55 protein-coding genes and 1 pseudogene (1 of these 56 cut by a window edge) are annotated in these 57,179 nt (G+C 62.2%); 24 read left to right on the forward strand and 32 right to left on the reverse strand.

The features are described 5' to 3' along the window. Window positions 1-251, forward strand: a pseudogene (locus CZ338_RS11055) (NYN domain-containing protein); the annotation flags it as partial. Between the two features lie 128 nt (window positions 252-379). Here CZ338_RS11055 and CZ338_RS02870 read toward each other — a convergent pair. Both CZ338_RS02870 and trxA read right to left on the reverse strand, forming a co-directional pair. Next, the gene (locus tag CZ338_RS02870; RefSeq protein ID WP_087116817.1) at window positions 380-1,282 is read right to left on the reverse strand and encodes a PspA/IM30 family protein; all 903 of its coding nucleotides are present in this window, start codon (window positions 1,280-1,282) and stop codon (window positions 380-382) included. Window positions 1,283-1,444: 162 nt separating this feature from the next. Next, window positions 1,445-1,822: a thioredoxin gene (trxA, locus tag CZ338_RS02875; RefSeq protein WP_087116818.1), complete on the reverse strand. Its 378-nt coding sequence runs from the start codon at window positions 1,820-1,822 to the stop codon at window positions 1,445-1,447. Window positions 1,823-1,958: 136 nt separating this feature from the next. Between trxA and CZ338_RS02880 the strand changes: the two genes are divergently transcribed. From CZ338_RS02880 to CZ338_RS02895, 4 genes are all read left to right on the forward strand, one after another. Beyond that, the gene (locus CZ338_RS02880) at window positions 1,959-2,162 is read left to right on the forward strand and encodes a hypothetical protein (protein WP_087116819.1); all 204 of its coding nucleotides are present in this window, start codon (window positions 1,959-1,961) and stop codon (window positions 2,160-2,162) included. A gap of 67 nt (window positions 2,163-2,229) precedes the next feature. Then, complete coding sequence (locus CZ338_RS02885; protein ID WP_087116820.1) at window positions 2,230-2,433, forward strand: heavy-metal-associated domain-containing protein; 204 nt, start codon at window positions 2,230-2,232, stop codon at window positions 2,431-2,433. 192 nt (window positions 2,434-2,625) lie between these two features. After that, window positions 2,626-4,860, forward strand: coding sequence for a heavy metal translocating P-type ATPase (locus tag CZ338_RS02890; RefSeq protein ID WP_087117261.1), 2,235 nt, complete (start codon window positions 2,626-2,628; stop codon window positions 4,858-4,860). A 53-nt stretch (window positions 4,861-4,913) separates the two neighbouring features. Then, entirely contained in the window at window positions 4,914-6,239 is a 1,326-nt protein-coding gene (locus CZ338_RS02895; protein WP_087116821.1) for an MFS transporter, read from the forward strand. Between the two features lie 24 nt (window positions 6,240-6,263). Here CZ338_RS02895 and dnaB read toward each other — a convergent pair whose 3' ends face one another. From dnaB to CZ338_RS02940, 8 genes are all read right to left on the reverse strand, one after another. Continuing rightward, complete coding sequence (gene dnaB, locus CZ338_RS02900; RefSeq protein ID WP_087116822.1) at window positions 6,264-7,784, reverse strand: replicative DNA helicase; 1,521 nt, start codon at window positions 7,782-7,784, stop codon at window positions 6,264-6,266. A 541-nt stretch (window positions 7,785-8,325) separates the two neighbouring features. Further along, window positions 8,326-8,778 carry a 50S ribosomal protein L9 gene (rplI, locus tag CZ338_RS02905; protein WP_087116823.1) on the reverse strand — a complete coding sequence of 151 codons (453 nt, stop codon included), beginning with the start codon at window positions 8,776-8,778 and terminating at the stop codon, window positions 8,326-8,328. Window positions 8,779-8,826: 48 nt separating this feature from the next. Then, a complete protein-coding gene (locus CZ338_RS02910; protein ID WP_087116824.1) occupies window positions 8,827-9,423 on the reverse strand; it encodes a single-stranded DNA-binding protein in 597 nt (198 codons plus the stop codon). Window positions 9,424-9,560: 137 nt separating this feature from the next. Beyond that, window positions 9,561-9,851 carry a 30S ribosomal protein S6 gene (gene rpsF / locus CZ338_RS02915; protein WP_204211856.1) on the reverse strand — a complete coding sequence of 97 codons (291 nt, stop codon included), beginning with the start codon at window positions 9,849-9,851 and terminating at the stop codon, window positions 9,561-9,563. A gap of 186 nt (window positions 9,852-10,037) precedes the next feature. Then, window positions 10,038-10,487, reverse strand: coding sequence for a hypothetical protein (locus CZ338_RS02920; RefSeq protein WP_087116826.1), 450 nt, complete (start codon window positions 10,485-10,487; stop codon window positions 10,038-10,040). Window positions 10,488-10,652: 165 nt separating this feature from the next. Continuing rightward, complete coding sequence (locus CZ338_RS02930) at window positions 10,653-12,107, reverse strand: glycosyltransferase family 87 protein (RefSeq protein ID WP_087117262.1); 1,455 nt, start codon at window positions 12,105-12,107, stop codon at window positions 10,653-10,655. Window positions 12,108-12,192: 85 nt separating this feature from the next. After that, window positions 12,193-14,565 (reverse strand): transglycosylase domain-containing protein, encoded by a 2,373-nt coding sequence (locus tag CZ338_RS02935; RefSeq protein ID WP_087116828.1) that lies wholly within the window; start codon window positions 14,563-14,565, stop codon window positions 12,193-12,195. A 45-nt stretch (window positions 14,566-14,610) separates the two neighbouring features. Further along, complete coding sequence (locus tag CZ338_RS02940) at window positions 14,611-14,985, reverse strand: DUF5318 family protein (RefSeq protein ID WP_087117263.1); 375 nt, start codon at window positions 14,983-14,985, stop codon at window positions 14,611-14,613. Window positions 14,986-15,095: 110 nt separating this feature from the next. On the opposite strand from CZ338_RS02940, the gene CZ338_RS02945 reads away from it, so the two are divergent. The 3 genes from CZ338_RS02945 (at window position 15,096) to CZ338_RS02955 (ending at window position 17,183) form a co-directional block, all read left to right on the forward strand. Then, window positions 15,096-15,554: a MarR family winged helix-turn-helix transcriptional regulator gene (locus CZ338_RS02945; protein WP_087116829.1), complete on the forward strand. Its 459-nt coding sequence runs from the start codon at window positions 15,096-15,098 to the stop codon at window positions 15,552-15,554. A gap of 103 nt (window positions 15,555-15,657) precedes the next feature. Beyond that, on the forward strand, window positions 15,658-16,620 hold the full coding sequence (locus CZ338_RS02950) for a universal stress protein (RefSeq protein WP_087116830.1): 963 nt from the start codon (window positions 15,658-15,660) through the stop codon (window positions 16,618-16,620). 26 nt (window positions 16,621-16,646) lie between these two features. Then, window positions 16,647-17,183 (forward strand): hypothetical protein, encoded by a 537-nt coding sequence (locus CZ338_RS02955; RefSeq protein ID WP_235839414.1) that lies wholly within the window; start codon window positions 16,647-16,649, stop codon window positions 17,181-17,183. Here CZ338_RS02955 and trhO read toward each other — a convergent pair whose 3' ends face one another. From trhO to CZ338_RS02970, 3 genes are all read right to left on the reverse strand, one after another. After that, the gene (gene trhO / locus CZ338_RS02960) at window positions 17,184-18,062 is read right to left on the reverse strand and encodes an oxygen-dependent tRNA uridine(34) hydroxylase TrhO (RefSeq protein ID WP_087116831.1); all 879 of its coding nucleotides are present in this window, start codon (window positions 18,060-18,062) and stop codon (window positions 17,184-17,186) included. A 46-nt stretch (window positions 18,063-18,108) separates the two neighbouring features. Next, window positions 18,109-19,602 carry a DUF1846 domain-containing protein gene (locus CZ338_RS02965; protein WP_087116832.1) on the reverse strand — a complete coding sequence of 498 codons (1,494 nt, stop codon included), beginning with the start codon at window positions 19,600-19,602 and terminating at the stop codon, window positions 18,109-18,111. A 127-nt stretch (window positions 19,603-19,729) separates the two neighbouring features. Next, window positions 19,730-21,934 (reverse strand): malate synthase G, encoded by a 2,205-nt coding sequence (locus tag CZ338_RS02970; protein ID WP_087116833.1) that lies wholly within the window; start codon window positions 21,932-21,934, stop codon window positions 19,730-19,732. Window positions 21,935-22,413: 479 nt separating this feature from the next. Between CZ338_RS02970 and aceA the strand changes: the two genes are divergently transcribed. From aceA to CZ338_RS02990, 4 genes are all read left to right on the forward strand, one after another. Further along, entirely contained in the window at window positions 22,414-23,706 is a 1,293-nt protein-coding gene (gene aceA, locus CZ338_RS02975) for an isocitrate lyase (protein WP_087116834.1), read from the forward strand. Between the two features lie 142 nt (window positions 23,707-23,848). Then, window positions 23,849-24,346: a ribonuclease E activity regulator RraA gene (gene rraA, locus CZ338_RS02980; RefSeq protein ID WP_087116835.1), complete on the forward strand. Its 498-nt coding sequence runs from the start codon at window positions 23,849-23,851 to the stop codon at window positions 24,344-24,346. A 10-nt stretch (window positions 24,347-24,356) separates the two neighbouring features. Further along, window positions 24,357-25,169, forward strand: coding sequence for an Fpg/Nei family DNA glycosylase (locus tag CZ338_RS02985; RefSeq protein WP_087116836.1), 813 nt, complete (start codon window positions 24,357-24,359; stop codon window positions 25,167-25,169). 24 nt (window positions 25,170-25,193) lie between these two features. Beyond that, window positions 25,194-26,828, forward strand: a complete 1,635-nt coding sequence (locus tag CZ338_RS02990) for a bifunctional ADP-dependent NAD(P)H-hydrate dehydratase/NAD(P)H-hydrate epimerase (RefSeq protein WP_407919356.1) — start codon at window positions 25,194-25,196, stop codon at window positions 26,826-26,828. On the opposite strand, the gene CZ338_RS02995 is transcribed toward CZ338_RS02990, so the two are convergent. Then, complete coding sequence (locus CZ338_RS02995; protein WP_087116837.1) at window positions 26,794-27,528, reverse strand: YwaF family protein; 735 nt, start codon at window positions 27,526-27,528, stop codon at window positions 26,794-26,796. The two genes, CZ338_RS02990 and CZ338_RS02995, sit on opposite strands and share 35 nt — an antisense overlap. Window positions 27,529-27,737: 209 nt before the next feature. Here CZ338_RS02995 and CZ338_RS03000 point away from each other — a divergent pair, with 209 nt between their 5' ends. From CZ338_RS03000 to CZ338_RS03010, 3 genes are all read left to right on the forward strand, one after another. Beyond that, window positions 27,738-28,868, forward strand: a complete 1,131-nt coding sequence (locus tag CZ338_RS03000; RefSeq protein ID WP_087116838.1) for an MFS transporter — start codon at window positions 27,738-27,740, stop codon at window positions 28,866-28,868. Between the two features lie 20 nt (window positions 28,869-28,888). Next, window positions 28,889-29,488, forward strand: a complete 600-nt coding sequence (locus CZ338_RS03005) for a pirin family protein (protein WP_087116839.1) — start codon at window positions 28,889-28,891, stop codon at window positions 29,486-29,488. Window positions 29,489-29,550: 62 nt separating this feature from the next. Further along, a complete protein-coding gene (locus tag CZ338_RS03010; RefSeq protein WP_087116840.1) occupies window positions 29,551-30,858 on the forward strand; it encodes an IS1096 element passenger TnpR family protein in 1,308 nt (435 codons plus the stop codon). Here CZ338_RS03010 and CZ338_RS03015 read toward each other — a convergent pair. From CZ338_RS03015 to CZ338_RS03060, 11 genes are all read right to left on the reverse strand, one after another. Beyond that, entirely contained in the window at window positions 30,855-31,184 is a 330-nt protein-coding gene (locus CZ338_RS03015) for a DUF202 domain-containing protein (protein WP_087116841.1), read from the reverse strand. The two genes, CZ338_RS03010 and CZ338_RS03015, sit on opposite strands and share 4 nt — an antisense overlap. 12 nt (window positions 31,185-31,196) lie before the next feature. After that, on the reverse strand, window positions 31,197-31,583 hold the full coding sequence (locus CZ338_RS03020; RefSeq protein ID WP_087116842.1) for a YidH family protein: 387 nt from the start codon (window positions 31,581-31,583) through the stop codon (window positions 31,197-31,199). A gap of 24 nt (window positions 31,584-31,607) precedes the next feature. Beyond that, window positions 31,608-32,654: a hypothetical protein gene (locus tag CZ338_RS03025; protein WP_143341242.1), complete on the reverse strand. Its 1,047-nt coding sequence runs from the start codon at window positions 32,652-32,654 to the stop codon at window positions 31,608-31,610. Window positions 32,655-32,960: 306 nt separating this feature from the next. After that, entirely contained in the window at window positions 32,961-35,084 is a 2,124-nt protein-coding gene (locus tag CZ338_RS03030; RefSeq protein WP_087116844.1) for a VCBS repeat-containing protein, read from the reverse strand. A gap of 327 nt (window positions 35,085-35,411) precedes the next feature. Then, window positions 35,412-35,666 carry a VanZ family protein gene (locus tag CZ338_RS11060; RefSeq protein ID WP_328588356.1) on the reverse strand — a complete coding sequence of 85 codons (255 nt, stop codon included), beginning with the start codon at window positions 35,664-35,666 and terminating at the stop codon, window positions 35,412-35,414. Next, on the reverse strand, window positions 35,667-35,789 hold the full coding sequence (locus CZ338_RS11220; RefSeq protein WP_268875421.1) for a VanZ family protein: 123 nt from the start codon (window positions 35,787-35,789) through the stop codon (window positions 35,667-35,669). It lies immediately after the preceding gene. 127 nt (window positions 35,790-35,916) lie between these two features. After that, a complete protein-coding gene (gene leuS / locus CZ338_RS03040; RefSeq protein ID WP_087116845.1) occupies window positions 35,917-38,775 on the reverse strand; it encodes a leucine--tRNA ligase in 2,859 nt (952 codons plus the stop codon). Window positions 38,776-38,853: 78 nt separating this feature from the next. Further along, window positions 38,854-39,378 (reverse strand): flavodoxin domain-containing protein, encoded by a 525-nt coding sequence (locus tag CZ338_RS03045; protein WP_087116846.1) that lies wholly within the window; start codon window positions 39,376-39,378, stop codon window positions 38,854-38,856. A gap of 32 nt (window positions 39,379-39,410) precedes the next feature. After that, a complete protein-coding gene (locus CZ338_RS03050; protein WP_087116847.1) occupies window positions 39,411-39,944 on the reverse strand; it encodes a flavodoxin domain-containing protein in 534 nt (177 codons plus the stop codon). Window positions 39,945-39,960: 16 nt separating this feature from the next. Then, on the reverse strand, window positions 39,961-41,418 hold the full coding sequence (locus CZ338_RS03055) for a DUF5129 domain-containing protein (protein ID WP_235839416.1): 1,458 nt from the start codon (window positions 41,416-41,418) through the stop codon (window positions 39,961-39,963). Between the two features lie 93 nt (window positions 41,419-41,511). Continuing rightward, window positions 41,512-42,756, reverse strand: coding sequence for a dicarboxylate/amino acid:cation symporter (locus CZ338_RS03060; RefSeq protein ID WP_087116849.1), 1,245 nt, complete (start codon window positions 42,754-42,756; stop codon window positions 41,512-41,514). Window positions 42,757-42,932: 176 nt separating this feature from the next. Between CZ338_RS03060 and CZ338_RS03065 the strand changes: the two genes are divergently transcribed. From CZ338_RS03065 to CZ338_RS03105, 9 genes are read left to right on the forward strand one after another with little or no spacing between them, the layout of a single operon-like run. Next, window positions 42,933-43,373: an SdpI family protein gene (locus CZ338_RS03065; RefSeq protein ID WP_087116850.1), complete on the forward strand. Its 441-nt coding sequence runs from the start codon at window positions 42,933-42,935 to the stop codon at window positions 43,371-43,373. Between the two features lie 25 nt (window positions 43,374-43,398). After that, window positions 43,399-44,940 (forward strand): anthranilate synthase component 1, encoded by a 1,542-nt coding sequence (locus CZ338_RS03070; protein WP_087116851.1) that lies wholly within the window; start codon window positions 43,399-43,401, stop codon window positions 44,938-44,940. Then, complete coding sequence (locus CZ338_RS03075) at window positions 44,937-45,593, forward strand: glutamine amidotransferase-related protein (RefSeq protein ID WP_087116852.1); 657 nt, start codon at window positions 44,937-44,939, stop codon at window positions 45,591-45,593. The genes CZ338_RS03070 and CZ338_RS03075 overlap by 4 nt, the downstream gene beginning before the upstream one ends. Continuing rightward, window positions 45,586-46,614, forward strand: a complete 1,029-nt coding sequence (gene trpD / locus CZ338_RS03080) for an anthranilate phosphoribosyltransferase (protein WP_087116853.1) — start codon at window positions 45,586-45,588, stop codon at window positions 46,612-46,614. The genes CZ338_RS03075 and trpD overlap by 8 nt, the downstream gene beginning before the upstream one ends. Before the next feature lie 49 nt (window positions 46,615-46,663). After that, complete coding sequence (trpCF, locus tag CZ338_RS03085) at window positions 46,664-48,076, forward strand: bifunctional indole-3-glycerol-phosphate synthase TrpC/phosphoribosylanthranilate isomerase TrpF (protein ID WP_087116854.1); 1,413 nt, start codon at window positions 46,664-46,666, stop codon at window positions 48,074-48,076. A gap of 23 nt (window positions 48,077-48,099) precedes the next feature. Further along, a complete protein-coding gene (trpB, locus tag CZ338_RS03090) occupies window positions 48,100-49,356 on the forward strand; it encodes a tryptophan synthase subunit beta (protein ID WP_087116855.1) in 1,257 nt (418 codons plus the stop codon). Beyond that, window positions 49,356-50,198 (forward strand): tryptophan synthase subunit alpha, encoded by an 843-nt coding sequence (trpA, locus tag CZ338_RS03095; protein WP_087116856.1) that lies wholly within the window; start codon window positions 49,356-49,358, stop codon window positions 50,196-50,198. The genes trpB and trpA overlap by 1 nt, the downstream gene beginning before the upstream one ends. Then, window positions 50,195-50,572: a Rieske (2Fe-2S) protein gene (locus CZ338_RS03100; RefSeq protein WP_087116857.1), complete on the forward strand. Its 378-nt coding sequence runs from the start codon at window positions 50,195-50,197 to the stop codon at window positions 50,570-50,572. Before trpA ends, CZ338_RS03100 begins: the two co-directional genes overlap by 4 nt. Before the next feature lie 12 nt (window positions 50,573-50,584). Continuing rightward, the gene (locus CZ338_RS03105) at window positions 50,585-50,938 is read left to right on the forward strand and encodes a hypothetical protein (RefSeq protein ID WP_087116858.1); all 354 of its coding nucleotides are present in this window, start codon (window positions 50,585-50,587) and stop codon (window positions 50,936-50,938) included. A 37-nt stretch (window positions 50,939-50,975) separates the two neighbouring features. Here CZ338_RS03105 and CZ338_RS03110 read toward each other — a convergent pair whose 3' ends face one another. The 7 genes from CZ338_RS03110 to CZ338_RS03140 form a co-directional block, all read right to left on the reverse strand. Then, the gene (locus CZ338_RS03110; protein ID WP_087116859.1) at window positions 50,976-52,541 is read right to left on the reverse strand and encodes an HNH endonuclease signature motif containing protein; all 1,566 of its coding nucleotides are present in this window, start codon (window positions 52,539-52,541) and stop codon (window positions 50,976-50,978) included. Between the two features lie 343 nt (window positions 52,542-52,884). Further along, on the reverse strand, window positions 52,885-53,457 hold the full coding sequence (locus tag CZ338_RS03115) for a hypothetical protein (protein ID WP_087116860.1): 573 nt from the start codon (window positions 53,455-53,457) through the stop codon (window positions 52,885-52,887). Between the two features lie 191 nt (window positions 53,458-53,648). Next, the gene (locus CZ338_RS03120; RefSeq protein WP_087116861.1) at window positions 53,649-53,999 is read right to left on the reverse strand and encodes a hypothetical protein; all 351 of its coding nucleotides are present in this window, start codon (window positions 53,997-53,999) and stop codon (window positions 53,649-53,651) included. 132 nt (window positions 54,000-54,131) lie between these two features. Beyond that, window positions 54,132-54,470: a branched-chain amino acid transporter permease gene (locus CZ338_RS03125; RefSeq protein ID WP_087116862.1), complete on the reverse strand. Its 339-nt coding sequence runs from the start codon at window positions 54,468-54,470 to the stop codon at window positions 54,132-54,134. A gap of 2 nt (window positions 54,471-54,472) precedes the next feature. Then, entirely contained in the window at window positions 54,473-55,207 is a 735-nt protein-coding gene (locus CZ338_RS03130; RefSeq protein WP_087116863.1) for an AzlC family ABC transporter permease, read from the reverse strand. Between the two features lie 12 nt (window positions 55,208-55,219). Then, window positions 55,220-55,828 carry a YqgE/AlgH family protein gene (locus CZ338_RS03135; protein WP_087116864.1) on the reverse strand — a complete coding sequence of 203 codons (609 nt, stop codon included), beginning with the start codon at window positions 55,826-55,828 and terminating at the stop codon, window positions 55,220-55,222. Then, on the reverse strand, window positions 55,821-57,179 hold the 3' portion of the coding sequence (locus CZ338_RS03140; protein ID WP_087117266.1) for a CCA tRNA nucleotidyltransferase. The gene runs 153 nt beyond the window's last position; only the last 1,359 of its 1,512 coding nucleotides appear in the window; its start codon lies off the right edge, out of view — the gene reads right to left on this strand; the stop codon is at window positions 55,821-55,823. Before CZ338_RS03140 ends, CZ338_RS03135 begins: the two co-directional genes overlap by 8 nt.

A 57,179-nucleotide genomic window follows, 5' to 3' on the forward strand; every position in this document is an offset into this window, starting at 1 on the left:
CCCCGTTCGACGTGGGCCAGCAGTACGCGACGTGGTGGTACGACAACGCCGCGTCTTCCGAGCAGCGCGATAAGGCGCACATGCTCTCCGGCGGCGGCTTACCCCCGGAGATCGACCGGCCGCTGCTTCAGTTCGCCTGCGAGACGCTGCACGAATACACGCTCAGCGAGCACCAGCGCGTGAACCTGCGCGATGGCTTCCACTCCGGCATCCGGGGCGTGCTGATCAACATTCGCCGGACGCAGGGCTAAGCCGAAAGCGCGAACGGTAACAATCCAACGGTAACCCCCGCCCGTTAGGTCGCCCTGTGAAGACATAACGGCGGGAAAACAAGCAAAGTTACCGATCGATTGTTACCGTTCGGGAAAAAGGTCGCGGGTTAGGCCTGCGGGGACTCGCCGTCGAAACGGTCGAGGCTCTCCTCGGCCGGCTCCCCGTCGGTCGGCTCTGTATTAGCCTCCGCGCCGGACGCGTTGCCCAAGGTGCTGTCCGTGTCGGCATCTGCATTGACATCGGAGCTGGAGCCCGCTTCGGCGCCCGCGGTCAGCTGGCCGGCATTCTCGGATGCCATGGCGGCGCGGATTTCGGCGAGCTTGGAGCTCGTGGCCACGTCGGTCTGACCTGTCTCGATCTCGGCCATGACACCGTTCACGCCGGACTCGGACAGCTCCTGCTGGCCCAGTGCGGTGGCGTAGCGGCGCTCGATCTTTTCCCGCACGCCGTCCAGGGTAGGCACGGAATCATCAGTCTTGAACTGGCCGATAGTGTCCATCGTCTGCGCGGTTTGCTCCTGCATTTTCGCCTGGTCGGCCTGGGAGCGCAGGCGGTTGACCTCGTTCAACTGCTCCTGCAGACGAGCCTCGGACTGCTTTTGCTGCTGCTCGGCCTGGGCGGCGGCCTGCTCGGCTGCACCGTACTGGGTGGACAGGTCCGCCAGCTCCTGCTCGACGGCGACGAGCTGCGCTGCGAGTGTCTCGGCAGTGGTGTTGAACTGCTGCGCCTTGGCGGTGTCGCCTTCGGCGGCAGCCTTGTCCGCCATCTGCAGAGCAGTCTGCGTCTTCTGCTTCAGCTCCGCCAGCTTCTCCCGCTGGCGGTTGATCTTCAGCTCCAGCTGCTTCTTGGAACCGATGATCTCCGCCGCCTGGCGGGTGATCGCGTTGTGTTGTTCCTTCGCCGCGGCGGCAGCCTGCTCGATCTGGATCTTCGGGTCGGCGTTCTCGTCGATCTTCGAGTCGAACGACTGCATCAGGTACTTCCAGCCCTTGCTGAACGGGTTAGCCATTGGTGCGGGTCCTTTGCTTTCGGGAGCCTTTGGTCGCTCACGAGCTTACGTGCGTTCAAGTCTGTTCGTCGGGAGCCGTAGCATCACCCCGGCACACGAAATCCCCGGTGCCGCACTCGGTGGTCGGGGGCGCCGGGGATTTCGTCGATAAGCAGGCTGCGCTTAAGCGTCGCCGCGCTGTGCGTTCTGCTGCTCGATGTCGCGGTGGACTTCAGCCATGTCAACGTCGCGGACGGCCTGGATGAACTCCTCGAGGCCCGCGGGCGGCATTGCGCCGGAGGTCTGGCCGAGCAGAATGCCCTCGCGGAAAGCGAAGAGCGTCGGGATGGACTGAATCTGCAGGGCTGCGGACAGGCCCTGGTTAGCTTCGGTGTCCAGCTTGGCAAAGGTAATGTCGTCGTGCTGCTCGGACGCCTTTTCAAACGTCGGGGCGAATGCCTTGCACGGGCCGCACCAGTCAGCCCACGCGTCGACGATAACGATGTCGTTGTTCTCGATGGTCTCGGTGAACGTGTCCTCAGTTACATTGACGGTACTCACTCTTCAGCTCCTATAACTGCTTTAGTAACCTCATACTTAGGGAGTTCCCCGTGAAAACGGGGTCTATGTTGGTTCAACCCTATCAACGCTGGCTTCATTCCCTCGCGCGAAGCGAAATGTGGTCTAAGGAGAACACGTGACTAAGAACTACCGTTTCGAAGGCCCCACAGACGAGGATTCTGTGGCGAAGTTGAAGGACGAGGTGAGTCAGGTGCTGGGCACGCAGGGCGTCAAGATCGAGGTGGACGAGCAGATCATGCGCGTGCGGGGCGAAGGGTTCACCGACGACCAGATCTCGCTCGCAGTCGAATACGCAGGCTTTTCGCTTATCGACGTCTAAAGCGCCCTACCATGGGGACCGTTCCCCCGATTTCGGGACCGCAACCCTATTTGGGAAGGTGATCACTATGGCAGATCAGACTCAGTACACCGTTGAAGGCATGACCTGCGCCCACTGCGAGGCCAGCATCGTCGAAGAGGTCAGCGAAGTCCCCGGAGTGACCGGTGTGACAGCCGACCACACGACCGGTGCTGTGACTGTGAGTGGCGAAGGCTTTGAACGCGATCAGATCGCGGCCGCAGTGAAGGAAGCCGGTTACACACTGGTCTAACCGCATAGTTTGTAGCGCAGATTGCTGCGCGTGAGCATGGCCCGGATTTTCCCTTTTGGGAATCTCCGGGCCTTCTCGTGTGTTCCATGTGGGTGAGAGAAGCACGGAGGAAAGGATGAATGCGCGGTGAATAGCCCGGCACCAGTGTTAGCGTCGAACCAGCTTGAACACCTCGATTTGGGGGTGACGGGGATGACTTGCACGTCCTGTTCTTCCCGCGTGCAGCGGAAACTGAACAAGGTCGACGGTGTTGAGGCCAGCGTGAACTTCTCCACCGAGACGGCCTCCGTGGATTATGACCCGGCGCGGACCGACCGCGAATCCCTCATCCAGGTGGTGCGGGACGCAGGCTACGACGCGTTCGCGATGTCCGCCGCAGGGTCCGGCGATTCCAGTGCCGCAAGCGATGAAGCCTCTTCGGGGACTACCGACGACCCGTACGACAGCATCACCCTGGCCCGGGAGAATGAGGCCGACTCTCTCAAGCGGACCGTCATCTGGTCGGCGCTCCTGTCGGTGCCGATCATGCTGGTGTCCATGATCCCGGCACTGCAGTTCACATACTGGCAGTGGGCAGTGTTCACGCTGACCACGCTGGTGTACGTCGTGGCTGGCGCACCGTTCCACAAAGCGACGTGGACGAACCTGAAGCATGGCGCGGTGACCATGGACACGCTGATCACCATGGGCACGACCGCCGCCTACGTGTGGTCGGTGTGGGCATTGTTCCTGGGCAACGCTGGCGAACCCGGCATGACCATGGAGATGCATCCCTTCTCCACCGGCGGGCACGGCGACGGCACCGACGAGATCTACCTCGAAACCGTCGCCGTGGTGATCACGTTCTTGCTGCTGGGTAGATGGTTCGAGACAAAGGCCAAGGGCAAGTCGTCTGAGGCGCTGCGCGACCTAGCCACCATGGGCGCGAAGGATGCCGCGGTGATCCGCGACGGCCAAGAAGTGCGCGTTCCGGTCGCACAAGTGGTTGTCGGGGACCAGTTCGTGGTGCGCCCGGGCGAGAAGATCGCCACGGACGGCACAGTGGTCTCCGGTTCCTCGGCCGTGGACAATTCGATGCTTACCGGTGAATCAGTGCCGGTAGAGGTGAGCGAAGGCGACTCAGTGACCGGAGCGACGGTGAATCAGACCGGCCGCCTGGTCGTGGAGGCCACACGCGTGGGCTCTGAAACGACACTGTCGCGTATGAGCGAACTGGTGCGGGAGGCGCAGGCGGGGCAGGCGCCCGTCGAAAAGCTTGTGGACCGCATTTCCCGCGTCTTCGTCCCCGCAGTGATCGGGATTGCGCTGATCACTCTGATTGTGCACCTTGTCCTCGGGCATCCTACGGCGGAAGCGTTCACCGCTGCTGTGGCCGTGCTCATCATCGCGTGCCCGTGCGCCCTCGGCTTGGCTACCCCGACCGCGATCTTGGTCGGCACCGGCCGCGGTGCGCGCATGGGGCTGCTAATCAAGGGCCCGGAGGTACTGGAATCCACCCGGCGGGTGGACACGATCGTGCTGGACAAGACAGGGACCGTCACCACGGGCGAGATGGCTGTCGACGCCGTCGAGCCGGCCGATGGATTCAGCGCGGACGAACTGCTTGCGCTGGCTGCCGCTGTCGAGGCGGGCTCGGAGCATCCAATTGCCCGCGCAATCCTCGCCGGCGCATCCGATCTCCGCGTGCCCAAGGCCACGGACTTCACCAGCACCCCAGGCCAAGGTGTGGGCGCTGAGGTGGACGGCGCTTCCGTCACCGTCTCCCGCGGCAAAGGTGAGCGCGCCCGCGCACTGGAGGAAGCCGGCGCGACGGCCGTGTCTGTGACGGTGGACGGTGCCGATGCCGGCGTGATCGCCGTGCGCGACACCGTGAAAGAGTCCTCCGCCCAAGCGATCGCGGACCTGCGTGACCTGGGGCTGACCCCGTACCTGCTCACCGGCGATAACCCCGGCGCGGCTCACGCGGCAGCGGAGGCTGTGGGCATTGACGGTGAGAACGTCATCGCCTCAGTGTTGCCGGAGGGCAAGGTCGATGTGGTGGAAAAGTTGCAAGCCGACGGCAAGGTCGTCGCCATGGTCGGCGACGGTGTCAACGACGCCGCTGCTCTGGCCACCGCCGACTTGGGCTTGGCCATGGGGTCGGGCACCGACGTCGCGATCGAAGCCGCCGACATCACCTTGATGGGCAACGATGTTGCCGCCGCTGCGGACGCGATCCGTTTGTCCCGCAGGACGCTGCGCACGATCAAGGGCAATTTGTTCTGGGCATTCGCCTACAACGTCATCCTCGTGCCCGTCGCCGCTACGGGTCTGCTCAACCCCATGCTGGCGGGCATCGCCATGGCGTTCTCGTCCGTGTTCGTCGTGTCCAACTCGTTGCGTCTGAACCGGTTCCGCCCGCTGCGCGAGAAGTCCGGGTCTGAATAGATTTTGGTGCTGAGCTAGTGGGTGCTCATTAGCACTGACTATGATTCGCGCCTATGAGCAGCACTGCCAGCGCAAACACCGTATCCCGTAACGAGCGGCTCGACCGTCTTCCCGTCACCGATAAGCACAAACGGCTGCTTGTCGGCTCGGGCATCGGCTGGGCTTTAGACGCGATGGATGTCGGACTCGTGTCCTTCATCATCGCGGCGCTGGCGGTCCATTGGGACCTAGATAAATCGACCACCTCGTGGATCGCCTCGATTGGCTTCATCGGTATGGCCATCGGTGCATCCCTGGGTGGCCTACTGGCCGACAAGATCGGCCGCCGCCAAGTCTTCGCCGGCACGCTTTTGCTCTACGGCCTGGCCACCGGCGCGTCCGCTCTGGCCTGGTCTGTCGGCGCGCTCATGGTCTTCCGTTTCCTCGTCGGTCTGGGCCTGGGATCGGAACTCCCCGTCGCTTCCACACTGGTCAGTGAGTTCTCCCCGAGGAAGGTCCGCGGCCGCATGGTCGTCCTGCTCGAGGCATTCTGGGCGGTCGGCTGGATCATGGCCGCAGTGATCGGAACATTCGTGGTCTCCCAGGGAGAGAACGGGTGGCGCTGGGGCTTTGCACTCGGTGCGGTCCCGGCTCTCTACGCCATCTACGTGCGATTGGGCTTGCCGGAATCCGTGCGTTACCTCGAGTCAGTCGGCCGCCACGAAGAAGCTGAGGCGATTGTCCAATCGTTCGAGGCGGAAGTCGACCCTGCGCAGATCGACCACTCCCCAGCCCCTGCTGCCGCGGAGACCGTGCGCGGCGGGATCTGGGGCCCTGACATGCGCCGACGCACAGCCGCCTTCTGGGGTGTCTGGTTCGGGGTGTCCCTCTCCTACTACGGCGCGTTCATCTGGATCCCGTCACTCCTGGTGGATCAGGGCTTCACTCTCGTGCGTTCCTTCACATTCACGCTGATCATCACCGTGGCCCAGCTGCCCGGCTACGCCGCGGCCGCCTGGTTGATCGAGGTCTGGGGCCGCCGCATCACGCTCTCGACCTTCCTCGCCGGGTCTGCCCTCGCGGCAGTGCTTTACGGGTTCGCTGCGGCACCCTGGCAAATCATCGCCGCTGGGTGCCTTTTGTCCTTCTTCAACCTCGGTGCCTGGGGTGCCTTGTACGCCATCGGCCCGGAGCTCTACCCCACCCCTATCCGTGCCACTGGGACAGGCGCCGGCGCCGCGTTCGGCAGGATCGGGTCGATCATCGCGCCGCTGCTCGTTCCGTCAGTGCTCGCTTTCGGCGGCCCGACGGCGGTCTTCGGAGTCTTCGCCGCGGCATTCGCTCTCGCATGCATCGCCGCGCTGACGCTGCCGGAACAGCGCGGCAAGGCTCTGGATTAACTGGCTGGTGGATTAGCTGCGAGGTTAGCCGCGGGCCATGTTGACAAACCGCGAGTAGTGCAGCTGGTGCGCCACCGCAATGGTGTCAATTGGTCCACCGCGGTGCTTGGCTACGATGATGTCCGCCTCACCGGCACGCTCGTTGTCACGGTCCTGGGAATCCGGGCGGTACAGCAGCATGACAATGTCGGCGTCCTGCTCCAATGAGCCGGACTCACGCAGGTCCGCCAACTGCGGTCGCTTGTCAGTGCGCGCCTCCGGGCCACGGTTGAGCTGGGAAATGGCAATGACGGGCACCTCAAGCTCCTTAGCCAGCAATTTGAGCTGACGGGAGAATTCGGAGACTTCCTGCTGGCGTGATTCCACTTTCCGCCCCGAGCTCATCAGCTGCATATAGTCGAGCACTACTAGGTCCAAGCCGTGCTGCTGCTTCAAGCGGCGGGCCTTCGAACGGATCTCCATCATGGTCAGGTTCGGCGAATCATCCACGAAGATCGGTGCGGCCTGAATCTCGCGGAGGCGCTGGGTGAGCTTCTCCCAGTCGGATTCCTCCATCTGCCCCGAGCGCATCGCCGAGAGCTTGATCTCCGTCTCAGCGGAGAGAAGACGCATGACGATCTCGGAGGCGCTCATCTCCAGCGAGAAGATCACCGAAGTCAGCCCGTTGTGAATGGAGCAAGAACGCACGAAGTCCATGGCCAGCGTGGACTTACCCACACCGGGACGTGCCGCGATGATGATCATCTGCCCGGCATGGAGGCCGTTAGTGAGGCGGTCAAGGTCAATGAAACCGGTGGGCACACCTGCTGCCAGACCGCCGTCCTTCTCATACGCGGCGAGCTCATCCACCGTGGGTTTGAGCAGGTCCGCGAGTGCACGGTAGTCTTCCCCGGTCTTCTGCTGCGCCACGGCGAAGACTTCCTGCTGAGCTCGGTCGACGAGATTCTCAATCTCCATTCCCTCAGCACCGTCGTATCCCAGCTGGGCCACACGTGTTCCCGCATCCACGAGCTGCCTTAGCGTCGACTTCTCCCCCACAATGTCCGCGTAATAGCGTGCGTTAGCCGACGTAGGAACCTCAGAAATAAGCGTGTGCAGGTACGGCGCCCCGCCCGCCCGCTCGAGCTGGTTCAAGCGGTCGAGCCGGCCGCTGACGATCAGCACATCCACCTCGGAACCCTGCGAATACAAATCCAGGATGGCTTGGTAGATCAGCTGGTGCGCCGGGAAATAGAAATCTTCCACCCGCAGAAGCTCGATCACATCCACCACGGTGTTCGGGCTCAACAACATCGCGCCCAGAACGCCCTGCTCCGCTTTACGGTCATGGGGCGGCTGCCTGTACTCACTCAGGTCATCCCGGTCCTGAGTGAACCCCTTGCCTTTGCTGTAGCGGGACGAGCCCCCGGAGTTGCCGCGGTACTCATCCGGCCCGTCACTGGGCTCGGGCGGCAGTGGCACTGCGTCGTCCGCGAAGCTGTCTGAACTGGTGTAGGCGTCCTGCCCCGCATGTCCTCCAGTTGATCCCGCTGTCCCCGATGCCATCTGCTCCCGCTCCTTCACGTTGTCAGGTCGTGTGAGATGTTACCCCTCGGGGTGAACCACACGGTCGTTGCTCATCCTCCGAAAGAAGCGCTCTACAGAGTTATCCACAGCCCTATGTGAATAACCGTTGCAAATCCCACGTGGAATTCCACATCCCATGACTCAACCCTGTGGACAAAGTGTGGACATCCATCCTTTCAATCCACATACTCTCCTTTCCATGCAGGTCAGGCCGGTTACATTCACCGTTCAAAAGCAACATTCGTAGTGCATAACTTCACAACCAGCGGGTTTGACAAGACGAAAATACATAACTCTAAGGCCGCCTGATCCACCTTCGCGCCCCCATTTCGCTCTCCCAACTGGCACTTTTCCACCAGTTATCCACAACACCTGTGTGGACTAGCAAAACGACAGTATCCGGCCGCCCAAACCCCCTCTGCGCGCACAAAAGAGCGCGGGCCCCACTCCTCACAAGTGGGACCCACGCTCAAAGCTGTTGTCGTTGGATCGCGCAATGCGATCGCCGTGTAGCGGGCTGTTAAGCGCTCACGACCTCGAAGTTCACCTTGCCCTCCACGTCATCGTGGAGTCGGACCTTGACCTGGTAGCCGCCGGTGCTGGTCACGAGACCCTTCGGCACGTTGATGCGGCGCTTGTCCAAGCTCGGGCCGCCAGCTGCGGAAACAGCGTCGGCGATGTCGCCCGGCTTCACCGAACCGAAGATCTTGCCGTTGTTGGCGGTGCGCACCGTGACGGTGACGCCCTCCAGCTGGTCGAGCTGGTCACGCAGTTCCTTAGCGTGGTCCAGGTCGCGCACTTCGCGCTCCTGCTGGGTGCGCTTGATGTCCTCAATCTGCTTCTCAGCGCCTCGGGTGGCCACGATGGCCAGGCCGCGCGGAAGCAGAAGGTTACGTCCGTAGCCGTCCTTGACCTCGACAATATCGCCGGGTTCACCAAGGTTATCAACGGCAGCGGTGAGGATCAGCTTCATAATCCTTACCTTTCCTTCTGAAAGTTGATGGTGGGTTGTCGATGTTCTTTAGAACGGGGGCTCATCGTCCATGCCGCCGAAACCACCGGCAGGGGGAGCGGAATTCCACGGGTCATTGGCAGGCTGGTTGTTCTGCTGGCCCTGGCCAGACTGACCGCCTTGGTTGCCTTGGCTGCCGCCACCGAAACCACCGGTGGACTGGCCGCCTTGGAACTGGTTGCCTTGATTGCCCTGGTTACCGCCGAAACCGCCGCCGGAGCGACCGGAGTTTCCGTCACGGGAGTTCCGGTTCACGCTGGCGCTGGCGTATTTAAGGGAAGGTCCGACTTCATCGGCCTCCACCTCAAATACCGTGCGGTTTTCCCCTTCACGGTTCTGGTAAGAACGCTGCTTCAGGCGGCCGTTCACGATGACGCGCATGCCCTTAGTCAGCGACTCCGCAACGTTTTCCGCGGCCTCACGCCACACGTTGCAGGTCAGGAACAAAGCTTCGCCGTCTTCCCACTGGCCGGATTCGCGGTTGTACACGCGTGGAGTGGATGCGATGCGGAAATTCGCCACCGCAAGTCCAGTAGGCGTGAAACGTAATTCCGGGTCAGCAACGAGGTTGCCTACGACAGTGATGGGGGTATCGCCTTGTGCCATTTTTCGTCCTTACCTTTGAACCTTTTGAACCTTGTGGGTTCTAGTGAACAGTGTGTGCAAGCCAGTGTATAGACCGCACTGGACACAGCCCTTGCGCTGGGGTTTTCACCTTCGCGCCCGTTCTATAAGTTCAGCGCCTACTTGTTGTCGGTGCGCAGAACCTTGGTGCGGATGACAGAGTCGTTCAGGTTCAGACGGCGGTCGAGCTCCTGGACGGTCTCAGACGCGCAATCCAGGGTGACTACTGCGTAGACGCCCTCTTCCTTCTTGTCGATGGGGTATGCAAGACGGCGCTTGCCCCACACATCGACGTTCTCCACCGTGCCGTTATCCTTGCGGACAATCTCGAGGAATTTGTCCAGGGACGGGGCAACAGTGCGTTCATCCTGACTCGGGTCAAGAATGATCATTACTTCGTAGTGACGCACGGACCTCATCACCTCCTATGGTCGTTTCAATGGTTTCGGCCACCGCCCCGTTGGCAGTGGCAGGAGGGTCGTTGCGTCAAGCAACCCGTCCAGCGTACCGCAGCAAACAACCAGGAAGAAATCCTTGAGTTTCGTTGGAAAACATGAAGGGTCAATACCTAGCTGCGATCATTATCGCTCAATCGATCAATCGTCCCGGTCGACTTCGAGGACGAGGCCGTACGGGTCGACATCGATGTCGATGCCGCCGAACGAAATTTCCCAGTAGCCGTCATCGTCCCACTCGATGTCTACGCCGGCTTCCTTGTTGTTCGCGGCGGCCAAGACTCGCTCAACCTCGTCGGGGGTGACAGATTCCTCGCCCATATCTGATTTCGCCTCGCCCGTGTAGTCACTGACTTCCCGGGGAAGATCGTGTTGGGCAGCCACAATTTGGTCGTCCGTCCCACCGTCAGCTCCGGGGGAAGTGGACTCGGTCACGGTCCCAGGCGCGGACTCAGTTGCGACCTCTTCGGCAACGGATGTCTCGGCCGCTCCGTCGGTTGCGGACGTAGTGTCGTCGCTCTCACCGCAGGCGGCTAAAGAGACGGCAAGGACGGGTACAGCGGCTAGGGCAGTTAGTTTCCTGATGCTCATGAACTCCACACTACATACCCGCGGGAAGCCAGCAATGGATCGGTGAGAAGCCCTATTGCCCGGCATTGGGCGCAGCAACGAATACCGCAAGAAAGACCGGAACGAAGGTCATGAAGATGAATGCGGCGAGCCCGAGCCCGACGGAGAGAGCCGGGGGCTTGTTGTTCACAACTGTCCAGTAGCAGGCGACAAAGAGGAGGAATGCGAGGATGATGGAACAGATTCCAAGGATTGTCGTGATACCCATTCGTGTTTCGCCTCCTCCCAGTCATCCGGGGTGGTCATGAGCGGGTCGCAACCGAAGTGCGCCTCGCGCACTTTGTCGCGGCGGCGGCCGAACATTTGCTGGACAACGAGGACCATGATCGCCACGATGAACGCATCGCGCGCGATGACCACGAGGTTGAGCACACCGCCGGGCAGCCCGAGGTTGTCGGTTCCCATCATGTGCCACATCAGAATCGGCCAGACCAGCATATCCACGGTCATCCAGGACAGCAGCAGGCGCCAGTAGGGGAGAGCCAGTACCGCGGGCACGACGAACCACAGCGAGTACTGGGGGCTCCACACCTTATTGAACAGCAGGAAGAAGCCGACGATGAGCACAACGAGCTCAGCAACGCGCGGCGTCTGCGGCGCCTTCAGCCCGGCCACGAGAACGAATAGGCAGCCAGCCAAGAACAGAACGAGGGTCACGGTGTTCAAAATGACTGGGGCGCCCTCACCGGAATCGAATCCGCTCCATCCCGTCATGCGGGAGATCACTGCGTAAATCGTGGTCCATTCCCAGCCGCGCTCAGTATTGAGACGCTGGAATTCGTGCCACGCTTCATAGTTGTGCAGCATGAGCGGAACATTCACCGCCAGCCACGTCACAGCAGCACCCACGGTCATCTTGACCCACGGCAACATGTCGCGTCGCCGCAGGAAGACGACCAAATAGGCCCCGAGCAGGAAGAGCGGCCACATCTTGAACGCGGTGCCAGCTCCGATGAGCACACCGGCGAGCCAGAACCGTTTGTTCCGCGCCGCCAGCATCGCGCCGACGGCTAGCGCAATCGAGGGGATGTCCCAGTTGGTGAACGCGTGCATGATCAGCAGGGGAGAGGCCACCACGAGAATGGTGTCCCACACGCGGTTGCCCGCCAGTTCCGCCACCATGCGGGCTGTCGCCACCCAGATCGCGGCCATGACAAGAGCAGTCAGATAAAAGTACCAGCCCGAATCGGGCAGAAGCTTATCGACGACCGGGTACGTCGTCCTGGCCACCCACCCCATGAGTCCCTGGAACAGGCCGCCGAGAACCGGGTACTCCATGTACCGGGTGATGTCACCCTCTACCCAGGAATAGTCGTAAACGAAACCGGGCTGGTCGAGACCGCGGCCCCCGTACAAAGGAACGATGTCGTTATAGCAGAACGAGGTGTATTGGCGGTTACCGTCCCAGTTGAGCTGCATCGAGCCGTCGACAAGCTTGCCGCGTGCGCAGTTGGACTTTGACAGCGCGCCGAGTGCCAGGAATGTCCACGCCACAGCGATGATGGTGCGCAGCGGTGTCCACCAGCGACCACGGCCGATCTGCGCGAAACGCCCCATGGTCCCGCCGAGGACGTTCATCATGCCCGCGGCGACGGGCTCCGTTGTGCCCGGCTGGACGCGGTCGGCCGGGTTGGGCCACTGCGTGAGTTCCTGCTTTGTAGCCACGTTAACCGACCAAATCACCAATCAACTCGCCGAGGTCAACTTGCGGTGCCTGCTGGGCCGGTGGGGCAGGAGCCGGTGCTGGGGCTGGCGCAGGCGCGGGAGCTGGCGCGGGCGCGGGCGCTTCTGCCGCCGGAGCAGAGGCTGCCGGAGCTTCTGCCGCGGGGCCGGATTGCTGGCTGTAGTCATAGTCGTAGCTCTGGTAGCTCGGCGCCGTGCCTCCGCCGTAGCTGCCGCCCGAGTACGCGTTGACGCCCCAGTTGATCGGTGTGGCCGGGTGGAATTCCTGGAATTCCTGGCCCTCGAGCACGCCGTCGAGGATCCCCTTCCAGATCGAGCCCGGAGACATTGACCCGTACATGTTGCCGCCCCAGGAGTTGTAGATCGGGGAGGTGTTGTCGGCGGTGCCGACCCAGACAGCGAGTGCGAGCTGCGGGGTGCCGCCGACCATCCACGCGTCCTTGTTCGCGCCGGTGTCGCCCATCTGGGCAGTACCGGTCTTGGCAATCGAGGGGCGTCCGCCCGCCAGGGCCTTGTTCGACCAGCCCGCGATGGGCTGCATTGCCTCTACGACGTTGTCCGCGACCTGGGCCGAGACTCGGCGCTCCTTGTAGTCCGGGTTGAACTCGTAGAGGACCTCGCCGTCAGCGGAGGTGACGCGCTGAACAAAGTGCGGTGGGTGCCACACGCCACGGTTGATCAGGGTGGCCACACCGGTTGCCATGTCAATCACTCGGGACTGGTACTGGCCGAGGATGATGCCGTCGAACGGCGCGCCGCCGTTCTCCGAAAGCGTTTCCGGCACATTCGGCAACTCGCGGGCCACACCGAGCGCGTGCGCCATGTCGGCAGTGTCTTGCGCTCCATTGTCCAAATCGGACTGCATTCGGATGAAGGAGGTGTTGTAGGAATTCTTCAGCGCCTCCGACAGGGACGTGACGCCGCCGTAGGTGCCGGAGTCGTTGTTGATTGTCCTGTTGCCCACCGTCACCGGCGAGGAATCGTAGTACGCCGACAACGGAATGCCCTGCTGAAGAGCAGCGGCGAGACCGAAGATCTTGAACGAGGATCCCGTCTGCAGCCCGGCGTTGGCGTAGTCCCATCCGCTGGCATCGTCGCCGCCGTAGTAGCCTTTCACGGCGCCGGTGGCCGGGTCGATGGCCACGACACCGGTGCGGGCATCCTCCTGCAGGAGGCTCAGTTGCTCCTCGGCAGTAGCAAGAACCTGATCCTGGGTGCGCTGGTCAATGGTGGTGGTGATCTGCAGGCCGCGGTTGGTCACGTCGGATTCACTGATGCCCACCTGAGCCAGCTCCGCGATGACCTGGTTCTTGATCAGGCCGTTGGGTCCAGTCGCTTCCGTGTAGGCCGAGTACGTCTGCGGGTCGCGGGTTTCCGGGAACTTGGCCTCCGTGCGCTGCGCAGGCGTGAGAGCACCCATTTCCACCATGCCGTCGAGGACGTAATTCCAACGGTTCATCGAGTCTTGCTCGTTGTTCCACGGATCCAGCTGGCTGGGCAGCTGGATCAGGCTGGCAAGCACGGCGCCTTCCTCGACGGTGAGCTTCGAGGCGGGTTTGTCGAAGTAGGCGTTCGCCGCTGCCTGGATACCGTAAGCGTTACGGCCAAAGTAAATGGTGTTGAGGTAGCCGGCGAGGATCTCTTCCTTCGTCCAGTTGCGGGTCATCTTGATCGAGTAGACCAGCTCATTGAATTTGCGCTGGTAGGAACGCTCGTTTCCGACAATCGTGTTCTTCACGTACTGCTGGGTGATGGTCGAACCGCCGCCCGCGCTGTCGTCGCCGGTCAGTTGGCCGAGCACCGCACGGCCGAAACCGGTGAAGGAGAAGCCGGAGTTCTCCCAGAAGTCGCGGTCCTCGGCGGCGAGCACAGCATCTTGCACGTGCTTCGGCACTTCGTCGAGAGGAATCTGCTCGCGGTTGCCCTCTGCGGGCACAATGCGGGCCAGCTCCGTGGTGCCGTCGTTGGCGAAGATGGTGGAGACTTGGGCGGTCTCAATCTCGCCCGGCTTAGGCAGATCCGCGCGAAGGTACTTCACGCCGAAAATGACTAGGGGCACAGCCAGAATCAAAACGAGCGCCAAAGCGATAGCGGCGAACCATTGGCCTTTGCGGCTCTTCTGTTTGGTCACCTTGGTGCTCGACGAGCCGCCAGCCTTCGCGGTGGAGCCGCCTTTGGTTCCCGAATTCTTCTTCGTCGAATCCTTGACGGAGCTCTTCTCGGAGGTCGTGGACTTGCCAGCGCCTTTTCCAGTGCTCTTTTTCGACGAGCTGGTATTTTCTTTTTCCCGGGCGTCCCGGCGTGATGCGGATGGCTTCTTGCCGGAAGCTTTACCGGAGTCAGTTTCTCGTGCCAATGAAGTGTTCCTGCCTACTCGTTTCCTGTAGGACAGACTACTTCCTTAATCACGGAATGACGGAACTGGAACAGCCTCAGATGCGCTTAGGAGGTGGTTCCACCGGCAGGTGGCGCAGACTTCCACTTTGTGGACGGTGAAGGGACCGGCTTCGTCGATAAGCTCTACTATTTCTTCCTCACTCCGAGCGGACCCGGAGCGGCGCCCGAGGTTCTCGCCGTATACCCATAGGATATTTCGCATAGGTGACCCGCAGATCGGGCACGGGCGGGCGGCATCCACCCCGTGGTGCTCGGCCGCAGCCCGGAGCAGAAAATCCGCGTCGCACACCTCTTCGCGGCTCTTCTTTCCTGCCCGAAATTCACGCAGAACCGCGCGCCGTTCCCACTCGTGGGACACCGTGTGAACCAACTGAAACATCGTCACCAGCGTACTCTCCGCATCTTTTCCGCGGGATTACCCGATTCTTCGGTAGGTGAAAATTCGTGTCCTCTTCTTAATTTCTGTGGTGAGCACCTACACTGGTGGCCATGTCACAAAAGTCCTCAGAGGATGCATACAAGGTCGCGCAGGAAATCCGCCCGTTTCTGACGAAGCTCTACGTCGCCTATTTCCGTATCGCGGAGCATTCGGACATTACGGGTCCTCAGCTCTCCATCATGGAGCGCCTGATCGAGACCGGTCCGATGCGCATCAGCCAGCTGGCGCAGGAGGAGGGCATTCGGATGCCCACGGCGTCGAACACGCTGCACCAGCTCGAGCAGCGCGACTTGGTCCACCGTGTCCGCGACGAAACAGACCGCCGCGGCGTGAAGGTGGAGATCACCGACAGGGGCATCAAGGAGTACGACCGTGTGGCGGACGAGCGCACTAAGTACGTCGCTGAGATGATCTCTACCCTCGACCCGGAGTCGCTGACCCAGCTCAAGGAAGCAACGCCGGCTTTGGCTGAGCTCGCACGCTCCTACAACACGGGAAATATCGAGTAATCGCCGACTGGTCCGTCCTTCCCAATAGGGAAGGAATTGTCCATGTGCACTAGGGCCATATAAAATTAAGGCCCTGTTGGTTTTTCATTAACGCGCGCGCCACATGGATTCATACCCCCTCGCTCCGGAGCTCCTGCCTCACGTCGGCCAGGAGCGCCCTCTCCATGTCCTCGTGGGCTGGGACCAATCCGGGGAGGAAGCTGTCGAGTTCGCCGCGTGGCTCGCCCGCACCACCGCCTGCTCTATCCGCGTGGTCAGTACCGCACCCCGCCCGTGGTCGTCTCTGCGGGGGAAGAAGAGCAAGCAGTACAAAAAGTGGTTCAAGAAAACCGAGAGCAAGCGCATCGACGCGATCCGTTCCGCCCTGAAAGAGCACGTCCCGCACAAGGCGTGGGATGATGAATGGGCTGTATTCCGCGATGGAGCACCGCGCCACGAATTGATCTCTGAGGAAGCACAGCGCTTTCACGCGGACTTGATTCTTCTCGGCTCCAAGTCAAAGGCGAAGAAGGGCCGTTTCTTGGCCACCTCTACAGCCGATGCGATGATGCACTACTCACCGATCTCCGTCGGTCTCGCCCCGCGCGCCGTGAAACTATCCAAGAAGGGGATCACCCGCGTCAACTACGCATTCCTCGACGAGCGCGAGGAGGCGTCCGCTCGCGGTATGCGGGTCGCTGCCACAGTTGCCATGCTTCTCGACGTCGACTTGCGCATCATGGCGTTCTCCCCGAAACAGACCTACAGCTACGAGGCCGAGCTCAAGGCCCACGCGCCGCTTATCGACGAATGGAATGAATCCTCCCTCGCTCTGCTCGACCGCGCCCGCGACTGTGTCAGCGACACCGCAGCAGCACTCGGAATCCCGGAGCCGAAGAATTTCGAGGTGGAGACGTGTGTGAGCGCCGGCGATGGGTGGAAGCCGGTGGTGAACTCCCAGAAGTGGAAGAAGGGCGACATTCTCTTCCTCGACTCCCAGCCGACGGAGCCTGCCAGGGTGCTCACCAATGCGCGCACGGAAGACTTCCTCACCCACGCCCCCGTTCCGGTGGTCATCTTCCCCTGATTCAGGCTGGCGATACACTGGCGCATATGTCCAGCAGTGAGTCGCAGCCGTCCGGGAAATCACGCGAACCCCGCCCGGGGCTCCGCCGCGATATTCCCGAGCACCCGGAGAATGACCTGCACAGCGCAGCTGACTACTACAACAAGGTCCCGCCTGAACCGCGCTCTTTCGATGAGCTCGCGGATCAGCCCGACCCAGTGGCGCTGAATGAGCGCAACCGTGCCTCCACCCGCCAGGCCATCATCTACGCTGTGTCATCCATTGCTCTTACCCTCGCCGTCGCCGGGCTGGTCGCTGTCATCGCCCGGCTCAGCGGCGGCCCGCTCTGCGAATCAGGGGAGGCGCAGTGGCTGTGCAGCGACGGCTGGCGCACCACCTGGGCGGTCATCTCGTCCATTCCGCCCGTCGTTGCTTTGCTCGGCTGCGCGGTGATCATGGTGCGCAAGCTCAACCGCTACGAGCGCTGGGTGCCGTGGATGGGCGTGTTCTGGATCCCGTTGGTGCCGTTCACCATGGCGTGGCTCATCCTCACCATCGGGATGCTGGCACGCGACAGTGTTTAGCTACTCACTGCACGCCGCGCAATAGGGGTTCTTCTCCCGGCATGATTCGCAGCTGACGTACTGCTGCCTGCAGTGCGGCTCGTTGGCGCAGTTGTAGTGCTGGTTCGAGGGCTTCCCGCAGTGCACGCAGTGGCCTACCTGAACGAAGTCCTCGTCGTTTTCGGGGCCGAACTCGGTGTGCATGCGTTTGTCAAAGACGTAGAGGGAACCCTCCCACAGGCCCTGGTTCCCGTATTTCTCGCCGTAGCGGACAATGCCGCCGTCGATCTGGTAGACCTCCTCGAACCCGCGGTTGATCATCAAAGAGGAGAGGATCTCGCAGCGGATGCCGCCGGTGCAGTAGGAGATGACCGGCTTGTCCTTCATCCAGTCGTATTTGCCGGATTCGAGCTCCGCAATGAAATCGTGCGTGGTGTTCACGTCGGGGACGACGGCGTTCTTGAATTTGCCGATCTCCGCCTCGTACGCGTTACGCCCGTCGAAGAACACTACGTCGTCCCGGGAAGCCGCCAGCTCGTTGACCTGCTCGGGGCTGAGGTGGGTGCCGCCGCCGACGACTCCGCGTTCGTCGGCACGCAATTCCTCCGGTGTGCCAAAGGAGACGATCTCGTCGCGCACCTTCACACTCAGTTTCGGAAAGTCCTCCGCGCCTCCATCGGACCACTTGAACTCGATACCGCGGAAGTACTCCTTTGTCTTCCGCACGTACGCCTTGCACGCCTCCATGTCGCCACCGACGGTGCCGTTGATGCCGTCGGGGGAGATGATGATGCGGCCATTGAGCCCCAGTCCCTCACACAGGTCACGCTGCCACAGACGCACTGCTTCGGGGTCCGGGATCGGGCGGAATTGGTAGTAAAGGAGGATCTTGCTGGGCATGCCCCCAAGTCTAGGAAGATCCTGCTTGTGCCGGAAATCGCCCGAATCAGCGGCGGTGGTAGAGCGCTTTGCGCCAGTACTGCGGCTCCGTCGTTGCCAGAACGCCGAGGTTGCGGAAGATGCCCTCGTCCACGGACCCAAGAATGGTGGTGATGTGGGCGTCGCACCCGCGCAGCGACTGTAACTGCTCCAGCGCCAGGCGCGCGTTCTCGTCAGCGGATGCAGAAGCGGATAGCGCGATGAGCACCTCGTCGGTGTGCAGGCGCGGGTTGCGGGAACCGAGGTACCGGGTCTTGAGGGTCTGGATCGGCTCGATGGCGTCGGGGGAGAGGAGGTGCACCTCGTCGTCGATGCCCGCCAGCTTCTTTAGCGCGTTGAGCAGCACGGCTGCCGACGGCCCGAGCAGGTCCGACGTCTTCCCGGTGACGATCTCCCCGTCAGGAAGTTCCAGCGCCGCGCCCGGGTTGCCGGTGCGTTCCGCGACCGCGAGCGCCGGGCTGACCACCGGACGATCGGTGACCTTGAGGCCGGCCTTGCGCATCACGTTGGCGGCACGGTCCGGAACCGCCGGGTCCACGTCACCCCGGCGCGCATCCACCTGCGCGGCGAGGAAACGGCGGATGATTTCCTGGTTGGCAGCGTACCGGCACGCATCGTCGTCGGAGATGCAGTGGCCGGCCATGTTCACGCCCATGTCGGTAGGGGACTGGTACGGCTCGGTGCCAGTCGCCTCCTGCAGCAGGGCCTTGAGCAGCGGAAAGACCTCGATGTCGCGGTTGTAGGACGAGACCTGCTCACCGTAGGCGGCAAGGTGGTACTGGTCGATGACATTGATGTCGTCCAGATCCACCGTCGCGGCCTCGTACGCCAGGTTCACCGGGTGCTCCAGCGGCAGGTTCCAGATCGGGAAGGTCTCGAACTTGGCGTAGCCCGCCGGGATTCCGCGCTGGTTCTCCAGGTAGACCTGGCTTAAGCACGTGGCCAGCTTGCCGGAGCCAGGTCCCGGCGCGGTCATCACCACCACGTCGCGGGAGGTGGACACGTAATCGTTGCGGCCGAAGCCGTCTTCGGAGACGATGCGGGAAATGTCGTTCGGGTAGCCCGGAATGACGCGGTGCAAACTCACTGTCACACCGAGGCGCTCCAGCTTGTCCCGGAACGCGTCGGCCTGGTCAGCACCGTTCTCGTACTGCGTGATCACCACGTTGTCGACGAGGAATCCGCGTTCACGGAAGACGTCGATAAGCCGCAAAACTTCGTCTTCGTACGTGATGCCCAAGTCCGCGCGGACCTTCTGGCGCACAAGGTCGCCGGCTGCGACGCACACGACGATTTCCACTTCGTCCTTGATGCGCTCGAGCATCGCGATCTTGTTGTCCGGGGTGAAACCAGGCAACACGCGAGAGGCATGGTGGTCGTCGAAAAGCTTGCCGCCCATCTCGAGGTAGAGCTTCCCGCCGATCGCTTGCCGACGCTCCGAGATGTGCTCCGACTGCATCTGCACGTAGGCGTCTCTGTCGAAACCGATCTTGTACACCATGGGGAACTCTCCTTCGCGTGATCGGTAGCGACAATACGCGCGAAAGCGAAAAACTGAAGCGCACCACGCCCATTCACTGCGTAGGGGGGCGTGGTGCGCTTGATGCTCTATGTCTTAGAGCACTGCCTTAGGCGATGCCGTTAGCTGCCTTGAACTCGCGGCGCTTCGCGTGCAGGATCGGCTCGGTGTAGCCCGACGGGGACTCGGTGCCCTTGAAGATGAGGTCCTTCGCCGCCTGGAAGCCGATGGATGCATCAAAGTTGGCCGCCATCGGGCGGTAGTTCGGGTCGCCGGCGTTCTGCTCGTCGACCTTGACCGCCATGCGCTCCAGCGAGTCAAGCACCTGCTCCTCGGTGACCACACCGTGGAGGATCCAGTTAGCCAGGATCTGGGAGGAAATACGCAGCGTAGCGCGGTCCTCCATCAGGTCCACGTCGTGAATGTCCGGGACCTTGGAGCAGCCCACGCCGTGCTCGACCCAACGGACCACGTAACCCAGGATCGACTGGCAGTTGTTGTCCAGCTCCTCCGCCTTCTCCTCGTCGGACCAGTTATCGCCCGCGGTGTTGACCGGGACGGTGAGCAGGTCCTTCAGAGAATCGCGGCGGCCTGCCGCACGCAGCTCGTCCTGGACCTCGTGGACGTCCACCTGGTGGTAGTGGGTGGCGTGCAGGGTCGCACCGGTCGGGGACGGGACCCACGCGGTGTTCGCGCCTTCGCGCGGCTGGCCGATCTTCTTCTCCAGCATGGCGGCCATGTGCTCGGTCTCTGCCCACATGCCCTTACCGATCTGGGCGCGGCCCGGCAGGTCGTGCGCGAGACCTGCGTCGACGTTGTGGTTCTCGTACGCCTGCTTCCACGGCGCAGTCTGCATGTCTGCCTTGCGCACCATCGGGCCAGCCTGCATGGAGGTGTGGATCTCGTCGCCGGTGCGGTCGAGGAAGCCGGTGTTGATGAACACGAGGCGGTCAGCTGCCGCCATGATGCAGGCATCCAGGTTGGCGGAGGTGCGGCGCTCCTCGTCCATCACGCCGACCTTGACGGTGTTCTTCGGCAGACCCAAGATTTCCTCGACGCGATCGAAGATCTCGTTGGTGAACGCGACTTCCTCCGGACCGTGCTGCTTCGGCTTCACGATGTACATGGAACCCGTGCGGGAGTTACGGTGCGGATTGTCCTCGCGCAGACCCGGAATGGCGGCGGCCACGGTGATCAGGCCGTCGAGCAGACCCTCCGGAACCTCCTCGCCGTCGATGAGGATCGCCGGGTTGGTCATCAGGTGGCCCACGTTGCGGCACAGCATCATGGCGCGGCCGTGCAGGGTCTCCTCGGAGCCGTCCTTGGAGGTGAAGGTCAGGTCGTCCGACTGGGTGCGCTCGAAGGACTTGTCGCCCTTCTTCACGGTCTCGGAAATGTCGCCCTTGTTCAGGCCGAACCAGGTGGCGTATGCGGCGGCCTTGTCGGTGCCGTCCACTGCTGCGGCGGAGTCCTCGAAGTCCATGATCGCGGAGACAGCGGACTCGAGCAGGACATCGGCCACACCCGCGCGGTCGGTCTTGCCCACCGGGTGCTCGCGGTCGAGCTGGATGATGATGTGCAGGTTGTTGTTGATCAGGACGATGCCCGTCGGAGCGTTCTTCTCGCCCTGGTAGCCGAGGTAAGCCTCCGGGTTCTTCAGAGCGACCTCGTTGCCGTCGGCGGTGATCTTCAGCGCGCCGTCCTCGGTGATCTCGTAGGAGTCCACGTCAGCGTGGGATGCGCCCTCGAGCGGCACTGCTTCGTCGAGGAAGGTGCGTGCCCACTCGATCACTCGGTCGCCGCGGACCGGGTTGTAGCCCTCGCCCGGCTCAGCGCCGCCCTCGGTCGGGATGGCGTCGGTGCCGTAGAGCGCGTCGTACAGCGAGCCGTAGCGCGCGTTCGCCGCGTTGATGGCAAAGCGGGCGTTAGTAATAGGCACCACCAGCTGCGGGCCTGCGACGTTGGCGAATTCCTCGTCGACGTTCTGGGTGCGGATCGCACCGTCGGTCGGCTGGTCCACCAAGTAGCCGATGGAGCGCAGGTACTCCTCGTGCGCCGCGGGGTCCGGCTGACCCGGGTTGTCGCGGTAGTACTGGTCCAGCTGCTCCTGCAGCTCGTCGCGGCGTGCGAGCAGCGCCTTGTTCTTCGGGGCCAGCTCAGCGAAGTACTGCGCGGCATCGGCCCAGAACTTCTCGGCGTCGATGTTGATCTCCGGCAGAAGCTGCTCCGTGACAAAGTCGTACAGCGGGCGGGCAACCTGCAGGCCGGCAGCTTCCACGCGCTCGGTGCGGTCCTCGAATTGCGGCGTAGTCATCGAATGAGATCCTTTCAGCCAGTTGATATGTATGGCACCAGTCTAAAGGTGCCGTTGCGCGCACGACACCACATCAATGCTGTGGTGTTAGGTGGACGTTGCTGGCAAGAGTAAGTGATTGCTGTCACCCATGGATAACTTTCGCTCTCGACGGCACTGCGCTACCCCCGAAATTGTGCCTTTGCGCGCCACGGAATGCCCGCTCCCGGTAGCCGCCCGCCGCAACTGAACGCGATCGTGCCCCCAGGTATAAGCAGGTTTACATTGCGGCTTCCGCTTTTCGACGGGGGGTACCTCACCACCCCTTCACCCTCACTCCCCGTAGTCAACTCACCCCCTCCCACTCCTTTAGCGGGGGCCGCTGTTGACGTTTCACATGGCGCACAGGGATACTAAGCATGAACGCCATGAGCGTGGCTCACTTCACTTTTCGTAGTGAGAGGCTTCCATCACACACCCACTGAAAGGGGACAAGCACTATGACCACCACTGGACAAGCTCGTACTGCTCAGGAAATCCAGAAGGACTGGGACGAGAACCCCCGCTGGAAGGGCATCACCCGCGATTACACCGCAGAGCAGGTCGCTGAGCTCCAGGGCAACGTCGTCGAGGAGCAGACCCTCGCACGCCGCGGCGCTGAGATCCTCTGGGACGGCATCACCAAGGGCGACGGCTCCTACATCCACGCTCTGGGTGCCCTGACCGGTAACCAGGCTGTGCAGCAGGTCCGCGCTGGCCTGCAGGCTGTGTACCTCTCCGGTTGGCAGGTCGCAGGTGACGCCAACCTCTCCGGCAACACCTACCCGGACCAGTCCCTGTACCCGGCTAACTCCGTGCCGAACGTTGTCCGCCGCATCAACAACGCTCTGACCCGCGCAGACCAGATCTCCCGCGTCGAGGGCGACACCTCCGTGGACAACTGGCTCGTCCCGATCGTCGCTGACGGTGAGGCTGGCTTCGGTGGCGCACTCAACGTCTACGAGCTGCAGCGTGCAATGATCCAGGCTGGTGCCGCTGGTACCCACTGGGAGGACCAGCTCGCTTCCGAGAAGAAGTGTGGCCACCTGGGCGGCAAGGTCCTCATCCCGACCCAGCAGCACATCCGCACCCTGTCTTCCGCTCGTCTGGCTGCAGACGTCATGAACGTCCCGACCGTTGTCATCGGCCGTACCGACGCTGAGGCTGCAACCCTGCTGACCTCCGACGTCGACGAGCGCGACGCGAAGTTCCTGACCGGTGAGCGCTCCGCTGAGGGCTACTACTACGTCAAGAACGGCGTTGAGTCCTGCATCGACCGTGCGAAGTCCTACGCTCCGTACGCCGACCTGATCTGGATGGAGACCGGTACTCCGGACCTCGAGCTGGCTAAGAAGTTCGCCGACGGCGTCCACGAGGAGTTCCCGGACCAGCTCCTGGCCTACAACTGCTCCCCGTCCTTCAACTGGTCCTCCCACCTGGACGAGGAAGAGATCGCCAAGTTCCAGAAGGAGCTGGGCAAGATGGGCTTCGTCTTCCAGTTCATCACCCTGGCTGGCTTCCACGCCCTCAACTACTCCATGTTCGACCTGGCACACGGCTACGCTCGCGAGGGCATGCCGGCATTCGTCGACCTGCAGAACCGCGAGTTCCAGGCTGCTTCCGAGCGCGGCTTCACCGCTGTGAAGCACCAGCGCGAGGTCGGTGCAGGCTACTTCGACCGCGTCGCCACCACCGTCGACCCGAACTCCTCCACCACCGCCCTGAAGGGCTCCACCGAGGAGGGCCAGTTCTAAGCAACTAGCTTGAACTGACTGAACCCGCACTGCTGTTGCGCAGTGCGGGTTTTTCGCATCCTCGCAGAACCCCCACCAGCGCTAACACAACTGCGTAAACTCGGAAACCAGCAACGATCCCGCAAACGACAAGGAGAACGATATGGCCGACATCCAGTTCATCGCCACCGCCGACATCGCCGACATTCACGACAAGGACGTGCGCAGCTGCGACATCCAGTTCCGTAACTTTGGCGGCAAGACGGAGTTCTGCGGGGAGATCCACACCATCTCCTGCTTCCAGGACAACGGGTTGGTCAAAAAGTCGCTGAATTCCCCGGGCGAGGGCAAGGTGCTTGTCGTCGACGGCCACGCGTCCATGCACACTGCGCTCATGGGCGACATGATCGCCGAGGCGGGTGTGGAGAACGGCTGGGCCGGCGTGATCATCAACGGCCCGATCCGCGATTCCGCGGAGGTGGCCAAGATGAACTTCGGGTGCAAGGCGCTTGGCTCCAACCCGCGTAAGTCCAACAAGGACGGCGTCGGCGAGGAGAATATCGTGCTGCGTCTCGGCGGCATCGACTTCATCCCTGGCGAGTACGTCTACGCGGATTCGGACGGCGTCGTCGTCTCCGAGAACCCGGTTGAGCCCAAGTAGACTCGGCTAAATGCCCGAAGGTCACGTTCTCCATCGTCTCGCCCGCACGCTCAACGCGGACTTCCGCTCGGGCCCGGTGGAGGTGACCAGCCCGCAGGGGAGATTCGCACGCGAGGCATCGCTTATCGACGGCTCCTCTCTCCTCCACGCCTCCGCCCACGGCAAGCACCTGTTCATCTCTTTCGGCGACGACCCTGCCGAACCTGAGCACGTCGTCTATATCCACCTCGGTCTGATCGGCTCCCTGCGCTTCGAGCCCGCAGAGGAGGAGTGGGGTCAGATGCGGCTGCACATCTCCAACGGCGTCACCGCAGCAAACCTGCGCGGCCCGCAGAAATGCGAACTGATGTCGCCGGGGGAGGCGGCTGGGATCGTCGATAAGTCCGGCTTCGACCCGATCGTGGACCTGGACCCACCTGAGGCCCTGTGGGAGCGCGTGCACCGCTCAAAGCGCACGATCGGCTCCCAGTTGATGGACCAGAAGCTGTTCGCTGGCGTGGGAAATATCTACCGCGCCGAGGTGCTGTTCCGGCAGGGCATCGACCCGGCTGTACCCGGCAACCAGCTGGACCGCGCCCAGTTCGACGCGATCTGGACTGACTTGGCCGAGCTGATGGCGTACGGCGTGGAGCACGGACGCATCGATACCGTCCGCCCCGAGCACATGCCTGAGGCCATGGGCCGCAATCCCCGCAAGGACGACCACGGCGGGGAAGTGTACGTCTACCGCCGCGCCGCCGATCCTTGTTATGTCTGCGGCACCCCGATTGAGACGAAGGTCCTCGAGGGCCGCAAGCTGTATTGGTGCCCCGGCTGCCAGTAGCGGCGAGCGCTAGCCCTCCGTGACGTGGCCGTCAGCAACCTCGATCACGCGATCGCCGCTACCGTGGGGAACATGGTTTACGCGTACACAGTCGAACAGATCCGCGCGGCGGAACAGCCCCTGCTGGAGGCGCAGGCCGAGCCGGATGAGTTGATGAAGTCCGCGGCCCACGCCGTCTTCGAAGCCGCGGAGACGATGCTCGCCGGGCCCGATCCGCTTGCCTTCATGCAAGAGAACCGCAGGACCCTGCTGCTCGTGGGCAAGGGCGGCAACGGCGGCGACGCACTCTACGCCGGCGCGGAGCTCGCGTTGGCCGGCCACACAGTCGACGCCTGGCTGGCGTGGGGGAGTGCGCACGAGCCGGCGCTGGAGGCGTTCCGCAACGCCGGTGGTACCGTCCTCGACGGTACCCCGCAGGACGTGCGCAACTACCGTTTCGCCATCGACGGACTCACCGGTCTCGGCGGAGCAGGCAGCCTCGACGAGGAGACCGGCCGGGTCATTCAAGGGCTGGCCGACTGGTACGCGCACGTCCTCGCCGTCGATGTCCCCTCCGGCATCGACGCGGACACCGGGGAGAAGGGCGATGTTCACGTCACCGCGGATGCCACCGTGACCTTCGGCGGATGGCGTCTCGCGCACGGTCTCGCCCCGGAGTGCGGCATTCAGCTCCTGGCTGACCCTCATATCGCCGACGGGCGGTCCATCAGCGGCAACCTCTCGCCCATCTATGCCGCTGCCAGCATTTCGCGCGCAGTGAGCGGAACACACGACTGGCCAAAAAGCCTCATACGTATGACCTGCACAAACGTCCCGAGCATGGAGCCGCGTTTCCACGACGACAAATACAGCGGGGGTGTCGTGGGCATCCGCGCGGGCAGCGGCACCTACCCCGGCGCGGCGGTCCTCTGCACCGCGGGCGCCGTGAAAGCAACACCGTCGATGGTCCGCTACGCCGGCCCGCAGGCAATGGAGGTGGTGCGATCGTGGCCGGAGGTCGTCGTCACGCAACGGCTCGAAGATGCTGGCCGCGTGCAAGCGTGGGTCTTCGGCTCTGGCACGGGCACAGACAGCACAGCCAGCAGCGAGCTCGCGTACCTGCTCGGCCGCGAGGAGCCCCTGCTTATCGACGCCGACGGGCTCACCCTCCTCTCCCTCGACCCCGAGCTGCGCGAGCTGCTCCGCAACCGCCAAGGCCAGACAGTGTTGACCCCGCACGACGGCGAGTTCACCCGGCTCCGCGATGCGGAGGGCCTTGACCCCGCGGGCCGTTTAGCCGAGACCCGAGCGCTGGCGGAATCCCTCAATTGCATTGTTCTGCACAAGGGCCGCAGCACCATCATTTCCAATGCGCGGCATGACGGTCCGGTCTCGATTGTGGATGCAGGAACCTCATGGGCGGCGACGCCCGGGTCCGGCGACGTTCTCGCCGGACTTACCGGAGCCCACCTCGCCCAAATCGCTGCACGCTGGGGAAACGACGCCTTCCTGAGTGATACTCAGCCTGTTGTCATTCACGCAATGGCGAGCGCACTCGCCGCGCACACCGAATACGGGGACGGCCCCACGCACGCGAGCGCCATCGCTCAGTCCGTTCCGGCCGCGACAGCGAAGCTGAACACGTTCACCGGTCTGCCGGCAGCTTCCACACAGCGGTGAGGAGCGCGAAGACACCGATGACGCCGGGGCCCACGATGGCCAGGTACCACGGCCACCGGCCGAACAACTGCAGCGGCGACCACCCGCGCGGGTGGTCTGCGAGGAACATGTAGTTTCCACCGGTGAGCCGGTTCATCGTCGCCGCGAAGGCGCCCCACGCCAGGGTCACACCCGTGATCATGCGCCAGTCTTTCCAGCTCGGCCGGTAGCCCAGCCCGAAGGTGAGTACGACTGGGACGACACTCGCCGCCATGTGGAAGTACCAGTACGCGACTTCTTGCAGCACCTTATTGTCCTGCACGAACGCCATGTCCGGGAAGAACAGCGCCATGGGGTTGAGGAACAGCCCCCAGTAATAGCTGATCGCCGTTGCCGTGGGGTTGCCCGTGCCCAACGCCAGGGGGGTGACCACTCGCAGCGCATCCGTGACATGGAAGGGTGCTGTCTCATCCCACACCAAGCGCTCCGGGTTCAGGACCCAGAGGTAGTAGGCGATGGTGATGATCCCCATGATCGCGCCGGCCACCTTGCGCGACGCTTTGACAACGGAACCCGGGAGTTTCTTCACCGCCACGACGAGAATTCCGCACAGCATGATGAAAAACACCATGAGAACCAGATGTTTCTGGTCGTACTGGGTGATCGTCGGGTACGTCTTGCCCGTGTGCGTCGAGGTCCACGGGCCGGGTTGGTATGGCATCGCATCTCCGAACTACTGAGAATCATTTAATGTTCTACCACTCGAAGCGGGTGGTTCAAGCGGGATTCCGGAGCTTTTCACCTGTAACACAATCTGTGAATCAGCTCTCCAGCACCGGCTGCGAGCTCGCGCCATTTGCGAGCGGGAATTACCCTGTCCGGGTGACTACTACCCCCAAAGCATCTTTCCCGTACCTTCCCCTGGCAGCGATGGGCTTCGCGGCATTCGTGTACGTGACGTTCGAGATGTTCGCAGTCGGGTTGATCACGCCAATGTCCCAAGACCTCGGTGTGAGTGAGGGGCAAGTCGGCCTGTTGATGACGGTGTATGCGTCCATCGTCGCCGTTGTCACTATTCCCTTGATGGAGGTGACCCGCCGGCTGGACCGAAAACCGGTCTTCATGGCCACCTTGGTTTTCCTTCTCGGCGGCATCGCTCTACAGGCCACTGCCGGCAGTTACTGGGTCCTGGCGCTAGGCCGCATCTGCGCGGCCCTCACCCACGGACTCTTCTGGTCCCTGGTCAATCCTATGGCCGCCCGCTTGGCACCGGCAGGGGCCACGGGCAAGGCCGTCGCCGTCGTTTCCATGGGCTCGACGATGGCGCTTGTGGCTGGTTCTCCTCTGACGACCCTCATCGGCGGCGCGCTGGGGTGGCGCACCGCCACGTGGGTGCTCGGCATCATGGTCGCGGTGGCCTTCACGCTGCTGTTCTTCTTCCTGCCGTCGATGCCGGCTATCCCGCCGAAAGGCCAGAAGGATGACAAGCAGCAGCGCTCGGCCCTGCCCGCCCTGGTTCTCTACCTGGCTCTCGTCATCACTGCGTTGTTCTGCACCTACACCTACCTCGGTTTGTTCGTGCAGCGCACCGCAGGCGAGCAGTTCGTGGCTATCGGTCTGGCCGCCTACGGCTTGTTCGGCATTGTCGGTGTCGTCTCCGCTGGGCGCCGGGCTGACCGCCGCATGATCAGGATGAACGTCATTGGCACCGGCCTCATTGTCATGGCCGGTCTGACAGGTGCTCTCGCGCTCGCTGTCACCAGTGGCTCCTACGCACTCGGCTTCGTTCTCGCGGTCCTCGTTGTCGCGTTCCTCGGTCTCGCCGGGGGAGGCCTGCCCACCGTGGCCACGACCATCTTCCTGTTCGCTGGCAGTGATAACCAGAATCGCGCATCCTCGATCTACGTGGTCACTTTCCAGGTGGGCATCGCCAGCGGCTCGGCCATCGGCGCCCTGCCGGTGGACGCGGGATTCCTCGCAGGCACGTTGCTCATCACCGCGGTACTCGGTGTCCTTGCTTCGGTCGAACTGAGTCTCCGCGCACGCCCGCTTCTTCGCTAGCTCATGTAGCCTTAAGCGTCATGACCACCCCGCATGAACGCCGCCCGGGCGCGGCAGACGTGGATGTCCGCCCGCTGCCGATTCCGAGCCACACGGGCCCCGGCGCGTGGCACTCCGTGGGCACGGTCCCGGATAGCGGCGCCACGGCGATTACATGGGAATTCTCCGACGCGTCCCGGCCGGGCGTTCTCTATTACGGCGCGCAGAACACCGAGTGCCTGAGCGTCCTTTTAGGCGTTGACACACCGCATAATTGGCGCACCCCAGAGTTTGACCAGCAGACTCCTGAGCCGTTCCGCCTCACAAGCTTCAACGGGGTTGAGGCGGGCACCGCACGCGTCTTCGCCGGCTCTATCTTCGGCCAGACCGGGCCCGTCGACTTTGGGAGCGGCATCCTCGGCGCGGAGCTGCGCATCCACCCGCACGAGGAGTTCGTCTTTGTCATCGACCAGAGCTACGCTCATGCTCTGCTAGCCATCACAGGTGACTTGTTCCTCGAGGATATTTCGTTGAAACCTGAAACGATGGGCTTCGTCCAGGAAGGTACGAAGACCCTCCACGTGATCAACGCGGGCGAAGAGACGGCTCTAGCCGTCCTGCTGGGCGGGAACGTCGACTGAAGTAGACATCATTCACTGTTTCTAGCCCGCGCGTAGGGGACCAGCGCCGTAAGGTGGCAACCATGATCCTCACGCTGCTCATGTCTCTCGAAGGATCACGCCCCGAGATTTCGCGGCTGATCAATGTGGAGGACGATGTCCACCTCGACGAGTTCGCGCCGGTCATTGATGCCGCGTTCGGATTCTCCGGCGGCGCCGGCCACCTCTACATGGGCACCACCGACGGGGAACCGGTGCTCTATACCGCCAATCCGAGCAGCGGCGAACTCGACGAGACAACGCTCACGCTCGGCGACATCGACGCGATGACGTACGTCTACGACCCCTCGGCGAACTGGAACATCAAGTTAGAAATCCTGGGCATCACCGACATCGACACACCTTCGCCCATGCTTATCGACGCCCAGGGGCCCGACATCATCGAACCCTGCGGCGGCCCCGACCTAATGACGGCGTTCCATACCGAGGCCCGTCGTCTCGCCGCCGGCCTAGGCCCCGACATGAAGGTCTCTCCACTCTTGCTGAGCTTCATGCCTGTGATGAGTCCAGAGCGCCTGATTCAGCGGCTATCCCAGGCCGACCACACCACTGTCGCTGAACGCATCGCATTCACCGCCGAGAATCTCTTCTTGGACTCCACCGAGGAGTTCAACGACGATCCGCGTGCCCCCGAGATGGCCGAGGAATTCGACTCGTTCATGGAGACGCGTCCGGACCTGCAGCAGATTCTCTCGCTCGACCCGAATCCGGAGCGGAACCCGACTCTGATTGCCGCGATCTCGGAGTTCTTCGCCGATCGCGCGCCCGAGTTCATGGAGGACAACCTCTACCCGTTTACGCGCGTCGTCGCCAATATGCGTGCGTTCATTTACCATTGCGCCGAGCCGATCCGGCTCACGTCGCGCGGCAAGTTACGGTCCCCGGATGTGCGCGCGCTTGCCGACGCCTTAGGTCTCAACGTCTCCCCAGGCAACCACCGCGAAGAAGCGGTGCCGGCGCTCGGTGCACTCCGCACCTTCCTGCAGTTTGCTGACCTGCTAGTCACACACGACGGAATGCTCGAAGCCAACGAGGAAGCTCTCGACTTGGCCACGAGCCCTGAGGCTCTCCTGTACATGTTCGAGGAGGAGTTCTACCGCTTCTGCGCTGTCAACCAAGACGAAGACGGTGAGCAAGTGCTGACATGGGCGGCCAACGCCGCCGGCCTCGGAATACCACCGGCATTCCTCACACCACCGAAGGACCCCGTCTTCACGGTCAACCTCTTGATCGCGCTGGGGATCTACGAGCCGTCCTCGACCGACACCGCCCCGATCCTCACTGAACCGGGCAGGGGAGTGCTCATTGTGATGCTGGATCTAGATACCTAGCCAACCACGACAAGGTAGAGCCCCAGTCCACCCAACACAGTCATTCCCAGTGTGATGGCCCCAACACCGAAAACATTCGCATCTACCTGTTCCCGGCTCAGTCCCTGCGCCTCAGTCCGGTACGCCGCCCGATTGCGCGCGATGATCGCCACTGACAGCAATGCCAGCAGGCCCATTGCCCCGAATACCAGTGTCGAATAGCTCGCTGACCAGCGCAGCAGCGTCAACGAGCACACCATCATCGCCAGCGCAGTTCGTGTCCAGGACAATGCCGTTCGCTCTGGTTGCAGACCAGCATCAGTGACCGGGATCGGAGTTCGTCTCATCTCAAACAACCTTTAGAAAAGCGCGATGAGAACAATAATGCTGGCCACCCCAATACCCAGGCCCAGCAACGGGACGATGCCCGGCGCGGGAAGCGGTTTGCCGTGGCGCAGAGAGCGCTCGATGCGCATCCAACGGAAAGCAGAACCCAATGCGATGGCCATTCCCACGATGATCAGAACCATCGAAGCGACCTGGCGCAGGCCTTCATCCAGCCCTCGCATGGCAAAGGCCTCCAATGCGATACCACCGGCTAGAAAAGCTAGCGACGTACGCGTCCAAGCCAGAAACGTACGCTCGTTCGCCAGCGTGAAGCGTGGATCTGGTTCCTCACCGTCGGGGAAAACGGCGCGGGTGAACACATCACGTTCATCTCGCTGCCGTTGATCAATCCCACTCATACTTAGACAGTGTAGGTATCCCGATTAGTTGGGGGCGTGGACTTTATCTTCAGCGCGACCATAGTCCTTGCTGAAACCGAAGGCTTGGTGAGCGACCTGCGAATGCGTGGCCGAATTATTCACCGACGCAATGTACTGCGGAACTGCACCTTCGAAGCGTTCGGTACTCGGAGTTCCGCCGTAGGGGTTAGTGTACCACCGGGTCGGTCCACCTTCGTTGGCTAGAACCGTTCCAGCAACGTAGACATCTCGTTTGGCGCCATCGAAAGCTGAGTCCAGGTCATACTGCCCAGTTCCAGGTGCAACTTTGTAACCCGGAATGGAGAATGTCCCGTTGCTGTTGCTCGCGAAGGTTGTGGGCATGACCTTGCCCAGATTGCTATCCCAAACCCTGGACGGGTTACGCACACCGAAGAATGGCGAGTACTCGGCAAGAGCGGAATCATCGCCACCAATACGGGTGTTGCCCTCCCACCGCTCGTAAGGAGCCCAAACATCCCTATGGGTTTCCAGGCACCGGGAGGTAGGGATCAACCTGCGGCCCTTGGAAGCCGCGGGCAGGTTCGAACCGGTAGTCTTAATGACTTCCTCGGAGCAGTTCTCGGTGAACTCGTTCGAAGAGCCGTAGAGGTCGAAAGCAGAAATGACTGCTTCGGTGTTGTCCGAGCACTTCACCGCGTAGATCATCTCGTGGGCGTTGTTGCGCGTCGCGTCCGCGGAGTGCGATCCCTGGTGCATCTTGATCAGGTAGTCGCACCGGACCGGTTCGCCGGCGGCGTCGCGTACGTATCCCTGGGAGCGGTCTTGGTTGACGAGTTTTACGTCGTTAAGCACGTAAACCTTGTGGCCGTAATGATCCTCGTGGCGGTGCGCAAGCGACCCGTCCGTCGCCTTCGCGTACGCCTCTGACTGGTGGGAGACGTACCCGAACGGAATGCCGTCCACTGTTGAGCCGGGCTCAGCCATCTCATTGAGCTTATCGACGGTCCACTCGTAGATGTTGGATTTCGTCGGATCGTCCCCATGCTCGTGCCCGAAAGAGCACTGTTCACCATTAGTCCGTGTAAGCACCGGCGGGTGCCACCCATCGTATTTGCGCCCATCAGGGCCAGTCACCATGAAATGCTCGTGTTCCTGTTCAGTGCAACTGTCGAGATCGTTCGGCGACCAACCCGTCTTGGCGTGCTGATCTGCACTCGTGCCTGATGTATGATGCGCATGCGGATCATTCGCCTGATCAGCTTGCTGAGCATTGACCACAACGGACCCTACGCCCAGCGCCACACAGGCAGCGAGAGCCGCCATGCAGGTAGAAGTTTTCGTGATTTTCATTGTTTTCCTTCCAGATAGACCGTCGATAATTTGCTTCATGACGGCCTACTTCCGGCCAAACAGCGTCTTGTAAATCTGCGCAAACGCCGAGTTAGATTGTTGTGGGAACAGGGCGAACAGAGCGCCAATTATGCCGGCGCCTCCGAGGAACACACCAAGGATTCCTCCAACAATTGCAGCTACTGTCGAACGCTTGGACTTATCGGATGAACCGCTCGAACCGCTGGAGGCTCCATCAACGCCCTTGTCGTCCGTACTGTCCGAACCGTCTTTACCGTTCTTGCCATCCTGGCCATCGCGACCGTCCTGGCCCGCATCTCCCTTTTCGCCAGCGGCCTTCACCCCGGTGTCTTTGCCACCGACCCACCAGTTACCGTTGTCGCCGATGACCGGGCTGTCACCATCACGCCCAGCGGGGCCTCGCAGGAACTCCCAGAAATCATCGAGCGTTTTGTTCTCGTTGCCCGGCAACTCTGCCCAGAGTTCGAATGCTGACTTACCCTGCTCACCATGCTCACCTTGCTGACCTTGAGCGCGCACCCCGGTGTCTTTGCCGTTCACCCACCAGTTGCCGTTGTCGCCGATAACCGGAATGACCGGCAAGTCAGGGTTGATGCGCTGCGGGGGCATGGTGGCCAAAGTGACCGTGGAGTGTAGGCCCTTGTTACGTCCGGACGATGGAGCGTCTCCACCGAAGGCGATATCAGGATTCCCATCGCCGTTCATATCGCCTGGCGCAGAAACTGCGCGCCCAATTCTTTCGCCTGTCTCGCCGTAGATCACAGAGTGCTGCGACGCGGGCAGCGAACCCAAATCAATTACGCCGGATGGCTTTTCCGTGACTGCTGTCGAAGAAACCAGATGAACTTGTCCGGCCTGGTCTTCACCATTCTTTCCTGTAGCTGAAAACGCACCGAGCACTAATGTAGAGGACTGGTTAGATGTCGCTACCTGCGGCTTAGCTACCGCAACGCTGTAGCCTAATCCCGTCGCATCAACTGGAGCCATCAAGACGACCCCTCGGTTTTCACCGTTTTCATCAAAAGCGCCTCGGTTCGTGTCATTTCCGAAGTCAGTTGTGACGTTCCCGGAGGATTTCCCTCCCCACAACACGACAGCAGCGCCGGGTAGGCGGAGAGAATCAGCGCCAATTACGACATCGTCGTAACCATCTCCGTTCAAGTCACCGGCAGCTGCAACCGACATCCCCAGTCGGTCCTTGCCCTCTACTGGACCAGTAACAACGAAACCGCGGTCTCCCAATGGCTGACTTAAATCAACATCCTGCGGTTTGTCCTGGCCGAACAAAACCCACACGAGTCCGTTTGCTGAATCCTTCGAAGCCTCGGACTTCCCCGCATAAGACGTGACAGCGAAGTCATCTTTCCCGTCACCATTAATATCGCCGACGTTAACGATCTGTTGGATCGCGTTACTGCCCGGTTTCACTGTCATCAACAACCGGGATGAATCTGCCGCTGCGTCGTACGTCGCGATGTCGTCAAACCCTCTGAATACTTCGATACGCGGGTTCGCCTTTGCTGCGTATGTCGTTACCGCGATGTCGCTCCGGCCGTCGCCGTCCACGTCTCCTACAGCATTCACAAAATTCGAGAATCGCGAACCCGGGGCACCTTTCATGAAGTAACCCTTGTCGCCGAAGAACTCTGTTGACGTGGTATCCAGATCTTCGTCGCCGAACACGACGGTGGCAGTACTGGCCTGGAAGTCGTTCATGACGATGTCGTCGAATCCATTGCCGTTGGTGTCACCGAGACACGCGGCAGAAAAACCGATCGAGCTGTTCGATCGCGAATCGTTCTCGATTCGAACGACGCCGACATCCTCATCGTCGATGGGTTGCTGTTTCTCAGCAGCTGCTTTGAAGTTTTCCCAGGTCACGCCGTAACCCGCGCCGATCTTCTTGCCGTTTCGCACCCAATTCCAGTCGGTGACGAACACTTCTGGAGTTTCATCTCCGAGCATGTTGCATCCCGTTTGAGACATGGTTGCTCCGAGAAAATTTCCCGGCGCCCCGTACAAGGTGTACGTCTCGAGCGGCTCTAAAGAAGCGTTCGACTGCGCCCCTGCCGGGACAGCCACGGTTGCCAGTGACAGAGCTGTCAAGCTGGCGATCGCGCGCGTCAACGCACGATTTCTCTTATTCATTTAGCATTCCCTTACCTAACTTAGGTTACCCTGGCCTAACGAGTATAAGAAGGAGAGAGTTAGGTAACAAGGGGATGAGAAGTGATTTAAATCACTGCGAATCAAAGGAGTTAAAGCTTGGGTTCCAATAACCTCGGCATAGATTGCCGACAAAGGTTCCACCCCGCTGACAAGAGCCCCTGAAGGCTTTTCGCCCCGTGTGATAGACGGGGTGGTCGCTTTTCTTCGGGACGTCGCCAGTAGGTTGGCGAAATTAGTTAGGGATCAATCAGCGCAATCCCCAAAGATTTAGGTTTCTCAACCTAGTTACTCGTCCGGTTCGCGGTCCTAGCTAACAATCACGAGGCTGATGAATGCGACAGTGGCAACGGCGGCGACACCAGCACACAGGGGGTGAAACCGCGGACCGCAGAGCTTTGCAAGTACTGCACCGATGAATGCGCCGAGGGTGTTCAGTATTAGATCGTCGATATCGCTGTAGCCGAGCCCGAAGAAAAATTGCCAGGTTTCAATGATCAGGCTGAATCCTCCGCCTACCAGCGCGGTTGCTAGTAGGGGACGGGGTCCGGGGCGGTAAAGGATTTAGACGAGCATTCCCAGTGGAATGAACAGCAGGGTGTTCCCTCCGTACTCATATACCGGCTTGAGCCAGGAGGTGACGTTCATCAACGTGTCGAAGGGGACGAGGTAGAGACTCCGCCGCATTTGTTTGGCGGGGCCCACAAGTCGCCGATGGTGTAGAACGCCCGGAGCATGGTCAGCGCGACCACCACACCGGAGTACCCCATGAGGGCACCGATGGTGGCGGCCCGCTGTGCTCCGCTTTGACGCACTACTTGACCACCAGGTTGACCATGCGCCCGGGGACGACGATGGTCTTGACCACATTCTTTCTGTCGATAAGCGAAGCAACGCGCTCGTCGGCGACCGCAATGGCCTCGATGTCCTCCTTGGAAGCGTCGGTCGGGACGTCCACACGCGCACGGACCTTGCCGTTGATCTGGACGGGGATTTCAACGGTGTCGTCGACAAGCAAACTCTCGTCGAAGGTGGGGAAGTCCTCGAAGGTGATTGTTCCCTCGTGGCCGAGACGCGCCCACAACTCTTCCGCGATGTGCGGTGCGACGGGGGAGACCATCTGGACGAGCGGTTCAACTGTTTCACGTGAAACATTGCCGCCGTCCTTGTTCTCGCGGGCCTTGGTCAGGTAGTTGACGTACTCGATGAGCTTGGCCACGACCGTGTTGTCGCGGAGGTGCTCGTAGTCGTCGCGCACGCCGGCGATGGTGCGGTGGAGCTGCTTCGCGTCGTCCTCGCTCATCGGCTCGTCCGTGACGGTGACCTCGCCGGTCTCCTCGTCGACGACTAAACGCCACAGACGCTGAAGGAAACGGTGCGCACCCACGACGTCCTTCGTCGCCCACGGGCGGGAGGTGTCCAGCGGCCCCATAGACATTTCGTACACGCGCAGGGTGTCTGCACCGTAGTCCCGTGCGATGTCGTCCGGAGCCACGGCGTTCTTGAGCGATTTACCCATCTTGCCGTACTCCTGGGTGACTTCCTCGCCGTTGTAGAAGAACTTTCCGTCCCTCTCCTCGACCTCTGCCGCCGGGACGTACACGCCGCGGGAATCCGTGTAGGCGTACGCCTGGATGTAGCCCTGGTTGTACAGACGGCGGTACGGCTCCTTCGACGTGACGTAGCCCAAGTCGTAGAGCACCTTGTGCCAGAAGCGGGAGTAGAGCAGGTGCAGAACCGCATGCTCGACGCCGCCGACATAGAGGTCCACGCCACCCGGGTCGTTCGCGCCGTGCTTGTCCGGCTGGGGCCCGGTCCAGTAGCGCTCGTTCTCGATGTCGCAGAAGACATCCGAATTGGTCGGGTCGATGTAGCGCAGCTGGTACCAGGACGAACCAGCCCACTGCGGCATGACGTTCGTGTCGCGGGTGTACTGCTTTTCACCGTCGCCGAGATCCAGCGTGACGTTCACCCAGTCCGTCGCCTTCGCCAGCGGGGGAGAGGGCTCGGAGTCCGCGTCGTCCGGGTCGAAGGACACCGGGTTGTAGTCCTCCACATCCGGCAGCTCGACCGGAAGCATCGATTCTGGCAGCGCGTGGGCTGTACCATTCTCGTCGTACACAATCGGGAACGGCTCGCCCCAGTAGCGCTGGCGCGCAAACAGCCAGTCGCGCAACTTGTATTGGACGCGCTCCTCACCGGCACCTTCGGCAACCAGCCAGTCGATGGCCTTCTCGATGGCCTCGCTCTTGCCCAACCCGTTCAGGTCCAGGCCAGACTCGTTCGCAGAATTGATGTGCGGGCCGTCCTCGGTGAATGCGGCTTCCTCAATATTCCCGCCGTCGAGAACCGGGATGATCGGCAGGCCGAATACGGTGGCGAATTCGTAGTCGCGCTCATCGTGCGCCGGAACCGCCATGATCGCGCCCGTGCCGTAACCGGTGAGCACGTAGTCCGCGATGAACACGGGAACCTGGTCGCCGTTGACCGGGTTCGTGGCGTACGCCCCGAGGAAGACACCGGTCTTCTCCTTGTTCTCCTGGCGCTCGACATCGGACTTCGCCGCGATCGCGCGCTTATACGCGTCCACAGCATCCTTCGGCGTCGCTTCGCCGTAGGTCCACCGCTTATCGACGTCCCCCGCGTACTCATCCGCCACCAACTCATCCACCAGCTCGTGCTCCGGCGCGAGAACCATGTACGTGGCTCCGAACAGGGTGTCCGGGCGAGTGGTGAAGACCTCGATGGGGCCGGCCTGAGACTGGAAAGAGACCTCAGCACCGCGGGAGCGGCCGATCCAGTTGCGCTGCATGGCCTTGACCTTGTCGGGCCAGTCGAGCAGATCCAGGTCATCGAGCAGACGGTCGGAGTACGCGGTAATGCGCATCATCCACTGACGCAGGCGCTTACGGAAGACCGGGTAATTGCCGCGCTCCGAGCGCCCGTCCGCGGTGACCTCCTCGTTAGCCAGCACGGTGCCCAAGCCCGGGCACCAGTTGACCATCGAGTCGGAGAGGTACACGAGGCGGAACTCGTCGATCGCACGCTGCTTTTCAGCGTCGTCCAGCTCGGTGTAGTTGCGGCCGTCCTTCGTCGTGCGCGTACCGGCCTCAAGCTCGCTGACCAGTTCCGCGATCGGGCGTGCCTTCTGCTGTTCGTCGTCGAACCATGCGTTGTAGATCTGCAAGAAGATCCACTGGGTCCAGCGGTAGAACTCCGGGTCCGTCGTGGCCACGGAACGGCGGCGGTCGTGCCCCAAGCCCAGCGCGTCGAGCTGCCGGGTCATGTTCTCAATATTCGCCATCGTCGTGGTCCGCGGGTGCGTGCCGGTCTGGATAGCGTACTGCTCCGCCGGCAGACCGAATGCGTCGTAGCCGAGCGTGTGCAGGACGTTCTTGCCCAGCATGCGGTTGTAGCGCGCGAACACGTCCGTGGCGATGTATCCCAGCGGGTGGCCCACGTGCAGGCCCGCGCCGGAGGGGTAGGGGAACATGTCCTGGACGTTGAGCTTGTCAGCCGGCAGATCGGCGGATCCCGTCTCCGGGGCTAGCGGACCGACAGGGTTCGGGGCGTTGAACGTCCCGTTGTCAATCCAGTACTTCTGCCATTTCTGTTCGATCTCATTGGCAAGGCCCGCCGAGTAGCGGAACGCCGGTCCAGTAGCGCTAGTCATGGTTAGCCAGTGTAGTAGTTGCGCTGAATGGATTCCGCAGGGCCATGTTTCACGTGAAACACTCGCGGATCCGGGCGATCAGCTCTCAGCCCACTCCACAATCGGGTCAAGGCGGCTGAGGTCCACACGGTCGACATCGGTGTCATAGATGTCCACCATCATCTGCTCGTTCTCGGATCGCTCGTCCTTCGCCTTCATCTTCTCGATGCGGGTCTCCATGATGTCGTGGTGGTCGGGAGCGAGCTCGGAGTAATTCAGGCGGCCGGGGAGGTACACGCGCTTCACGTGCTCAGCCATATCTCCGAGCAGATCGGCAGCGGGGTCGGTCTCAGCGAGCACGTGATCGAGTGCGATGCCGACGGGGGCAAGGCACACCTTGCGCTTCTCCACGACGGCGGGCCCCAGCTCGTTTAGGAATTTCGCTCCGCGGATGAAGGAACCGTGGATGGGGGAGAGGACGATGATGGGATCGGCAGCGGAGGCGCGAATAAGCGATGCACTCTCTCTAGTGATCTCCTGGGCCTCGGTACCCAGCCGTTCCGCGAGCGCGTCGGCGTACTGCTTGGTCGAACCGTAGAGCGTGGCGTAGAAAACTTGAGACATAGTTCCACGCTAGTCCCGCCACGGTGTCCCAACTATGTGTGATTGCCCACCCACTCCACGATCGCGTCGAGCCGACTCAGATCCACGCGATCGACATCCTCGCCGTACGTGTCGATCATCATCTGGTCGTTCTTCGACTTCCCCGGCTTCATCTTTAGCATCGTGACCAGGCCCTTCATGATGTTCCGGTGCTTCACCCTCAGCTCGGAATAATTCATGCGGCCAGGCAGGTAGAACCGCTCGACGCGCTCCGCGAGGTTGCCGAGGAGCTCGCCGGCTGGGTCCTGCGCGACGACGACATCATCGAGGGTCATGCCGACAGTCGCCAGAGCAATTCGTCGCTTATCGACGAGCCCCGCCTTCTCCAGCTCCTTCACAAACTTCACACCCGGGTGCGACGGCCCGTGAATGGGGGAGAGGACGATGATGGGGGCGGCAGCTGAGACGTCGATAAGCGATGCGCTCTCGTCGCTAATCTCCCGCGCGGTCACTCCGAGCCGTTCGGCGAGCGCGTCGGCGTACTGTTTGCTGGAGCCATAGTAGGAGGCATAGAAAACGTCAGTCACAATGCCAGCTTAGAACCTAGAACGAGGACGAGCTGCCCGCGGCGGAGAATCCGGAGGAGGCGACAGCTGCGTTCGTCCCGCCGCTTGAGGTGTGCTGCTCGTGAGTCTGCACGTTGCTTGTGTGCCAGTCGTTCATGACCACGAAGGGGACGTAGCCGTAGGTGTAGCTGCTGTCGTAGATGGCCGGCTGACGCAGTGGCTCGTATTCCTTCACGTCGGAGAACTCGCGGCGCTTCACCTCTTCGAGCAATAGGCGGTAGTCGCCGAGCACGCGGACGAAATCGTCGACGAATGCGGCGGAGCCCGGGTTGGCGTCGAGCTGGTTGATCCGCTGTTCCAGGATTTCGAGATCGCGCTTGAGCTCCTTGTTCTTCACCTTGTGCTTGGCCTCGATCACGTCCTCGCGAATCTCCGTCAGAGCCGCGCGTCGTGCTCCTGCATCACCCTGCTCGATCTCGAAGAGGCGGTTGATGTTGTCCTCGGCGTTAGACACGTGCTCGACGGAGGTGGCTGCTGTGCGAAGCTTCTTTCGGTTGCGCAGTGCTTCCTTGTCGTCGTCGATGCGGATGTCCCCGATCCCACCGGCGCCGCTGACAACGTCATGGTAGCCGAAGAACGTGTCGCGGACTTCCTGCCACTGCTTGCGTAGCTCGGCGTCGGCGAAGGAGGAGGACACGGAGTTCGCGCGGATGTCGATCTCATCGAGGCGCCCGGCTAACGCCGCGTACTCCGTGGTGATTGACCGGTAATCCTCGCGCGCCTGCTCGATCTTCCGGCGCCGCCTGTTCGTTACCGCGAACCCGGTGGCCGCGCCCGCGGCACCGAGCCCAGCGCCGCCGACACCGGCACCAATCGCTGCGCCGTCGCGGTCATCCTTGGCGCGATTGTAGCCGTAGTCCTGAGCCGCCTGTCTGTCTAAAGCGGTTTTAGCCCCATTGAAGAGGCCCGCCGGAATATTGCCGTCGCGCACGCCGGGCTTCATCGCGTCCAGAACCTGGGCATCGCGCTGGCCGTGGTCCACTTTGAGTTGACGGGCGACATCGTCACCGTAATAGGCGAAGGCCTGGCGCGGGTCGAGCCCGACACCGATGATGGCCAGGCCATCACCGAAGCGGTTATCCTCGTTGTCCGCATTGCCGATCCACTCTGGGTGGTTATCGCGCATGTACTCCTCGACGGAGTCGAAGACATTCTCGTGGTTTTTCGCGAAGACCATGTAGTGGAGTTCCCTCACCACGTCCGGGTGGTCAAGGCGCTCCACGTCGCGCATCATGCGGTCCTCGTCCTCGGGGGTCAGGACATCATCGGGATCGTCGATCACTACGTTCGGGGCCTGCAGTGCCACCGCGACGGAGTACTGATCTTCAGTCGGCGGGGTCGTCAGCCCGTACGCGAGTCCTGCCCCGGCGCCACCGAGCAGGACGGCACTGCCAATCGTTCCCAATACAGCCTTCGTGGTCGATCCCATAGCCATGGCCCCATCATAGGCGCGCAACAGAACCGAGACGCGCACGAAAAAACCGATGTTTCACGTGAAACATCGGTTCTCGGAAGCCTTGCCGGGGTACTACACGCGGGTGCTGCCCTCGGCGGTGGCGGGGCTGTCGTCGACAAGCGCCTGCTCTTGCTGCACGCCCTCGATCTTGCCTGCGGCGAAGCGGTTGAGCACGAGCGCGATCGCGCCGTCACCCGTCACGTTGGCCGCGGTGCCGAAGGAGTCAATGACGATGTAGGCGGCGATCATCAGCGCGACCATTTCCTCGTTAAAGCCGAGCATGGACGCAAGCAGACCGGTCGCTGCCATGATGGCGCCACCCGGGACACCCGGTGCCGCGATCATCATGATGCCCAGCAGGAGGATGAACCCGAGCGACAGACCCCACGGCGCATCCAGGCCACCCATGTAGATCACGGCGAATGCATAGAGGGCGATCTTCATCATGGAGCCGGAGAGGTGGATCGTTGCGCAGAGCGGGATCGCGAAGCCGGCGACATTCTCGTCCACCTTGTTGTTCAGCGTGGAACGCAACGTGACCGGAATGGTCGCGGCGGAGGAAGACGTGCCCAGCGCGGTGAAGTAGGCCGGGAGCATGTTGCGCAGCGCAGTGAACGGATTGACGCCCGCAACGAGGCCAGCGATGAGGTACTGGCAGATCAGCAGAACGATGGTCATAACGACCGCGAGGACCAGGACCTTACCGAAGGCCGCCATGGTCGAGCCGAGGTTCTCATTCATGCCCAGGTTCAGGAAGATGCCGAAGATGTACAGCGGCAGCAGCGGAATGACAAAGGACGTGACCACTTTCATGATCGCGCTCTCAAGCTCTGTGGCCACCTTGTACAAGGTGTCGGACTTCACGGCAGTCATGGCCAAGCCGATGCAGAACGCCAGGACCAGAGCGGTCATGACCTCGAACGGCGCAGGAATCTCCACTTCGAAGAACGGGGAGAGAGCACCGGCGTCGACATCGTCGACATCGGTGATCAGGGTCTGGTCTCCCAGCAGCCACGGGTACAGCGCCGCAGACAGGCCCCACGCAATGAGACCGGAGATGATGGTCGAGCCGTAAGCCAGACCGGCGGTAATGCCCAGCCACTTACCCGCGCCACGGCCGAGACCGGCGATGGCGGGAGTGATCAGCGCAAAGATGAGGACGGGCACGAAGAAGCCCAGGAAGTTAGAGAACAGCCCGTTGAATGTGATGAAAATGCGGGCGAGCCACTCAGGGAAGAAGAAGCTGCAGCAGATGCCGAGCACGATGGCCACGACAATCCAGAACAGCAGCGACCTCGTGATCGACTTGGTGTTCATGTTTTACCCTTTGCTCGGTACGCCTGACTCAGGCGGGGTACGGGGAAATGAATAAGGTGGCACGGCACCTTATTAATTACTATTCTTCCGCACGCATACCCCCAGAGAAAAACCGGCGTTTCCGCTGGACCCCCAAACTCGTGCGGCCGATCACACGGAAAGTAGACTGCTGGTTTATGGCTGGTGTCATTATCGGTGTTGTTTTCATTGTCTTCGCACTTGCGCTGTTGATTCCGGGGCTGCTCGCTGCCCTGGGTCGTCTGCCCGGCAATAACGTCGTCGGTCTGCACGTCCCGGAGGTTCGCAAGGACGAGGAGATCTGGGTGCAGGCCCACAAGGTGGCGGGTCCGTACTTGATCCTCGGCGGTCTCGCGCTCGCGTTCGGCGCGGCTTTTTCTTTCATCGCCGAAGGGTGGCTCTGGGCTGGCCCTGTGATTCTCGCGCTTGTCGCTATCGCTTCCGTCGCCGCAGCCGGCAACCAGGGTGCACATGCGGCGAAGCTATTCGCCCAGGCAAAAGACAACGACACTGACGCCGCGGCAGCAGTGGCTCAGCCCGCACCACAGGTCGACCTCGGTGCGCTGCGCAACGCCGCCCGCCGCGCGGACGACAGGTAGTCTCATTGCAGAAAGGAGGCCAGCCGTGAGCGAGTTCCGCCCGCAGGTCACGCACCTGGATGTGCGTTACCACGAAGACGCGTCGAACCTGTTCGCCACCATCGGCGGCACAGACATGACGGATGCGGTGCTGCTGGAAAGCGCCGACATCACCACGAAATCCGGTCTGCAGTCCGTCGCGGTTCTGGGCGCCTCGCTCCGCGTCACCTGCAATGGCCCGGATGTGACTGTCGAGCCGCTCAGCGCCGACGGCGAGGCGATCGCAGACCGTCTCCATTCGCAGCTCAGCAAGTTCGCCACGGGGGAGCGCACCTTCAGCTTCCCGGTGTCCGACGCGGCGGATGAGCGCGAGCGTCTCACCGCACCGAGCTCCGCCGATGTCCTCCGCGCGCTCACGATCGACGCCGGTTACAACGACACGGAGCACTCCACGTTGCCGATGCTCGTCGGCGGCTTCGCGTTCGACTATCTCGCCACATTCGAGAACCTCCCCGCAGTCGCCGACAGCACGAACACGTATCCCGACTACCAGTTCATCCTCGCGGACATCGTGCTCACCATCGATCACCGCGCCACCACTGCGCGGCTGACGGGGGTCGACGGGGGGCAAGGGGACGTCGATAAGCGAATGCGCGAAATCGCCGCGCTTATCGACGCCGCCGAGCCCCCCGCCCCACGCTCTTCCCGCGCCGAGGAGCCGCTGCGTGTGGAGGCCAGCGTCGACGACGCAGACTTCCGCCGCGATGTGGAGAAGCTGAAAGACAATATCTATAACGGCGATATCTACCAGGTCGTGCCGGCGCGAGCGTTCACTGCGCAGTGCCCGGATGCGTTCGCCGCGTACCAGCGCCTGCGCGAAACGAATCCGTCGCCGTACATGTTCTATGTCCGTGGCCTAGACCGGAACGGGGAACCGTACGAGCTCTTCGGTGCTTCACCAGAGTCCAACTTGAAGTTCACGGCTGAAACCCGCGAGGTGCAACTGTATCCGATCGCCGGCACACGCCCGCGCGGCGAGACTCACGAGCTGGATACCCGCATGGAACTCGAGCTGCGCACCGACGCGAAAGAGATAGCGGAGCACACGATGCTCGTGGATCTCGCTCGCAACGACCTCGCCCGTGTTGCTGAGCCCGGCACACGCCAGGTCCGCGAACTGCTCCAAGTCGACCGGTACTCCCGCGTCATGCACCTCGTCTCCCGCGTGACTGCGACGCTCGCCGCGGATCTCGATGCTCTCGATGCCTACCGCGCATCCATGAACATGGGCACTCTGACTGGTGCTCCAAAACTACGTGCGACTGAGCTGCTCCGGGAACTGGAGGGTGTCCGCCGCGGCTCTTATGGCGGGGCAGTGGGGTACCTGCGAGGCAACGGCGACTTCGACACATGCATTGTCATCCGCTCGGCCTACGTCCGCGGAGGTGTCGCAACTGTGCAGGCAGGCGCCGGCGTTGTGCGGGACTCCGTGCCGCAGGCTGAGGCCGACGAGACCCTGCACAAGGCTTATGCTGTGCTGGGCGCCATCGCAATGGCTAACGGCCAGGAAGTGGAGGTGATCCGGTGACCGCGCGCATTGTTCTTCTGGATAACCAGGATTCGTTCGTCTACAACCTCGTCGATGCGCTATCGACATTGCCGGATGTGGAGTTCACGGTCTTCCGCAACACGGTCACCGTCGATAAGGTGCTCGCGGCTGAGCCCGACGTAGTGATTCTCTCCCCGGGCCCCGGGTACCCGGCGGATGCAGGTTGCATGATGGAGCTGATCGACCGCGTGCAAGGGCAGATCCCCATCTTGGGCATTTGCCTCGGCTACCAAGCCCTCATCGAGCACTTCGGTGGCCGCGTCACCCCGTGCGGTCCCGTTCACGGTATCAGCGAGTCCATGTACCTCACCGAGGAAGGCATTGGGCACCCGCTCTTCCGCGGCCTCACAACAGACAGCGGTCCCGAACACGGCGATGCCCCGGGACGACTCATTCCGGTGGCCCGTTACCACTCCCTCGGAACAGTTGATGTTCCCCACGGCCTGGTGCCGCTTGCTCGCGTTGAAGCCGAATCGGGTGACGTTGTGATGGCTGCCGAGTCTTCAGACGGGATGTCTATCGGGCTCCAATTCCATCCTGAGTCAATCCTCACACCCAAAGGACCAGTGCTTTTACAGCGCTGCGTCGACCAATTGTTGAGTCATCCAACGAAAGGGGCCATCAATGGCTAGCCAAACCTCACTAGATACTCTTCGCGTCTTCTTGGACAACAAGGAGCCGTCTCTCGAAGAGGCCACGGAAGCCTTTGTGCCCCTAACAGTGGGTGATTACGACGATGTCCACATCGCAGCTTTGCTCGCTACTGTTCGCACTCGTGGCGAGACATTCGCAGACATCGCGGGCGCCGCGAAGGCTTTTCTCGCGGCGGGGCGACCGTTCCCCATCACCGGCGAGGGCCTGATGGACACCGCCGGCACGGGTGGCGACGGCAAGAACACCATCAACATCACCACCGCCGCGTCGCTCGTCGCCGCCGCTGGGGGAGTGAAGATGATCAAGTGCGGCAACCGTTCAGTTTCCTCCAAGTCCGGTTCCGCTGATGTGCTCGAGGCATTGAATATCCCGCTCGACCTCGACCCGGACCGCGCAGTCCGCCAGTTCGAGGCCTCCAATTTCACCTTCCTCTTCGCCCCCGCATACAACCCGGCGATCGCTCACGTCCAACCGGTGCGTAAGTCCTTGGGTATCCCCACCTTGTTCAACACCCTGGGCCCGCTGCTTTCTCCCGGGCGCCCGGAGTACCAGATCATGGGCATCGCTAACCCTGCACTGGGCCAGACCATCGCCGAGACGATGCGTGAGCTCGGTCGCGGCCGCGCGATGATCGTCCACGGTTCCGGCACCGACGAGCTGGCTGTGCACGGCGAAACCCTGGTGTGGGAGCTCGACCGCGAGGGCAACCTCGAGCATTACACGTTGTCCCCGGACGACATGGGCTTGCCCACGTACTCCCTAGAGGAGCTCGAAGGTGGAGACGGCCAAGCAAATGCTGCCGCCATTCGCGCGATCTTCAGTGGCGAGGCTCCCGACGCTCACCGCGATGCCGTCGCCGCTACCGCAGGTGCGATCTTCTACCTCTACGGAATGGACGAGGACATCAAGTCCGGCGTCGAACGCGCCCAGAGCTTGCTTGCCGACGGCACCGTTGCCCAATGGCTCTCCACCCACGAAGGGGCGGACTACAGTGGCTAACAATCAGGCCTCTGACCAGCATGAATCCGACAAAGGCGCCTCTAGCGGGATGCCGACTGTACTTGAAGGTATAGTCACGTCGCGAAAGCGTCACATTGACGAAATTAAAGCCCGGATCTCCCACGTGGACCCATCTCTGCTGCCGCGCTCCGAACGCTCGCTCTATGACTCTCTCGCTCGACCCGGCACGCGCCTTATTATGGAGTGCAAGTCTTCGTCTCCGTCCCTGGGGATGATCCGCGAGCACTACGAGCCGGGGGAGATCGCCTCGATCTATTCCCGGTACGCCGCGGGCATTTCGGTTCTGTGCGAACCGGAGCGCTTCGGGGGAGACTACGACCACCTCGCTACCGTTGCCGCGACGACGCACTTGCCTGTTCTGTGCAAGGACTTCATCATCGACCCGGTTCAGATTCACGCGGCGCGCTATTTCGGAGCCGACGCCATCCTGCTCATGCTTAGCGTTCTCGACGACGAAGAGTACGCCGCTTTGTCCGCCGAAGCCGACCGCCTCGGTATGGATGTTCTCACCGAGGTCATCGACGAAGAAGAGGCCGCCCGGGCGACGAGGCTCGGCGCGAAGATCTTTGGCATCAACCACCGGAATCTGCACGATCTCTCTATCGATCTTGAGCGCTCCTCCCGGCTGGCACCGCTCGCGCCAGAGGGAGCGCTCGTCGTATCCGAGTCCGGTATTCGAGATGTCGAGACCGTCCGTCGCCTCGGAGGGCACTCCGACGGTTTCCTGGTCGGATCCCACCTCACCGGCACCCCGGACATCGATTGGGCTGCACGTATGCTGGTCTACGGGCCGAACAAAGTCTGTGGCATCACCTCGCCCTCCGCGGCGCAAGTAGCCAGAGCCGTCGGCGCAGTCTATGGCGGCCTCATTTTCGAGGAGGCGAGCCCACGCAATGTTTCACGTGAAACATCGAAAAACATCATCGGGAACGAGCCAGGACTCCACTACGTAGCAGTCAGCCGTCGCACGGACGGGTGGGACGAAATCGTCTTCCCGGGGATTCACGCCGTACAAATCCACGCGTCGTTCCAGGGCTCGCTTGACGCCGAACGCGAACTCATTGCGTCCGTTCGCTCCGAGGTCCACGGAATCGATCCCAACGTCGAAGTCTGGCGAGCCGTCTCCATGACAGAGCCCGATGGGCCGGCGGTGGCGAAGGGGCTGATCGGGGACGTCGATAAGCTCGTGCTCGACGCGAAAGACGGCGGTTCCGGCACTGGATTCGACTGGTCCACGATTCCCGCGGACGTGCGTGGCCATGCTCTCCTCGCTGGGGGACTGGGTCCGGACAATGTCCAAGAAGCCCTCGCCGTCGGGTGCCTGGGCGTGGACCTGAACTCGGGCGTCGAGTACCCGGACACAGCAGGGACGTGGGCGGGTGCCAAGGATGCCGGCGCTCTGCGCAATGTCTTCGATCGGATCCGAAACTTCCATTACTAAGAATTTGAAACAAGGACTAACTCATGACTGACTCCACGCAAGCGCGCAGCGGCGGAACAACCATCCTGCCCGCTTATTTCGGCGAATTCGGCGGACAGTTCGTCGCCGAGTCGCTGCTTCCGGCACTCGACCAACTCGAGCAGGCATTTGTCGAAGCCTGGAATGACGAGCAGTTCATGAACGAGTACCGCGGACTGCTCCGCGACTACCTCGGCCGCCCCACGCCGCTCACCGAGGCCAAGAACCTGACCAAGGGCAACGACTACGCCCGGATCTTCCTCAAACGCGAGGACCTCGTTCACGGCGGTGCCCACAAGACCAACCAGGTGATCGGCCAGGCTTTGCTGGCGAAGAAGATGGGCAAGACCCGCATCATTGCAGAGACCGGAGCTGGCCAGCACGGCACCGCGACTGCTTTGGCATGTGCGCTCATGGGCCTTGACTGCGTGATCTACATGGGCGCGAAGGACATGGAGCGCCAGGCCCCGAACGTCTACCGAATGCGCCTCATGGGCGCAGAGGTCATCGGAGTGGACTCGGGATCGGGCACGCTGAAGGACGCTGTCAATGAGGCACTGCGCGACTGGACCGCGACGTTCCACGAGTCCCACTACCTGCTCGGCACCGCCGCAGGGCCGCACCCGTTCCCGACGATCGTGCGCGAGTTCCACAAGGTGATCTCTGAAGAGGCCAAGGCGCAGATGCTCGAGCGAACGGGTGCATTGCCGGATGTCGTGGTCGCCTGCGTGGGCGGCGGCTCCAACGCGATCGGCATGTTCGCGGACTTCATCGACGACGAATCGGTTGAGCTCGTCGGTACTGAGCCCGGCGGCGAGGGCATGGATTCCGGCAAGCACGGCGCCGCCATCGCCGCTGGCACCGTGGGCATTTTGCATGGCACGAAGTCGTACCTGATGCGCAACCCGGACGGGCAGATCGAGGAGTCCTACTCCATTTCCGCTGGCCTCGACTACCCGGCAGTCGGCCCGCAGCACGCGCATTTGGCCAAGACCGGCCGCGCGAAGTACGTTCCGGTCACCGACGGTGACGCTCTGCGCGCGTTCCAGCAGCTGTCCCGCAGCGAGGGCATCATTCCCGCGCTCGAATCTTCCCACGCGCTCGCATACGCCCTGCAGCGCGCCGACGAGGCGAAGCAGGCGGGGGAGCAGGTCACCATTCTCGTTTCGCTGTCCGGCCGCGGCGACAAGGACGTCGCGCACGTCCGCGCAACGCTCGAGGAGCACCCGGAATACGTTCTCAACACCCCGGAGGAGAAATAATGTCCCGTTTCACCGCGCTATTTGAAGCACTCAGCGCCAAGAACGAAGGCGCATTTGTCCCCTTCGTCATGCTCGGCGACCCTTCCGCGGAAGAAGCCGTCGACATCATCAGCACGCTTATCGACGCCGGCGCCGACGCCCTCGAGCTCGGCATCCCCTTCTCGGACCCCGCAGCAGACGGCCCGACCATCCAGAAATCGCACTTGAGGGCGTTGGACGCGGGCGCGAACGTCGATAAGTGCCTCGACCAGATCCGCAAGATCCGGCGCCGCCACCCGGATGTGCCGATCGGCATGCTCGTCTACGCGAATGTCCCGTACGTGCGCGGCTTGGACACGTTCTACTCCGACCTGCATGACGCGGGTGCCGACGCAGTGCTCATCCCCGATGTCCCCGTCCGCGAGGGCGCTCCGTTCATTGAGGCAGCGACCGCAGCCGGAATCGATCCTGTTTTCATCGCCCCCGCGCAGGCCCGCCCCGAGGTGCTCGAGGGCGTAGCGGCGAACTCCCGCGGCTACATCTACGCCGTCTCCCGCGATGGTGTCACCGGTGCCGAGCGTGAATCGCAGACGAAGGGGCTTGCGGATGTCGTCTCCAACATCTCCTCCTACAACGGCGCCCCCGTGCTCCTCGGATTCGGCATTTCCACCCCGCAACACGTTACGGACGCTATCGCCGCTGGTGCCGCCGGCGCGATCACCGGCTCCGCCATCGCGAAGATTATCGATGCCCACGTGGAATACACCCACCCCAATCCCGGGTCCGTCCGCGACATAGCCGCCCTGAAGAAGGAGCTTCGCGAGTACGTGGGCACCATGAAGCAGGCTACGATAAAGCCATGAACCAGCCGTCCTGCTCCCGCCGCACGTTCCTCCTCGGCACCGCTACTACCTTCGCCGGCGCATTCCTCGCCGCCTGCGGCGAGGCACCGTCCGCCGAAGTAGCCGCTACCCAGGTGCCGGTCGGCAGTGCCGTGATCGTGGACAAGATCATCATCGCCCAGCCCACCGAGGGCCAGTTCGTCGCGTACTCCACCACCTGCCCGCACCAGGGCAGCCCGATCACCCAGGTCGATGGCAGCACCGTGAAGTGCCCTTCCCACGGCTCCGTCTTCGACATCGCGACCGGTGCGCCCGTGTCCGGCCCCGCGACCACCGGCATGACCACCGTGCCCGTGAGCGAGAACTCCGGGACCGTCGTCGCAGGTGAGCAGTAAAGGCGCGCGCAGATGACCCTCTATGTGAAGACTATCTTCACCGCGCCCGACGGCAGCGGTCTCGTGAATGTCGCTGAACTCCTCGAGGTCGACGACACCCGCACCGCCTGCCGCATGGTCCGCATGATTGAGCTCACCCCCGACAACTCCATCGTCGGTGCCTACATGGACGGGCGGACGCACGGAAGCGCTAACACGCCTCTCGACATCGTCCCGCACCCCAGCCAGCTTGACCAGTACGAAGACATTGAGCACCGCATGCTCGAGCACCATGACTTCCGGGGTCTGTGGGCAGAGGCGCAGGCGCTCTTTCCGGATCTTCCTGACCTTCCGGATCAGCCGAGCCACACGCGTCCGTCCGAGTGATGGCACGTCAGCAGTGGCCGATCTATAGCTGGAACATCTAGAACGGCGGCGCGTCCGCGACCAGTGGCTCTTCCTCCACCTCCTTCAGCGGTTCTGGTCGGAATGGGAACTCCATACCGAATTCTTTCTCAAGTTCCGCAATAGCTTCCAAGCACTCCTCGTAGGTCATAGGGGCGGAATCAGAGTCTTGGCCCGCCTCGGTTTTTTCGTTGGTGGGGCGGGGGAGGTGGGCCTCGTAGGCGTCGATAAGCGTGTGGCCCTTCGCAAAAAAGTGCGCTTTTTTGCGCTTGAGTCGCTCGATGTCCTCGGTTGAGCTGCGCCAACGTGGCGCAGTCGGCGTCACCTGGGTGCCAATGAATCCTTCGGGTTCGGTGCGGGCGTAGGTGCCGTCGTCGAAAAGCCAGATGATTTCCCCGGTGACCGGATCGGGGACGTAGAACCCGCGGCGATCGGTTTTGAAATTGTGATGGTGTGCGCAGAGGCAGTAGAGGTTCGCGGCGTTGGTTTGCCCCCCGTCGTCGTAGGGGATGCGGTGATCGAGCTGGCAGCTCCACGCCGAGCGAGTGCACCCTGGGAAAATGCACGTTCCGTCCCGTCCACGCACGTAGGCTTTGACCTTGTCGGGAGCGACGTAGCCGCTGACCGTGTGTTCCTTGGCTTCCTCAAGGTCGATGACGCGGTCTGCGAGATCGTGGAACGTTTCTGTGCCGGCTGCTGTGGTCCACCCAAATCCCGGCATGAACACAGACTTCGTCGGGTCTGGGACGCCGTTTTTCATTGGCGCGTAACCGAAAATCGTGGCGGTGGCGGGCTCTGCGTCACCGGAAATGAGCATGTCGAGTGCTTCCCACTGTGACACACCCTGGGCGCGGGCCGTAGCGTTGATCGCTGCGCGCATCGCAGCGATCTTGACCTTGTCCCCGGCAACGTTCATGTAGGCGTTGCCTGGCTCCCCGGAACCGGATCGAGGAATGTCAAAGGAGACCTCGCCATCTCCCGGAGCAAATGGCTTAGATTTCTCCTCCCGTTCCTTCCGCTTCTTCAAGTCGTATCCAGCGGTGGAATCGAAGTCGCCGATCATGACATTGATGCGTCTAGTGATCGCGGTTAGGGTCGGCAGTTGCTGGCCCATCTTGTGTGGGGTGAAAAGGCCGGTGAGCATGTCATCGAATTTCGCATAGACCTCCTCGGTGACGTTGTTGCCCAGGTCTGCCAACCCGTCGCTCACTGCGGCGACGCGTTCAATGTCGAGACGGTGGTATTGGAACTGGAGAGCACGCAGCTTCGGCAAATTCGCCAAGACCATGTAGGCGGTGATCGCATTATCCACACGTGATTTGCTCATGCCAGTCTGCATGCTCACATGGGCGACTTCGCGGTCATGGTCCTTAGAGGAATGGCCGTAATCCGTGTCGGCGTAGCGCCCAAAGATCCGTGTTTGGGATTCCCGGATGGCCATGCCCGCACGGCAGTCGGGGTCATCAGGGTTCTCGGTTGCGAAAAAAGCTTGTTTTTTCGACGGGTCGGCGTTGCTTTGGGTTGAGTCAGAGGTGGGCGGGTCTGTATCGATTTCGTTGTTTTCGGGTTGTCTCGCTGCAGTCATGTCTGTGGCTTTCAGTGAGTGTTTCCATCGGTTGTATAGAACACTCTTTCACATGCATGTAACCAAGCACCTGATCAGCGAACAGTATTTCGCCCCTCTGTTCGATTCTATTGAAGAAACCACGGGTCAATCCTGTGGATAACTTAGCTTTTTCGAACACGGGCTGAGACACAGTGCCGATTCAATGCTCGCGCACTGTGGCCTCCAGCGGCGGAACACCCGTTCCACTTAGACGTGGAAACTCCCCACCAGGCGATCACTGATGACACAGTGCACCCAGCGGGGAGCAATACGAAATTTGAACCCTCAAACTTCCCCGCTGCTCCGGAGACAACCCTCGAGATTAGTGGGGCAGAAGCGCCTCGAGCTGGCGACGAGCGTCAGCGTGCATACGATCCAAGTCAGCAGTCGACGGGACCTGGATCAGACCCGCCTGGTTAGCAGCGAATACACCGCCGAGCAGGCCCGCCAGGACACCAGCAGTGATCCACCAGTTCAGAGCCGTACCCAGCTGGTGCCTACGCGCGGCATCCCATTGCAAAGAGCTACCCAACACCTTGTTGAGGGACTCCTTAGACTGGTATTTCTCCCAGTTAGCTTTCTCTACCGGTCCCTCATTCTCATCCACGTCGATGTCTGGGGTCTCGTACTCCTCTGGGATCTCCAGCTTGTAAATGCTTTCAATCAACGGAGAGAAGAAGCCCATGCGCGTAGCTTTCCCCCAAGCCTCCCTCAATTCTTCGTCATCAGCGAAGCTCGAGTGTTCCGAGCTGTGGGCCGGGGAGCTCAGCTCGAGAATCGGCTTGATGGAGCTTGCCTGGTCTTCAACGGGGCGCTCGACACCAGCGTGTGCGGGCGCAGCACCCGCGATGAGGGATACGGACAGGGCAGCAGCGACAATACGGCGCTTCATCATTGCTCCTTAGGGAGAGGGTTTCCAGCACCGCAAGCATAAGACTTCAGCACCAATCAAGCAGCGCGTTCATAGAAAGTTCACCCACGTAACCAGCAGCTAACGCTTATCGACGCCCCCACGAACCCAAAACACCCCAACCTCATCCGCCGGTGCGGATGTGGCTGGGGCGCGGAAACTACGCAGGTTCAGGGCTACGGCAGCTTGACCAGACCCTGCTGAACGGCGAAGCCGCCAAGTCCGGCAAGAAGCAGTGCAGCAATGCCGGTGCCGAGGATGATGTCGAAAGTCTTTCCGACTGGGTAACCACGGAACACATCGTTGCGAACAGAGCTAGCGAGAGCTGACGGCACAGTGTCGGTCTCTACCATTCGCTTGTAACTGGGCGTGACGTTACCTGTCAATGCCGACGCTACAACGTAAGCGACCATGAAACCGTCAGAGACTTCCGAGGATGTCTTGGCGGGCGCTGCCTGAGCAGGCGCGACAGAAAGGGAGAGGGCAGTTGCGGCTGCGAGGCCGGCGGCGACGAAACGACGCTTCATGGTGGGCTCCTCCTGGGAAGCAAGTGCGGAACGGGTGCCAAGGATATTGGCATGAGCTGAACATAAGCAGGCGGGACCGCTTTTCCCTATCGGACTGGAGACCACTCCCCGCGCCAAAGGGGGTAGCGGGGGTTAGAACACGAGATTGACCAGCACCATGTAGATGGCAGTGCCGACGAGAATGGACAAGCCGGCGCGGCGCTTCCACGCATGGAGGGCGAGGGTGATGCCAGCGGCGATGAGGGCAGCCCAGATGCCGCCGGGATTCTCGCGGGAGCTGGAGAGGGTGTAGACGACGAGGACGGTCATCACGCCGACAGGCATGGTCGCACCGAGGAATTGGATAACGGGGCTGCCCTTCAACAGTCGGAGGAAACTGAAGGGGAGGGCACGCAGCAGAATTGTGACGACGCAGACGGGGATGAGAACTGCGGCGACCATGCTGAGGGAGACACCGGTGGGAAGGCCCATGATCAGCGGCCACCTTCGGGCTGCGGAGGTGTCTGGGGGTATGAGAGCTCGAGGGCCTTATCCACGCCGGGGAGGGCGTAGCGCAGTAAGAGGACGAGGAAGTAGGCGGTCAGGGCGACCATGAGCAACCAGCTGGGGGCGATCACAGCAACAAGGACGGCGATCGCGGTGGCGGTCAACGGCAGGGAGAAGTCCTTGTTCGAGATGAAGGACTCGTAGGCGAGCACGACGAACAGGGCGGTGAGGGCGAAGTCCATGCCCTTCACCTCAGGCGGGATGACCACACCGAGGAGAGCACCGATGATACCGGGGATCACCCACAACAGCTGGCAGGCGATCTGGGTGGTGAGGATGCGTGTGCCGGAAAGGGTGGCGCGGGTGGATGGGGGGAGGGAGGAGATGACGGCGTAGGTTTCGTCGGTAAGCGCGTAGGTGGAGTAGGCGCGGCCGAGCGGCGAAGAAATGCGGTCGCGGGGGAACGTGAGGCCGTAGAAAATGTGGCGGAAGTTCACCATGAACCCGGTGACGGCGGCGGACAGGGGACCGACGCCGGCGGTGACCATCTGCACGGCGAGGAATTCCATCGATCCGGCGTAAATGACCACTGAGAAGATGGGGGTCCACCACCAGGCGAAGCCGGCTTGGGTCATCACCAGGCCGAATGCGAGGCCGAGGGGAATGAGTCCTAAGCCCACAACCCAGAAGTCCTTCAGGGCAGCGCGGATCTCGTGGCGCATGCTCGGCACTGCTTAGTTGTCCTCGAGGTCCGCGGGGAACGTGGAGAACAGCGGCAGCGGCATCGGCTGACGGCGCAAAACGTCGCTGTACAAGTCCGAGGCGGCAGGCGCGACCACGTCGGTGGGCAGGGCGGGGGCGACGTACCAGTCCCCGCGCTCAATCTCCTCGTCGAGCTGGCCGGGCGCCCACTCGGCGTAACCGGAGAAAACGCGCATCCCCTCGAGAAGACCGGCGACGCTCTCCGGCTCGGCGCGCAGGTTCACGTGAACGAGGCGGTTAGCCAAGCGGGTGAATTCGGGATGCTCCTCAATGACCGTGCCGTTCGCGGTCATCCCCACAGCGATGGCAGCCTGCGGGCGCAAGGGTCCGCCGATGTAGAGGGCCTGCGGCTTTGCCACCTCCGGCAGCCACTCGGGAAGGACCGAATGCACAGCCACCTCGGAACGGCGGTTGAGGATGACGCCGAAGGTGGCGTCGGGGGAGACGTCGATAAGCAAAATGACCGTGCGGGCGAAGTCTTCGGCGAGCATGCCCGGCGCGGCGACCAACAGCATGCCGGGCGCCGGTGTTTGGCGTTCGAGCGCGGTGAACAAGCGGTCCGCGTAAAAGAACTCAGCCATTTTCCTTCTCCCACCAAGCCTTGAGCTCCGCGACGGCCTCCTCGTGGTCGAGCTCGCCGCGCTCAAGGCGCAAGTCCTTCATATACTTCCAGGCTTTGCCCACCTCGGGGCCCGGTTTAAGGTCGAGGATCTCCATGATCTCGTTGCCGTCCAGGTCCGGGCGAACCCGGGCGAGGTCCTCCTTGGCGGAAAGGTCCGCGATGCGCTCCTCTAGCTGGTCGTACGTGCGCTGCAGACGCGAGGCCTTCTTCGGGTTGCGCGTGGTGCAGTCGGCGCGGACGAGCTTGTGCAGGCGGGGGAGGAGGTCTCCCGCGTCCGTGACGTAGCGACGCACGGCGGAATCGGTCCACTGGCCTTCGCCGAAGCCGTGGAAGCGCATGTGCAGGTAGACAAGCTGGCCCACGTCCTCGATGACGTGCTTGGGGTACTTCAGCTTGCGCATGCGCTTGCGGGTCAGCTTCGCGCCCACGACCTCGTGGTGGTGAAAGGACACCCCGCCGCCGGGCTTGAGCTCGCGTGTGTCCGGCTTGCCGATGTCGTGCATGAGCGCCGCCCACCGCAACTTCAGGTCGGGCCCCTCCTCCTCGAGCTCTGTCGCCTGGCGCAGAACGGTGAGCGAGTGGGCGTAGACGTCCTTGTGCTGCATGTGCTCGTCGCGCTCGAGCTTGAGGGCGGGAACCTCCGGCAGAATGTGGTCGGCCAGACCCGTTTCAACCAGCAAGTCGATGCCCTCCCACGGCTGCAGGCCCAGCATGAGCTTGTCCAGCTCCGCCTGCACGCGCTCGACCGTGATGCGGTTTATCTCCTCGGCCATGTCCGTCATCGCCTGCTTGACGCGGGGGCTGACGGTGAATCCCAGCTGGGACACGAACCGTGCGGCGCGCAGCATGCGCAGGGGATCGTCCCGGAAGCTCACCTCGGGGGCTTGCGGGGTGTCCAGTGTGCGGTCGAGCAGGTCCTTCAAACCGTCGACGGGGTCATGGAAGTCCAGCTTGAGCGTGGCGGACCCGTCCGATGCCGGCAGGAGTTCAATGGCCATCGCGTTCGCCCGGAAATCACGTCGCACCAGATCGCCCTCAATGGTGTCGCCGAAGGTGACTTCGGGGTTCCGGGTAACACCGTCATATAGGTCGGCGCGGAACGTGGTCACCTCCACCTGCTGGCCCTGCTTCACCGTGGACACAGTGCCGAATTCAATGCCGGTGTCCCACACTGCCTCGCCCCACTCGGTGAGGATCGCCTTGATTGTCTCCGGGCGGGCCGAGGTGGTGAAGTCGAGGTCATGGCCCAACCGGCCCAGCATCGCGTCACGCACCGGGCCGCCGACGAGGTAGAGGGCCTCGCCCTCCGC

The organism is Corynebacterium urinipleomorphum (genome assembly GCF_900155535.1).
GTDB lineage: Bacteria > Actinomycetota > Actinomycetes > Mycobacteriales > Mycobacteriaceae > Corynebacterium > Corynebacterium urinipleomorphum.

Coding starts and splice junctions, on each gene's coding strand:
- CZ338_RS02870 (WP_087116817.1), bottom strand. CDS start 1,282: ATGGCTAACCCGTTCAGCAAGGGCTGGAAGTACCTGATGCAGTCGTTC.
- CZ338_RS02885 (WP_087116820.1), top strand. CDS start 2,230: ATGGCAGATCAGACTCAGTACACCGTTGAAGGCATGACCTGCGCCCAC.
- CZ338_RS02890 (WP_087117261.1), top strand. CDS start 2,626: ATGACTTGCACGTCCTGTTCTTCCCGCGTGCAGCGGAAACTGAACAAG.
- CZ338_RS02895 (WP_087116821.1), top strand. CDS start 4,914: ATGAGCAGCACTGCCAGCGCAAACACCGTATCCCGTAACGAGCGGCTC.
- dnaB (WP_087116822.1), bottom strand. CDS start 7,784: ATGGCATCGGGGACAGCGGGATCAACTGGAGGACATGCGGGGCAGGAC.
- rplI (WP_087116823.1), bottom strand. CDS start 8,778: ATGAAGCTGATCCTCACCGCTGCCGTTGATAACCTTGGTGAACCCGGC.
- CZ338_RS02910 (WP_087116824.1), bottom strand. CDS start 9,423: ATGGCACAAGGCGATACCCCCATCACTGTCGTAGGCAACCTCGTTGCT.
- CZ338_RS02920 (WP_087116826.1), bottom strand. CDS start 10,487: ATGAGCATCAGGAAACTAACTGCCCTAGCCGCTGTACCCGTCCTTGCC.
- CZ338_RS02930 (WP_087117262.1), bottom strand. CDS start 12,107: ATGATGAACGTCCTCGGCGGGACCATGGGGCGTTTCGCGCAGATCGGC.
- CZ338_RS02940 (WP_087117263.1), bottom strand. CDS start 14,985: ATGTTTCAGTTGGTTCACACGGTGTCCCACGAGTGGGAACGGCGCGCG.
- CZ338_RS02945 (WP_087116829.1), top strand. CDS start 15,096: ATGTCACAAAAGTCCTCAGAGGATGCATACAAGGTCGCGCAGGAAATC.
- CZ338_RS02950 (WP_087116830.1), top strand. CDS start 15,658: ATGGATTCATACCCCCTCGCTCCGGAGCTCCTGCCTCACGTCGGCCAG.
- CZ338_RS02955 (WP_235839414.1), top strand. CDS start 16,647: ATGTCCAGCAGTGAGTCGCAGCCGTCCGGGAAATCACGCGAACCCCGC.
- trhO (WP_087116831.1), bottom strand. CDS start 18,062: ATGCCCAGCAAGATCCTCCTTTACTACCAATTCCGCCCGATCCCGGAC.
- CZ338_RS02965 (WP_087116832.1), bottom strand. CDS start 19,602: ATGGTGTACAAGATCGGTTTCGACAGAGACGCCTACGTGCAGATGCAG.
- CZ338_RS02970 (WP_087116833.1), bottom strand. CDS start 21,934: ATGACTACGCCGCAATTCGAGGACCGCACCGAGCGCGTGGAAGCTGCC.
- aceA (WP_087116834.1), top strand. CDS start 22,414: ATGACCACCACTGGACAAGCTCGTACTGCTCAGGAAATCCAGAAGGAC.
- rraA (WP_087116835.1), top strand. CDS start 23,849: ATGGCCGACATCCAGTTCATCGCCACCGCCGACATCGCCGACATTCAC.
- CZ338_RS02985 (WP_087116836.1), top strand. CDS start 24,357: ATGCCCGAAGGTCACGTTCTCCATCGTCTCGCCCGCACGCTCAACGCG.
- CZ338_RS02995 (WP_087116837.1), bottom strand. CDS start 27,528: ATGCCATACCAACCCGGCCCGTGGACCTCGACGCACACGGGCAAGACG.
- CZ338_RS03000 (WP_087116838.1), top strand. CDS start 27,738: ATGGGCTTCGCGGCATTCGTGTACGTGACGTTCGAGATGTTCGCAGTC.
- CZ338_RS03005 (WP_087116839.1), top strand. CDS start 28,889: ATGACCACCCCGCATGAACGCCGCCCGGGCGCGGCAGACGTGGATGTC.
- CZ338_RS03010 (WP_087116840.1), top strand. CDS start 29,551: ATGATCCTCACGCTGCTCATGTCTCTCGAAGGATCACGCCCCGAGATT.
- CZ338_RS03015 (WP_087116841.1), bottom strand. CDS start 31,184: ATGAGACGAACTCCGATCCCGGTCACTGATGCTGGTCTGCAACCAGAG.
- CZ338_RS03020 (WP_087116842.1), bottom strand. CDS start 31,583: ATGAGTGGGATTGATCAACGGCAGCGAGATGAACGTGATGTGTTCACC.
- CZ338_RS03030 (WP_087116844.1), bottom strand. CDS start 35,084: ATGAATAAGAGAAATCGTGCGTTGACGCGCGCGATCGCCAGCTTGACA.
- CZ338_RS11220 (WP_268875421.1), bottom strand. CDS start 35,789: ATGCGGCGGAGTCTCTACCTCGTCCCCTTCGACACGTTGATGAACGTC.
- leuS (WP_087116845.1), bottom strand. CDS start 38,775: ATGACTAGCGCTACTGGACCGGCGTTCCGCTACTCGGCGGGCCTTGCC.
- CZ338_RS03045 (WP_087116846.1), bottom strand. CDS start 39,378: ATGTCTCAAGTTTTCTACGCCACGCTCTACGGTTCGACCAAGCAGTAC.
- CZ338_RS03055 (WP_235839416.1), bottom strand. CDS start 41,418: ATGGCTATGGGATCGACCACGAAGGCTGTATTGGGAACGATTGGCAGT.
- CZ338_RS03060 (WP_087116849.1), bottom strand. CDS start 42,756: ATGAACACCAAGTCGATCACGAGGTCGCTGCTGTTCTGGATTGTCGTG.
- CZ338_RS03065 (WP_087116850.1), top strand. CDS start 42,933: ATGGCTGGTGTCATTATCGGTGTTGTTTTCATTGTCTTCGCACTTGCG.
- trpD (WP_087116853.1), top strand. CDS start 45,586: ATGGCTAGCCAAACCTCACTAGATACTCTTCGCGTCTTCTTGGACAAC.
- trpCF (WP_087116854.1), top strand. CDS start 46,664: ATGCCGACTGTACTTGAAGGTATAGTCACGTCGCGAAAGCGTCACATT.
- trpB (WP_087116855.1), top strand. CDS start 48,100: ATGACTGACTCCACGCAAGCGCGCAGCGGCGGAACAACCATCCTGCCC.
- trpA (WP_087116856.1), top strand. CDS start 49,356: ATGTCCCGTTTCACCGCGCTATTTGAAGCACTCAGCGCCAAGAACGAA.
- CZ338_RS03100 (WP_087116857.1), top strand. CDS start 50,195: ATGAACCAGCCGTCCTGCTCCCGCCGCACGTTCCTCCTCGGCACCGCT.
- CZ338_RS03105 (WP_087116858.1), top strand. CDS start 50,585: ATGACCCTCTATGTGAAGACTATCTTCACCGCGCCCGACGGCAGCGGT.
- CZ338_RS03110 (WP_087116859.1), bottom strand. CDS start 52,541: ATGACTGCAGCGAGACAACCCGAAAACAACGAAATCGATACAGACCCG.
- CZ338_RS03115 (WP_087116860.1), bottom strand. CDS start 53,457: ATGATGAAGCGCCGTATTGTCGCTGCTGCCCTGTCCGTATCCCTCATC.
- CZ338_RS03120 (WP_087116861.1), bottom strand. CDS start 53,999: ATGAAGCGTCGTTTCGTCGCCGCCGGCCTCGCAGCCGCAACTGCCCTC.
- CZ338_RS03125 (WP_087116862.1), bottom strand. CDS start 54,470: ATGGGCCTTCCCACCGGTGTCTCCCTCAGCATGGTCGCCGCAGTTCTC.
- CZ338_RS03130 (WP_087116863.1), bottom strand. CDS start 55,207: ATGCGCCACGAGATCCGCGCTGCCCTGAAGGACTTCTGGGTTGTGGGC.
- CZ338_RS03135 (WP_087116864.1), bottom strand. CDS start 55,828: ATGGCTGAGTTCTTTTACGCGGACCGCTTGTTCACCGCGCTCGAACGC.